The organism is Kangsaoukella pontilimi (assembly GCF_009830125.1).
Lineage (GTDB): Bacteria > Pseudomonadota > Alphaproteobacteria > Rhodobacterales > Rhodobacteraceae > Kangsaoukella > Kangsaoukella pontilimi.
Genome location: NZ_WUPT01000001.1, coordinates 109,377 through 164,815, shown reverse-complemented (window position 1 = coordinate 164,815; position 55,439 = coordinate 109,377). Strand labels below are relative to the sequence as shown.

The following is a 55,439-nucleotide window of genomic DNA, read 5'->3' as shown; positions in this document are numbered from 1 at the left end:
TCATCGCCGTGCCGGTCTGACGGGTCAGCTTCTGCGCCTCGTGGATGATCTGGGCCTGAATGGTGACGTCCAGCGCGGTGGTCGGCTCGTCAGCGATGATTAGATCGGGACGGTTGAGAAACGCCGTGGCGATGGCGACGCGCTGGCGCATGCCCCCCGACAACTGGTGCGGATAGGCCTGCAGCCGTTCCTCTGGCGACGGGATGCCGACGAGACCCAGCGCGTCGCGGCTCCGCTCCCATGCTTCGCGCTTGTCCACCTTTTCATGGGCGAGGATTGCCTCGATCATCTGGGTGTCGATCCGAAGGACCGGATTCAGCGTCATCATCGGGTCCTGAAAGATCATCGCGATCCGGTTGCCGCGTAGCGTCTTCAGCCGCTCTTCGCTCGCGCCCGCGATATCCTCGCCATTGAAGCGAATGGCCCCTTCGACGATCCGCCCCGGCGGGTCGATCAGGCCAAGGATGGAAAAGCCGGTAATCGACTTGCCCGACCCGCTTTCGCCCACAAGGCCCATGACCTCGCCTTTGGCGACGCTGAAGTCCACGCCATCCACCGCCTTGACCACACCGGCGCGGGTGAAAAAGTGGGTCTTCAGCCCTTCGACTTCGAGAACGGCGGTCATTTCTTCAGCCTCGGGTTCAGGACGTCGCGCAGGTGATCGCCCACAAGGTTGATCGAGACGACCGTCAGCAGAAGCGCGATACCGGGGAACACGGAGATCCAGTAGCGCCCCGACAGCATGTATTCAAAACCGTTGGCGATTAGCACGCCGAGGCTGGGCTCGGTCTGGGGCAGGCCCACGCCGAGGAAGGAGAGCGTGGCCTCAAGGCTGATTGCGTGGGCGGTCTGAACCGTACCGACGACGATCAGCGGCGCCAGACAGTTGGGCAGGATGTGCCGGAAAACGACGCGGGTGCGCGACAGGCCGAGACATTGGGCGGCTTCCACGTATTCCTTGCGCCGTTCGACCAGCGCGGTGCCGCGCACGGTACGCGCGTAATAGGCCCATTGCGCGACGACGAGGGCAAGGATGATGTTCTCGATCCCCTTGCCGAGGATCGCCACCAGCATCAGCGCGACGAGCGAGGCAGGGAAGGACAGTTGCAGGTCCACAAGCCGCATGATCACGTTCTCGACCCGCCCGCCTGCATAGGCGGCAACCAGACCGACGGCCATGCCGACGACGAGAGCGATCATGCCGGAGGCAACGCCCACCGCCAGCGAAATGCGCAGGCCATAGAGGATCGCGGAATAGAGGTCCCTGCCCGATCCGTCCGACCCCAGCCACATCGTGTAGCCGGTAAATGCCTCGCTTCCGGGCGGCAGGCGACCGTCGAGCACGTCGACCTGGCCCAGATCATAGGGGTTCTGCGGCGTGATGTAGGGGGCCAGCAGCGCCAGGATGATGATGAGGCCCAGAAGGAACAGCGCGCCCGTGGCGATCCAGCTTTCGAAGAACTCCGAGCGAAAGCGCTGGAACGGCGTTTCGACCTTCGCGGTTTCGTCCACTGTCGCGGTGTCTGCAGAGATATCGGTCATGCGCCCTGATCCTGAAGCCGGACCCGCGGGTCGAGGATGGAATAGAGGATGTCGACGATCAGATTGATGATCACGAAGAACAGCACGATGATCATCAGGTAAGCGACGACCACCGGGCGGTCGAGCTGCAGGATCGCGTCGATCAGGAGCTTGCCCATGCCGGGCCAGGCGAAAATCGTCTCGGTCACGACGGAAAAGCCGATGAGGCTTCCGAATTCGAGGCCCATCACCGTGACCACCGGTATCATGATGTTCTTGAGCACATGCACGAAGATGATCCGCCGGGTCGACAGCCCCTTGGCGCGGGCGAATTTCACATAGTCCTGCCCCATCGCTTCCCGCACGCCCGCACGGGTCAGGCGCACGGCCAGCGAGATCTTGAGAAGCGCCAGGTTCAGCGCAGGCAGGAACAGGTGGCTCAGGCCGTCTGCTGTAAAGAGGCTGCTTTCAATCCCGAGGAAGGTGGCCGTGTCGCCCCGCCCGGTCGACGGCAACCAGCCAAGTTCGACCGCGAAAACCATGATCAGCATCAGCCCCACCCAGAAGGTCGGCAGCGAGAAGCCAAGGATCGACCCCGCCATGATGCCCTTGGAAATCGGGTTGTCGGGGTAAAGCCCGGCATAGAGGCCGAGCGGGATGCCAATGACAACCGACAGAAACAGCGCCGAAAAGGCCAGTTCCAACGTCGCGGGCATGTGGTGGAAGATCAGCTTGAGCGCCGGTTCCCCGAAGATGAAGGAATTGCCGAGGTCTCCCCTCAGCGCGCCCTGCAGGAACAGCAGGTATTGCTCCCAGATCGGACGGTCGAGGCCAAGGCGCGCGATAGCTGCCTCAAGCTCGGCCTGATCGGCATCGGGGCTGACCAGCATGTAGACCGGGTCACCGATGACGTTGACGCCGAAAAAGACGATCACCGACATCAGCGCCATCACGAGGAAGGCCTGCAGAAGGCGACGGATCACGAAGGCGGACATGGTGGCTCCCCCGGCTCAGGGTTGCCGGGCCGCACGGAATGGCGCGGCCCGGCGACAGGCTTAGTTGGTCTTCTTGACGCCCATCGCGATGGTGTATTCATCCGTCCGCGGCGCATAAGCCAGACCCTTGCGGGTGCCCCAGGTATTTACCTGGAAATGCGTCGGGATGATCGCGACGGTGTCCATCGCCATCTCGGTCGCCTCGGCCAGTAGGTCCTGACGCTTGGCATCGTCCACGGTGGCGAGCGCTTCCTTGATCTTGGCGTCGATATCCGGGTTCGAGTGGCGACCGCGGTTGGTGGCACCGAGGCCCGCGTCCTTGTCAAAGGTATGGATCAGCGCCTTCAGCGGCGAGGATGCCTCACCCGAACCGGCGCCCCAGCCCACAAGGATAAAGCTGAACTCGGGCTCACCTTCGGGCGAGCCGGACGAGGCCCGTCCGAAATACACCGAACGCGGCATGGTTTCGACCGCCGTGCGGATACCCACGCGGGTCAGCATCTGGGCGATGGCTTCCGCGATCTTGGCATCGTTGATGTAGCGGTCGTTCGGGCCGTGAATCGTCATGGCAAAGCCGTCGCCATAGCCAGCCTCGGCCAGAAGCGCCTTGGCGCCCTCGGGGTCATAAGCCGGCACTTCGATGTTTTCCGACACGCCGAAGAAGCCGTCGGGCAGAAGCTGACCGGCGGGCACGGCCACACCTTCCATGACGCGGTCGACGATGGCATCGCGGTTGATCGCCATGCTGATCGCTTTACGGACGCGGACATCCAGCAGCGGGTTCTTGATTTCGCTGCCATCAAGCGCGGTGATATGGGGCGAGTTCTCGCGGAACTGGTCCATATGCAGATAGATCACGCGGTTTGACGGACCCTGATAGAGCGCGACGTCGTCGTTCCCTTCAAGCGTCGTGATGTCGGTCGTCGGAACACCCGAGATCACGTCCACGTCGCCCGCCAGAAGCGCGGCAACGCGGCTCGGTCCCGAACTGATCGGTCGGAATTCGACTTCGGTCCATTCCGGCTTTTCGCCCCAATAGTCCTCGTTCCGCTCGAACACCACGGACTGGCCGGGCGTATAGCTGACGAACTTGTAGGGGCCGGTTCCGACAGCGGCGGTGCCGTTGTTGAACTCTTCCGTGGTCGCGCCGCAACCAACGCTGTCCGAGATGATCGCAACGGTCGAAACGTCGTTACCCATCAGCGGATAGGGCTCTTCGGTCTTGAAGTGGACGGTATAGTCGTCGACCTTCTCGACGGTCTTGCCCTTGGTATAGGTCGCGAAGCTGGCCGGCGAGTTCGGCACGTTCGGCGCACGCTCGAAGGTGCAGACCACGTCATCGGCGGTGAAATCGCTGCCGTCGTGGAATTTCACGCCTTCGCGCAGCTTGAATTCCCAGGTCAGGTCATCGACCGGGGTCCAGGACACGGCGAGGCCGGGCATCAGGCGCTGACGCTCATCCTGCAGGATCAGGCGGTCGAAGATGTGTAAGGACAGCGCGTTGTTCGGACCGACGTTGTGAAATTGCGGGTCGATCGACGTGGTTTCGGACGCAAGGCCGACGGTGAGCTTTTCGGCTGTGGCCGCACCGGCCCCCAGCATAAGCGCCCCGGCAGCGACCAGCGTCGCGGTGGTCATCTTTTTCATATGTTGTCTCCCTGTGATGGCGGCAGATTTGTTCGCACAGGCGCGCGACACCACCGTCTCAATGGACAGATGCTAGCTAGCGTAATTTTCATTGCCAATGCCAAATTATATGCAACTTTGCATAGGCCAATCCAACACCAGCGGATGGTAAACCGCGTTGATCCGAACGAGGCTCAATTCATGACCGAACACCGCCACAGACTGCGCGAATTCGAGGCGCTCCGCGCTCTCGTCACGACGGGGACGACCATCGGCTCGGCGCGGCGGCTGGGAATCTCGCAATCCGCCGTCAGCCGATCCCTGGCGCAGCTTGAGGCGCGGGTGGGACGCGCCCTTTTCGTGCGCTCCTCGGGGCGAATCGAGCCCACCGCAGAGGCGCTTCGCCTAAACGAGAGGCTGGACCCGATCTTCGAGACGCTGGCCGAGATCGAAGGCGCAGACTGGGCCGCGCCCGAGGACGAGCCGCTCAGGCTGATCGTGCCACCCACGCTGGCGCATCACTTCATCATCTCCCGCGTAGCGCGGTTCCTGAAACAGCACCCGAACCGCCGCGTGCAGCTTGAGATTCAGTCCACCGACGTGCTTGTCGCTGGCATTGTGGACCTGCGCTACGATCTCGGAATCACGAGCGGCATGATCGAGCGCACGGGCGTCAGGCTTCTGCCGTGGCGACGGTCGCAGATCGTCTGCGCGATGCCCGTGGGCCACCCGTTCGAGGCGAAAACCATGATCGAGCCGCAGGACCTCGACGGGGTCGAAATGGTCGAGTTTCTCCGCCGCCTCGGGACTCGCGCAAATACCGAAAAGCTATTCGCACGCGCCGGCATTACACCCAAGACCATCGCCGAGACCGCTACGAACATGGCCGCGCTGGAACTTGTCCGCGAGGGGCTGGGCGTCACGCTCATCAACCCCTTCCCGCTTCTGACGAGCGACTTTCCCGGTGTTTCGGTCCGTCCCTTCAACGCACCTATTCACTACCAGACCAGCTTCGTCCTTCCCGCCAACCGGCCCGTCTCCGAGGCCGCGCGGCAATTCATGCGTTTCGTCAAACTCTTCACCCCGAACGACCGGTTCTCGGAACCGGTCTGACCCGAACAAGGATCACGCCCATGCCGCAACTCGACATCCCGAACAGCTACCCCGTCGAACTGACGCCCCCCGATATCTCGGCATATGCACCCGGCAACACCGGTATCCCCTATGTCTGGCGGTTCGAAAGCGGCAAGGCGGGGCCGAACGTGATGATCTCGGCCATCGTTCACGGCAACGAACCCTGCGGCGCGATTGCGCTGGACTGGCTGATGTCGTCCGACGTGCGCCCCGAAATGGGGACGCTGACGCTCGCCTTCATGAATATCGAAGCCTACGAGGCCTTCGATCCGGCCGATCCCAATGCGACGCGATGGCTGGACGAGGACATGAACCGGGTCTGGAACATCGACGTTCTGGAAGGCGACCGCGACAGCGTCGAATTGCGCCGCGCGCGCCAGGTGCGCCCTGCGCTCGAAGACATCGACTATCTGCTCGACCTCCACAGCATGCAGCACCTTGCGCCCCCCGTGATGATCACCGGCCGCCACCAGCGCGCCAAGGAGCTTTCGGCCAAGGTCGGCCTGCCCAAGCGCATCATCGGCGATTTCGGCCACGCCGCCGGGCGCCGGATGCGCGACTATGCGGGCTTCGACGAGGAAGGCGGCTCGAAGACGGCGATTCTGGTGGAATGCGGACAGCATTGGGAAGCGGCTGCCGCCCCGCTGGCCAAGGCGACATCGGCACGGTTCCTGAGTGCGACCGGCGTGATGGCGCCGGAATTCGCCGAGCCCTTCCCGCCCGAGGAGGAACAGATGTTCTACACGGTGACCCAGGCGGTGACGATCACGTCACCCGAAGGCTTCACCTTTGCCGAACCGTTCACCGGCGGCGAGGTGATCGAAAGGGCGGGCACGCTTCTCGGCCATGACGGCGAGACGCCTGTCACTACGCCAGAGGACAACATGATGCTCGTGATGCCGTCCAAGCGCCTTTATCAGGGACAGACGGCGGTGCGGCTTGCGCGGCGCGACACCTAGCCCCGGAGCCGCATCAGCTCGCGTTCATTCGGAACGATGTGGGCGGCATTGGCGATCAGAAGCCGGAACACCGCGTCCAGCACCTCGGGGTGCTGGCAGGTCGCCATGGCGCGGATCACCTGTCGCCCCCGATTGGAGGCAAGAAGATCGCGGCACACGCTTTCGCAATCGAACTCCTCGGTGTCGACAAAGGCCAGGCGATTATCGAGCTGTTCCCAGATTTTGCAGGGCGGAATTCCGGTGAGATGGGCGAATTCACTGAGAAACCGCGCGGTGATGCCCGTGCGGCCTTCTTCGATATCGGTCAGTTGCGCCTCACTGATCCCCAGCAACTCGGCCAGGTCGTCCAGCCGGAAACCGGCGCCCAGACGGTAGACCCGCAAGAGACCGCCAAGCTCCCGGTCGAAGCCGGATGCTTCGTGCGCAGCACAATTCATGAAACGAGTTGCCCCTCTCGGGTGATCACATAACCCTCGGGTGCTGTCTCGCAGATGCCAGAGATACGTTCGCACCAGGTCTTCAGAATCATCGTCGTGGTCAGCGAGGCCACCTCGGGATGCCGCGCCAGCCGGTCGCGCAGGTCCTCGATGATGCTCTGATCCGCCGCTTCGAGGAGAATGCGCATGTCGGTCGACCCGGCCGTCGACCAGCACGAAACGAGCTCGCTCCAATGCGAGATCGAGGCGAAGACCTTGCCGCAGACGTTCCGCCTGAGACGCACCTCGAACATCGCGCGGACGCCGGACGGACGTGCATCGTCCTGGTGGTCGATCTCGATCGTGAAGCGTCGGATGACGTTTTCGCGGATCAGTTTGTCAACGTGATGCCGTACGGTCGGTCGCGAAAGACCGACGATTCCTGCTATCTCGGTCACGGAGCGGCGGCCATTCTCCTTGAGCAGTTGGAGAATCATTTTATCCGTCGGACTCAACTTCATGCGTACATCCTCACTTTAACCTCAACTTTAACGCGTTTTTCGACAAAACGAAGAATTTTTTTCGATTTGAAAGGTGCGACCTCGTCAAATCAGGGTGATCCTTCAACGAAATGTAAAGGATCTCTGAAAATGGCAGCACTTCTTTCCAAAACGGAAATACCCGAAACCTTCGCATCCTCCTCCTGGCAGCGGGTCATTTTCTCGGAATTCGAAGCGACGCTCACCAGCACGGCGCGGCCCTTTCCCTGCGTGTTCGGCGTGACCGGTCACAAAGCCGATCAGATACGCTACGCGTTTCCCGATCCTTTCGACGCAGAAAGCATTGGCGCCCTCCTGACCGAATACCTCGCCGGCGCACGCGATCTCGGACGGATGACATCGCTCGTACTTTTTGCCCGGCCGGGACCCGTTCAGCATATCGAAAGCTATCGTCAGCGGTTCTGGCATCTTCTCGACGATCTCGAACGACAGGATACCACGCCGCGCCCCGAAGGCATTGCACGGGAACTGGACGATCCAAGCTGGGAGTTCTGCTACGCCGGAGAGCCGATCTTCGTCGTCTGCAACTCGCCGGCGCATGTACTCCGCCAGAGCCGCCGTTCGTCGTCCTTTATGGTGACGTTCCAGCCACGCTGGGTCTTCGACGGCATCACGGACAGCGACACACCCGCAGCAAGACGCGCGCTCGCAACCGTGCGCGAGCGGCTGGCGGATTTCGACGCCATTCCGACCGCCCCGTATCTCGGCGCCTATGGTGAGCCGAAAAACCGCGAGTTCCGGCAGTACTTCATCGACGACAGCAACGCAGCGCCCACCTGCCCGTTCCACCGGCTGGGCGCCCCCACAACCGATACCGACGACACCGAAGAAGGAAAGGTCGCATGAACCAGCACAGCACCATTCACGCCCCGCTCACAGATGTCCGCATCTTCGCGATGGAAACCGACGTCACCGACCTGCGCCCGCTGATCGAGCGCCTTCTGCCCGATCAGGGCTGCATCGAAGTGCAGCGCGATGTTCCGCACAAGGAACATGCCTGGCACCATCATGACACCGACGAGACGCTGGTGATCCTTGACGGTGCGGTGCGCTTCTACTGGGACGGCGGCGAGCGAATCTGCACACCCGGCAGCGTTATCTCGCTTCCCGCCGGGGTGCGCCACGGCTCTGTCGCGCTCGAAGACGGCGCCACCTATTTCATTGCCTTCCACAACGCGAATCTGACCCATCATGTCTGAACTAACCCGTACCATCGGCCTCGGGCGCGGCACTTTCATGATGCTGAACATCGTCCTTGGGGCCGGGCTGCTGACGCTGCCCGGCCTCGCCGCGCAGATGTCAGGCAACGCGGCGCCCGTCGTCTGGGGGGCCTGCGCGTTGGTCGCGATCCCGCTTCTGGCCGTTTTCGGCATTCTCGGCCGCAAGATGCCAAGCTCTGGCGGTCTTCCTGCATGGGTCCGTGACGCCTTCGGCCCCTATGCCTATGCGCCGACCATTCTGCTTTTTCTTGGCGCGGTCAGCGTCGGGCTACCTTCGATCGCGATCACCGGCGGCTACTATGCTTCGGCGGTGATAGGGGGCGACCCACACTTGCTTGCGGGGCTTCTGATCCTTGCCGCGGCCGCCGTGAACCTGCTTTCGGCCGAGATCGCCGGACGCGCGAACTCGGCGATCGCTTCGCTTCTCCTTCTGGTGATGGTGGTCCTCGCGACAATAGGGATCGCCACAAGCGGGACGAGCGTTGCCGAGACGCCGCTGCCCTCGATCACGACCATCAGCCCGATGACCTTCGGCGCCACGTTCATGATGATCTTCTTCGCCTTCACCGGCTGGGAAGTCGCTGCGAACCTCGCGGGCGAGTTCCGCGACCCGGAGCGCACATTCCCGCGGGCGATCGCCCTTTCCTTCGTTGCGGCGGTCGGGCTCTATCTGGCGCTGGCCTTTCTCGTCCTTAAGGCAGGTCCGGTGGCTTACGGTCCGGCGCCCTTTGCGGCGATCTTCTCCGAAAGGTTCGGGCCGGTCGGAGAGACCGCTGTGGGCGCAGTCGCCGTGGCACTGATCTTCGCGAACCTTTCCGCTGCGATCTGGGCGGTGTCTCGCATGGTCTATTCGGTCGCGCGGGACGGTTACCTGCCTGTGGCGCTGACGCGGGTTACAAAAGGCGTGCCGCTCAGGTCGGTCGGGACCACGGTCGCGGTGCTCTTGGTCGTGACCGAACTTTCTCGGGAAGGGATCTTCAGCCTTGCCGAACTGCTCGAGGCTGCGGGGCAGAATTTCCTTCTGCTTTACGCAGCGGCGGCGATTTCTCTGATGACCCTGTCGAGCGCCGCGAAACATCGCGTTCTTGCGGCACTTGGCATCACCCTCGTCGCCGTCCTGATCGCGAGCCGGCCCCTTAGCGAGCTTCAGTTCCCAGTTGCCTTGATCCTCACCGGCTTGGTCCTTGCCGGACTTCACGCAAGACGCTCCGGGATGACCGAAGCGCGTTCCTGAAAGGATACGAATGACAAGACACCACCTACGCGCCATCGATTGCGGAACGCCCGACGAGCTTCGCGCCCGAATGGTCGAAAGGGTTGCCACGCTGTCCACGCCGGAGCTGTCGCTGGTTCTGGAGTTCGCGGAACAGATCGTGACGCGCTTCGATCCGGAAACGGTCGCTGAGTTCATGGCGTGGCGATCGGACCCTCGGATCGAAAGCATCCTGCAGATCGCGGCCGCCCTGGACGAGGCCGGGCGCGATCAGCTTCTGTTCGATGCGGAACACCGGATCGAAGACGAAACAAGGGTCTGAGCCGGCGGGCGCGGTCGTTGTCCGGTTGCGGCCCTGCGCCCGTCAGTCCGCCGACACCGTCACGAGCCCACGGCCCGAACGCTTCGAGCGGTAGAGAGCTTCGTCTGCGCGGGCCATCAGCGTCTGCGCGGCTTCCTGCGTAAGGCCGGCCTCATTCGCGATGCCGACGCTGGCGGCGATATGGCACGTCACGCCTTCGACCATGATCGGCTCTTTCAGCCGCTCGACCAACCGCTCTCCCACGGTGACCGGAAGCGAGGCATCGCCGACATCGCGCAGAATTGCGAGAAACTCGTCGCCGCCGATGCGCGCCACGAAATCCGACTCCCGAAGGCACGTCCGTAGCCGTTGGGCGGCCACCCGCAGGACCGCGTCGCCGACAGTGTGGCCATATTGGTCGTTGACCGCTTTGAAATGGTCTAGGTCAATAGCCAGAACCGCGAAGGGCTGCCCGGAATCCACCAGCTTGATGACCTCGCGATCAAAGGCACGCCGATTGGCCAGACCGGTGAGTTCATCGGTCAGCGAGCGCTTCTCAGCCTCGATCCGGCTTTGCTCCAGTCTTGCGATCAGCTGACGCGCCTCTTTCTCGGCCGCCTTGCGCCCCTCGACGAGGTACAGCATCTCGACGGCCAGGTCCGTTGGCGCGAAGTCATGATGCGTCAGGTCGTAGGCGACAACCGCGTCTGCGACCTGCATGCCGAAAGAGCAATTTACCAAAAGCCCTGACTCGTCGTCTCCTACCGGCATCGCGACGCAGCGCAGACCGACATTCGGCCCGCGCGGAGAGCGAACGCGGATATGGACGGCCCGCGCAAGCGCGGCGCGCAGTTCCTGCACTCGAACAATTCCACGAGGCCTGATCACGTCGAAACGGTCTAAAAAATCCTGTCCCACAAGGTTGTCGTCGATCTTGGCGAGTGTGGGCCCGACAGCCAGAATGATCCCGTCGGCATCGAGCCGAAGGTACAGCGGCATCAGCACCGCAAGCGCATCGGAGGCGATCGGCACGCGCTCGCGTGCGGCTTCACTCGTCATCCGTTCCCCGCATTTACGAGGCGGAAATCCCGTCCGGTGGCGAAGCCGGCGTCGTGGATATTCACCGTCAGCCGCTCGCTTCCACGATACAGGCCGCGATGTTCTATCGTCGCCAGCACACCGTAGTCGTCCGCCATGCCCCGGAGCACTCCAAGCGCGACATGCGCCGTTCCGGCGAGCGGGCTGTTGATGTAGATGACCACATTCGACAGTCCGAAATCATGCACTTCCACACTTGGGAACTCCCGGCTTGGAAGAACCAGCCTCGCCCGGTCGGGAAGGTCTTCCAGAGACAGCAGGAACGTATGGAAATCGGGTCCGCCGAACCGCAGAAGCCGACGAAAGACGCCGCTGTCTGGCCATGTCACAAGGTAGTTCCCCAGATCCTCCAGCAGAGCATCACGCGGCTTTCCGCATTCAAAGGCCGCCGCCGTGATCACCGTTTCGGTCACCGTCGGATCATAGGTCACCATAGGCTCGAACGTGTCGAATCCCAGGGCCGCCGTGGCGGTAACCTCCGCCCAGACCTCCGGTCCGTTCACGTCGCAGACAAACCGTTGAATCGCCCTGTTCAAAAGCCGGTACATCGAATCCTCGCTGTTTCAGCGCCGGATTAAGGCCTTTCGATTAACAAGCTCCCAACAGGCGCTCAGAAATCCGTGGGCGCACCGCCCTCGGCTTTCCGCCGTGCGACGAATGCCTCGAGCTCCTCCCGGATCGCTGCCTCCATGGGCGGCGGTTCGAAATGGGCGATGATCTCCTTGAAAAGCCGATGCGCGCGTTCCGCTGTCCAGACCTCGCCATCGGCAGCCCAGGCTTCGAAATTGCGCCAATCGCTCACGAAGGGCTGGTAAAATGCCGTCTCATAGCGATCCTGAGTATGCTGTATACCGAAATAGTGTCCGTCGTGGCCGACCTCGCGGATCGCCTCGAATGCGATATCGTCCGGCGTGGTCGCGGTGATGTCCGGCTCCAGGTAGCGCTGCAGCATCTGGATCACTTCGCAATCCATCACGAATTTCTCCGGGCTCGCCACCAACCCGCCTTCCAGCCACCCGGCTGCGTGGTACACGATGTTCGTGCCAGACTGCATCGCGGACCAGAGACTGTTGGATGTCTCCCACATGGCCTGCCCGTCCGGCACATTCGCGGCACAGACACCGGACGCCCTGAGCGGCAGGCCGTAGAACCGGGCCATCTGCCCGGTCATCTGGGTCGCGCGGATATATTCCGGTGTGCCAAAGGCCGGCGCACCCGACTTCATGTCCACGTTCGACGTGAAGGTTCCGATGACCGACGGGGCACCGGGGCGGACAAACTGGAAAAGGGCGATCGCGGACAAGGCTTCGGCGATGGACAGCGTCACCGCGCCCGCCATCGTCACCGGCGCCATGGCACCCGCAAGTGTAAAGGGCGTGACGATAACCGCCTGACCGCGCCGGACGCACCGCAGGCAGCCGTCGATCATGGGATGGTCATGCTTGAGCGGCGAGGTCGAGTTGATGTTGGTGTACATCCGCGGCGTCGCCTGAAACTCCTCTTCGGTCAGGCCCCCGGCGATCCGGACCATCTCCATCACGTCCTCGACCCGCTCACGGCCGAGCGAATAGGCGTGCATCACCTTGTCGGTCAGCGTCAGCTTGTCGAAGAGCACGTCCAGATGCCGGACCGAGGGATGAATCTCGACGGGCTCGACCGGATAGCCTCCGGCGAAATGGATGCAGTTGAAATGCTGCGTCAGGCGCAACAGGTCGGCGCACTGGGCGCGCGTGCCCGAGACCTTCCGCCCGAGTTCGAGATCGAAATAGCTGGGCGGAGAAGACACATTGCCGAAAAGGATATGCCCCTCTCCGATGACCAGACGGCGGTCGGGGTTGCGGGGCGTCAGAGTAAAACTGGCCGGTGCGCGGGATACCATCTCCATAACCCAGTCGCGGTCCATCCGCACGACTTGCCCGTCAACCCGGCAGCCCGCCTGCCGGAAAAGCGCGAGCGCCTCCTCGTTCAGAAAGGCAATCCCGATCTCTTCGAGAATGCGCATCGCGCCGTTATGGATCGCTGCGACACCTTCCCCATCCAATGGCTCGACCGGCCGGTCGGTGTTCTTCGGCAGCCGCCAGGGCATCTGGCGAAAGACGGCGCCTCCGCGCCTTTCCCTGTTGCCCGCGCGTCCGCCGGAGCGGCGCTTCTGCGTTAATGCCTCGGTCATGCCGATCCCTCCCTTGGCAAGACCAAGTCTCGCCGCCGTCCCGGCGGTCGGCCCTCATGTTTGCGACGGCTCATGTCGCGGACAGGCCCTTCTTCTTGGTGAAATACTCCGGGGGACGGTCCGCAAGGACCGGGGGGCAGAGACCCCGTTGCCAAACATCGCGTGCGCGGCCCGGAACGGGGCGCGCTCCGCCGGATCAAACCTTGTCGCTTGCGTGGGCGGCGGCAAGCTCGGTAAGGCGCGCCGCGATGTCCTCCCGCGGCGGGCAGCTTCGGCGCGTCTCAAGGCTCACGTGGACAAGAAGCTGATCTGCTTCGGCCAGGCGCGCACCATCGGAAACTCGGCTCATCACATGGCTCAGCCCCAGCTTCTTGCCGTCCGCTAGGGTAATCCGAGTCTCGGCCCTGATCCTCTCGCCTGCAAGCGTTTCCGCCAGATAACGGATCGTGCTTTCCACGGTGAAATAGCTGAACCCCGCCGAAACATAGTCCGGCCCGGCCCCGAACGCGTCCAGAACCCGGTCTGAGGCATCCGAGAAGACCTGTCCGTAGCGGCTTTCATTCATGTGCCCGTTGTAGTCGGTCCAGTCGAGCGGGATCGTCCGCTCGACGGTTGTGAAGGCTCCTCCGCCCGGTGCAAGCGACAGCCGTTCCTCATGCGCGGCAATCGCCCGGCCGGCGGCTGCGCCCCGCGCGCGGAGTGCCCGCAGAATCGCGACAAGGTTGCCGTCCCGCTCGGCCTCCAGCTCGGCGATGCTGCGTGCATCCGACTGCGCGTCGGACTGCGCGGCGATCTTGGCGACGAGCGCATCCGTGAGTTCCGGCACGTCCACCAGCTTCGTCCAGGGCCAGGCGAGCGCCGGGCCGAACTGGGCGAGGAAATGCGCCATGCCGCCATCGCCCCCCGCGATCCGGTAGGTCTCGAACAGTCCCATCTGCGCCCATCTGAGGCCGAACCCCAGACGGATGGCATCGTCGATCTGCGCGGTCGTCGCGATGTCGTCGCGGACAAGCCAGAGCGCCTCGCGCCACACCGCTTCCAGCAGACGGTCCGCCACATGGGCGTCGATCTCGCGCGGGATGACCAGCGGAACCATTCCGATGCCCGAAAGGGCGCTCTCAACTGCCTCAAGCGCGCCGGGTACGGCCCCGTCCCGCCCCACGATCTCGACCAGAGGCAGCAGATAGACCGGGTTGAAGGGGTGTGCGACCAGAACGCGTCCTGCCCCCTCACCCAGACCCGCGCGCAGGTCCGAGGGGGTGAACCCCGAAGTCGACGAACCAGCCGGCGCGTCGGGGTTGGCGGCCAGGATATCGGAGAGGACACGGTGTTTCAGGTCCAGCACCTCGGACACGCTTTCCTGAATGTAATCCGCTTCCGCAACCGCCTGCTCCAGCGTTTCCGAAACCCTCAGCCTACCTTCCGGCGGCAATGGCCCCTCGTAGAGCATCGGCAGAGCGTAGCGCGCCTGCTCCAGCACGCGCGCCACCCGCGCGCGCGCCGCCTCCGACGGGTCGAACAGCGCCACGTCCCAGCCCATGAGCAGAAACCGCGCCGCCCAGCCGCCACCGATCACGCCGCCGCCCACGATCGCGGCCTTCCGCGCCATCAGACCGGCGCCCGCTTGGTCAGGCCAAGGCGCGTCCGCACCTCGGCGGGACCGATCACCGTCGCCCCCATGCCTTCGATGATGCCGCGCGCCCGAGCGACAAGCTCTTCATTCCGGGCAAGCCGCCCCTTGCCTAGCCAGAGGTTGTCTTCCAGCCCCACCCGCACATGACCGCCCGCCAGCACGGCGGCGGCCACATAGGCCATCTGGTTCCGTCCAAGGGAAAATGCCGAGAACGTCCAGTCCGGGGGTACCGCACTCACCATGGCAAGGAAGGTGTTCAAATCGTCCGGCGCGCCCCAGGGCACGCCCATGCAAAGCTGCACCAATGCGGGGGCGTCCAACACGCCTTCGTCCACCAGCGATTTCGCGAGCCAGAGATGCCCGGTGTCGAACGCCTCGATTTCCGGCTTCACGCCCAGCCCGGTCATCATCCGCCCCATGGCGCGCAGGATGCCGGGAGTGTTGGTCATGACGTAATCGGCCTCGGCAAAGTTCATCGTGCCGCAATCGAGCGTACAGATCTCGGGCCGGCATTCTGCCACATGGGCCACCCGCTCTTCCGCGCCCGCCATATCGGTTCCCTTGGCGTCGAGCGGCAAAGGCGCGTCGGGCGGGCCGAAGACCATGTCGCCACCCATCCCGGCGGTCAGGTTCAGCACCACGTCGGTTCCTGCGTCCCGGATGCGCTCGGTCACCTCGCGGAAAAGCGCCCGGTCCCGCGATGGCGCGCCAGTCTCGGGGTCGCGCACATGGCAATGGACAATGGCCGCGCCCGCCTTGGCGGCGGCGATGGCGCTGTCGGCGATCTCGGAGGGGCTTCTCGGCACATGCGGGCTTCGGTCCTGTGTCGCGCCCGAGCCGGTGACGGCGCAGGTGATGAAGACCTCCCGGTTCATCTGAAGTGGCATGGCTGTCCTCCCCTATCCGGCCCCATGCTAGAAGCGTCCGTCACGCCGGAATACCTCGAAAGCGGCAAAATCCGGCCTGTCCGCTACACGCCGAGGTAGCGTTCGGTGAGCGTCGGTGTGAGCTCCGCGAAATCCCCTGCCCAGCGGCTTCGTCCGCCTTCGATGATGACGGCCCGGTCGGCCACGGTCGCCAGTTCCTTCAACGACTTGTCCACGACCAGAATCGCCAGCCCCGTCTCGGCTTTGAGCCGCCGGATCGCCGCCCAGATTTCCTGACGCACAACGGGGGCAAGCCCCTCGGTCGCTTCGTCGAGAATAAGAAGACGCGGGTTCGTCATCAGCGCGCGGCCGATGGCCAGCATCTGTTGTTCTCCGCCCGACAAAGAAGCCGCGCGCTGCCCCAACCGCTCACCTAGCCTGGGGAAGAGGTCCGACACCGTCGCCAGCGTCCAATCGCCGGGCCGCGCGGCGGCGGTCAGATTCTCCTCGACCGTCAGCGGCGGGAACACGCGCCGCCCCTCGGGCACCAGCCCGATCCCGGCGCGTGCGGCGCGGTGCGACGGCCAGCCCGCCATGTCCTGACCGTCTAGCGACACCTTGCCCGTGCTCGCCGTCAGAAGCCGGCAGATCACCTTGATCGTCGTGGACTTTCCCATGCCGTTCCGGCCGAGAAGCGCCAGCACCTCGCCCGGCGCAACATCGAGCGTGACACCGAAGAGGGCCTGCGCCGGACCATAGGCAGCCTCGATCCGCTCGACGGACAAGAGCGTCATGCCGCGTCCTCACCCAGGTAGGCCTCGCGCACGGCAGGATCGCGGCGGATATCGTCCGCCGTGCCGGTGGCGATGACCTGTCCGTAGACCAGCACGCTGATCCGGTCGGCCAGCGCGAAAACCGCGTCCATGTCGTGCTCGACCAGAAGGATCGGCGCCTCGCCCCTGAGGGTGTCGAGAAAGGCCGTCAGGCTGGCGGTGCCCTCTGCGCCGAGACCCGCCATCGGCTCGTCCATCAGAAACGCCTTCGGCTCCAGCGTCAGCGCGACCGCCACCTCAAGCTGACGGCGCTGGCCATGGCTGAGATCGGCCACCCTGCGGCGCGCCTGATCCGCCAGCCCGACCCGTTCGAGCGCAGCCGCGGCGCGCTCGGTCAGGTCCCTGTCACGCATCACGTTTCCGAACAGGCGCATGACGCGCCCCGACCGCCCGAGCGCACCGAGAACAGCATTCTGAAGGACGCTGTGCTCCATCGCCAGGGACGAGATCTGAAAGGTGCGCCCCAACCCCGACCGCGCCCGGCCCACGGCATCGAGCGCGGTCACGTCGCGCCCGGCCAGTGCGACCCGCCCCGCGTCGGGCGCGATGGTCCCGGCGGTCAGGCCGATCAGCGTGGACTTCCCCGCGCCATTCGGGCCGATCAGTGCGTGGATTTCGCCCGGTCGCAGGTCGAGCGTGACGCCGCGCGCCGCCTCGACCGCGCCGAACCGCTTCGATACGCCTTCGATGGTCAGAACAGGCTCAGTCATGGGTCGCCTCCCGTCCGGCGAGCGCGCCGATGACGCCACCCCGCGCGAACAGCACCACCAGAAGCAGGATCGCGCCCAGAAAGACCAGCCAATAATCCGAGAGCCCGCCCAGCCAGTGCTCGAGGATCACGAAAAGGCAGGCGCCCACCACCGGCCCGAAGAGCCGCGCCGTCCCGCCGAGGATGATGAAGACGATGAACTCGCCCGACATCTGCCACGAGAACATCGTGGGTGACACGAAACGGTTGAGATCCGCGAACAGCGCCCCTGCCAGGCCCGTGATCGCGCCCGAGATGACAAAGGCGGTCAGCCGCAGACGGTATGGGTCCATCCCCACGGTGCGGACCCGCGCCTCGTTCTGACGCGCGGCGGACAAGGCCAGGCCGAAGGGCGATTTCGCGATGCGCCAGGACAGGAAAAGGCCCACCGCAAGAGCGACATAGGAAATGGCGAAGAAGGGGAACGGCCTGAGCGTGTTCAGACCCGGAAAGTCGTTGCGGACATAGATCGACAGCCCGTCCTCGCCGCCATAGGTGGGCCAGGAAATCGCGAAGTAATAAAGCATCTGCCCGAAGGCGAGCGTGATCATGATGAAATAGACGCCCGTGGTCCTGAGGCTGAGTGCTCCGATCAGAAGCGCCGCCAGCGACGCCGCGACGATCGCGGTCAGCCAGATCACCGGCATGGACTTGGTGCCCTCGATCAGAAACGGCGCCTCCATCAGCGGTGTGTAGGTCTGGGCGTGGTGGGCGAGGATGCCCATGGCGTAGCCGCCGATCCCGAAGAAGGCCGCGTGCCCGAGGCTGACCAGCCCGCCGAGACCAAGCGCGATGTTCAGCCCGACAGCGGCGAGTGCGAGGATCGCCGCACGGGTGGCGAGCGTGATGGTGAACGGTTCGCCCGCCCAGAGCGCCCAGAGCGGGACCGCCAGAAGCGCGGCCATGATGACGGCGTTCAGGATGGGCTCGCGGATCACGTGGCGGCTCCGAACAGGCCCGTAGGCCGAAAGACCAGCACCGCCGCCATCAGGATGTAGATCGCCATGGACGCCAGCGCGGTGCCGATCAGGTTCGCCTGGCTAGGGTCCATGAAGGTGCCGAAGGCGATGGGCAGCAGGAAACGGCCAAGCGTATCGGTAAGCCCCACGAGGATCGAGGCGACGAAGGCCCCCCGGATCGAGCCGATGCCGCCGATCACGATTACGACGAAGGCGAGGATCAGCACCGGCTCGCCCATACCAACCTGCACCGACTGGATCGCGCCGACCAGCGCGCCCGCCAGTCCCGCCAGCGCCGCGCCAAGCGCGAAGACGAGCGTGTAGAGCTTCGAGATATCCACGCCGAGGGCCGCGATCATCTCGCGGTCGGCCTCGCCCGCGCGGATGCGGATGCCGATGCGGGTCTTGGCGATCAGGAGGAACAGTCCGGCGGCCACCGCCAACCCGGCCAGGATGATCGTCAGCCGGTAGCGCGGGTATTCAATGCCAAGGGGCAGCGAGGCGGGTCCGCGCAGGGCGTCGGGGATGTCGAGGAACAGGGGAAAGGACCCGAAGAGCCAGCGGGTGCCCTCGGAGAAGATCAGGATCAGCGCAAAGGTCGCCAGAACCTGGTCGAGATGGTCGCGGTCGTAGAGCCTTCGGATGACGGTGACTTCGACCAGCGCGCCCGCCGCGGCCGCTGCCGCCAGCGCCGCGCCCAGCCCGAGGACGAAAGAGCCCGTCGCGCCCGCCACCGCCGCCGCCGCGAAGGCGCCGATCATGTACAGCGAGCCGTGGGCAAGGTTGATCAGCCCCATCACGCCAAAGATCAGCGTCAGCCCGGCGGACATGAGGAACAGCATCACGCCCAGTTGCAGCCCGTTCAGGACCTGTTCGATGAGAAGCACGGCGTTCATGGTTGCGCCGCACCCGAACTGGTGGTCATGTCCGCGCCATGGTTACCACACGCAACGCCACCCGCGCCGATCTGCCCGCAATGGCGGACATCCTGAACCCGATCATCGAAGCGGGCGGGACGACTGCCTTTGAGTCTGTTTTCACGCCCGAAGCGCTTGGCAAGACTGTGTTCGACAGAGACGATTTCATCTCGGCGGTCGTGGCGATCGATCCCGAGGGCGGGGTGGCGGGCTTTCAGTACCTCGTCCGGCTCGACCCGCCCGAGACCGATGTTGCGGGCATCGCCAGCTTCGCGCGCCTTGACCCGAAATGTCCGGGCGCGGGTCGCGCGATGATGGCGGCCACGCTGGAGCGGGCACGTGAGGCCGGCCTCAGCGGCATCGACGCCAAGATCCGCGCCGACAACGTGCTGGGGCTGGGCTTTTATTCCGCGATGGGCTTTCAAGACCGGTCCGTAATCAAGGGCGTGCCGCTGAAGGACGGCACGCCCGTGGATCGTGTGGTCAAACGTCTGACGCTCTAACCGATTACATCTTGCAATCGGCGGCGTAGGCGTCGGCGTGATCCGTCAGCGCGGTGCCGATGATCTTGTTCGTGAAGACATCGCCTTCCCGGATCACCTCGCGGACATAGATGTCCTGCACCGGGTGGTGGTTCGGACCGAAGGCAAAATCGCCACGGGTCGAGGCGAAGTCGGCTTCCAGAAGCGCGGCGCGGAACGCGTCCATGTCCGAAACATCCGCCTTGTCCATCGCCGAGATCAGCAGGTTCGCCGTGTCGAAGCCCTGGCTTGCATAGAGCGAAGGCAGACGTCCGTATTCCTCCTGGAATGATGCGACGAAAGCCGTGTTGGCCGCGTTGTCGAGATCCTTGGACCACTGCGAGGTGTTCTTGACGCCGAGCGCGGCCGCACCGACGGCCTGAAGGATACCCTGATCGAAGCTGAAGGCAGGTCCGACCACCGGAAGATCGACGCCCGAGTCGGCGTATTGCTTGAGGAACGAAATCCCCATGCCGCCCGGCAGGAAGAAGAACACGCTGTCTGCGCCGGACGCGCGGATCTGGGCGATCTCGCTTGCGTAGTCGGTCTGACCGAGCTGTGTGTAGATCTCGCCCGCAAGCGCGCCCTCGTAAAAGCGCTTGTAGCCGGTCAGTGCGTCCTGACCCGCCGGATAGTTCGGAGCGAGGATGAAGCTGTTCGCCAGTCCCGCATCGTTGGCATAAGCCCCCGCCGCCTCGTGCAGGTTGTCGTTCTGCCAGGCCACGTTGAAATAGTTCTGATGGCAGCCCTGCCCGGCCAGCGCAGAAGGCCCCGCGTTGGGCGAGAGGTAGAAGACATCCTGGTTCACCGCCGACGGGACGACGGCCATAGCCAGGTTCGACCAGATGATGCCGGTCAGGACGTCCACGTCCTCGGCCTGGATCATCTTGTCGGCCAGCTGCACCGCCACGTCGGGCTTGCGCTGATCGTCCTCGATGAGCACTTCGATGTCGTCGCGGCCCGACTGCTTGACGGCCAGCATGAAGCCGTCGCGTACATCGATGCCAAGACCCGCGCCACCGCCGGACAGCGTGGTGATCATGCCGACCTTCACGTCAGCGGCGGCAGCGGTCGCCAATGCGGCGATCCCGGCGCCGAGCGCCAGTGCTTTGAGTGTCATTGTTCTCTCCCCGGTTTGTCTTTGTTTGCTTATGGATAACGCCTCTGACGGCGTGCGCCAGCCCTTTCCGCCCTACTCGGCGATGGCGAAGACCACATTGACCTGCACGGAGACGTCGATTTCGCCTTCGGCCACCGGAACCATGGCGGCTTCCATCATCGCGCCCCGCATCATCGGCTGCGGCGCCGAGAAGCCGCCCGCCTCGGTGATGGTCTGAACCGGCCCGAGCGTCACGCCCGCCGCCTCGGCCAGCGTTTCGGCCCGCGCGCGGGCGTCGCGGACCGCCATGGCGCGCGCTTCGGCTTCAAGGGGTGCCATGTCGGACAGGCCGAAAGTGATGCCCGAGAAACTGTTCGCGCCGTCGGTCACCACCCGGTCGAGCACCGCGCCGAGACCGTCGAGATCCCGCACGCGCACGCTCAGGTCGTTGGACGCGATGTATCCGGTGATCCGGGGCGGAGAGCCGTCATTCGAGTGCTGATAGCGCGGGTCCAGACCGATCCGCGTGGTCTGTATGTCGGAGGACGCAATTCCCGCATCTGCAAGGGTGGCAAGAACGGCCGCCGCCGCTTCGGACGCCGCCGTCATAGCCTGACCGGCCGCACGCGCCTCGCGCCGGACGCCGAAAGATACGGTGGCCATGTCGGGCGCGACGGCGACCCTCCCCTCGCCGGTCACCGCGATCTGGCGGTCGGCCGCATGGACGGGCGCGGACAGGGCGGCGCCCAAACAAAGGATGGCAAGGGCAATCGGCACGGAACGGGAAAACATCATGAAACTCCTTTAATGACCCAACGAGTCTGGCGGCTTGTTCGCCGGGGAGCAAGACCGGAGAGAAGCCGCCAAAGGCACGAATTTGCCGCTTTGTGCGCGTGACGCCCCACGGCGCGCATGTTATGGGTTTGCCATGACGCAGCGATGGGGTTTCGATCTGTCGATGAGCGCGGTCCGGCTGATGCGTCGGGACGCCGGTTACTGGCGTGAAATCGCCGTCGAACCGATCGAAGGCGCGGATATCGAGGAGCGTCTGCAAACCCTTGCCGATCAGGTCGATGGCGGCCACGGCGTCGATATCTTCCTGCCGCGCGACCAGATTCTCTATACCGACGTCAAGGTAACCGACGCCGACACCGCCAGCCGCGAGATCGAAGCGGCCATGGAAGGCCGCACGCCCTATGCGCTGAGCGAACTGGAAATCGACTGGGTCATCGGGCCGGACAACATGGCGCGCGTCGCCGCAGTGGCCCGCGAAACGCTGGAAGAAGCCGAGCTTTTCGCCGCCGGGCGGGGACTGAGCGTCAACAGGTTTTCGTCGCTTTCCGATGACGAGGATTTTCCCCGCCAGCCTGATTTCGGGATGGGAAAGGACGCGTTACCACCCGCCGAAGAACCGGTGGCAGAACCCGCTTTCGCAAGCCGGAGGGAACCGGCGCCGGCTGCCGCTGCGACAGTCACAGTGGCAGAAGCAGAGACGCCGGCCGGTCCGGTCGGAGACGACGCCGAGGCTGGCGACACATCCGGCGAAGCCGCTGTTCCGGTTTCGGTAGACAGCGATGCACCGGTTGTCCGTGTCGACGATGCCGAACCGGTGATGCAGGTGGTGGCCGAGCGCCCGGCACCTCTCGACCCCGGTCCAGCCCTGCCCCGGCCCTCGGGTGCGCCGCGCGTCAGGACGGACCTGGCCCTGAGCGAAGGCGGCGGCGATGTCGCGGCCAGCCTTGCGCCGGCGGGTGGTGAGAAATACGGGCGGACACCCGTGTCATCTGCCCAACGGGTCAAAGTGCTTGCCTACGGGGTCGCCGCAGTCCTCACCCTCGGGATCGGGGCCATCGTCTGGTCGATCCTCCCCGGTGCCGAGCGCGACACAGGCCAGATGTCCCCCGAACTGAGCGAGCCGTCCCCGGCGCCTGCGTTGCCACCCTTGCCCGAGACAGACACCGCAGCGCTGCACGACGATGTCGCGCCCGTGGTGCCAGACCTGACCGCGGAACTTTCGGCACCGGTTGCGACGGACGAAGTGCCGGCGACGCCCGGTGACATGGTCTCTCCTGAGCGGGCCGGCGCGCTTGCCGACCTCGTGACACCACCATCGGATGTGCCAGGCGCGCCTCGGCCGCTTGAAATCCTGCCGACACCCCCGGTTGTGGTCGCTGCTGGCCCGGCTGACCTCGTCGCGCCCGAAACCACCGAGGTGGCGCGCGTCGCCACGCCTCATTCCTCGCCCCGGACCTTCCCGGGCAGCGTGGCACTGCCGACGCCAACGGAACTTGCGCCGGACAGCGTGATCGCTGCGGGCATCCCGCCTGAGCCGCGCAGTTCTCCGGTTCTGGCTGAGGCGACGGACACGTCTGATGCCCAACCCGCGGCGGAGACCGTCGTCGAGGCCGAACCAGCCGCGGAAGCGGATGAAGCAGACACGGCTGTCGCGCTCGCCGAACGCGCTGAACCTGACGCAGCGGAGGTTCCGGAAGAGATCGGCACGGCAGAGACCGCCTTACTGGCCGAAGATGCCGAAGACCAGGTAACGCCCGAGGCGTCCGCGACCGATACGGACGTCGCCGGGGCCGAGGTGTCGCCAACCGAGCCGGCTGAAGCGTCCGAACGCGAACTGCCGCGCCCGACCGAACTTGCGCAGTCCCTGCCAGAGCGGCGCCCGGGCGCACGGCCCACCGACCTGAGACAGGAGATCGAACGGCAGCGTTTCGGCGGCCGGACCGTTGCGGAGCTCTCCCGGATCCGGCCCGGTCGACGGCCGGAATCGGCGCAATCGGTCGCTGTGAGCGAGCGCGGCAACGCCACGCCCTCGGCCTTGGCGGTCGAGACGGCTTTCGCGCCGCGCGGACGTCCGGGCGACATGGAGACGATCGTGGCCGCGGCGCGACAGCAGGCGCGCGCGGCAGAGGTTGCCGCACTTGATGCGCCCGACACGTCGGCTGCGGTCCGCGCGGCGCTGGCCGATACCGATCTCGAACCTGAAGACGACCCGACCTCGGCGCGGAACTCGCCCCGGCTCGCCATCCCGTCCGACGCCAACGTGGCACGCCGGGCGACAGTGGAAGAAGCGATGCGCCTAAACCGGATCAACCTTGTGGGGGTTTACGGCCTGCCATCGGATCGTCGTGCGCTGATCCGCCTGCCGTCAGGGCGATATGTCAAGGTGAAGGTTGGCGACCGCATCGATGGCGGGACGGTTGCGGCCATCGGCGACAGCGCGCTTCAATACCGCAAGGGCGGCAGGACAATTCAGCTTTCGATGCCCCAGGGCTAGCCGGTCGCCGGCCCTGTTTCGCCGCCCTTCAGGCGTCGACCGGGGCGAGGGGCGCTGCCCCTCGCGCTCCCCGGAGTATTTTCACCAAGAAGACATGCAGTGTGGACGCCCCTTGCGCCGACTGTCGCGCGGGGCTGCTTCAGTTGCAGCCGAGCGCCCGGTCGAAGCTCTCGCGTCCCCGATGGCGGCCGGCGTCGCGCGTCGTGAAGCCGGTTCCGTCGAAGCGGACAGCCATGACCCGCGACCAGTCGGCGCTGGCCACGATCAGTTCGGGCAGGCCGCCGCAGTTCCGGATACCGCCTGCGATATCGGTCTCACCGATCCGGTGGTTCGTCACCCCAGGCAGGTCCGCGAGGGGAACGAGGGCGTCCGGCGCAAAGCGGAAGATGCGGAGTGTTTTGGCGAGATGCGGGCGGTCCACATAGGCAAGCTCGACCTGCCCGTCGCCGTCGAGATCGGCGGCGCCGATACCGACGGGCGCCAGCCAGCGGTTGCTGGTGCCGATGAACTTCGTGGCAGAGACCAGCCCTTCGGTGTCGTAGACGGCAAGTCGCGCGCCCAGGGTTGTATCGCTTTCCACGACAACCACCTCGGCTTCTCCGTCGCCATCCACATCGACAAGCCGTGGGGCCGTATCCTCGAACACGCGGTACTCGGGCAAGTGAATGCGGTAGAGCTTTCCATCGGCGCCGCGCAGCTCCAGCGCGCCCCACTCGATCGCGTCGCCCAGTACCCCGTGGGCATAGCGCGTCGTCGGCTCGGAGTAGACAGCTTCGCGGATGTCGAGCGCGGCAGAAGGAGTGGCGAACCAAGCCGCCACCAGACCGGCAACCGCCGCCGCGTATCGCATCAGATCTGCTTTTCGGGCATCTGGACGATGAGCCCGTCAAGCGCGTCACTGACCTTCAACTGGCAGGTCAGGCGCGAGCGCTCGGCATCGGGTTCGTAAGCGAAGTCGAGCATGTCCTCTTCCATCGCGTCCTTCTCGGGCAGTTTGCCGACCCAGTCGGGGTGGACATAGACGTGACATGTCGAACAGGCGCAGGCGCCGCCGCAATCGGCCTCGATTCCGGGGATGCCGTTATCCCGCGCACCTTCCATCACGGTCAGCCCGTTGGGAACGTCCACCACATGCTCGGTTCCGCCATGCTCGATATAGGTGATCTTGGCCATTGCCTGCCTTTCCTCGCGAATCTTCAGACCTCGACATAGCGAGTGAGGGAGGCTTCTTCCAGTCCCGGGGGCCTGATGCGCCCTAGCTGGGTGCGCTCAGCGCAGCGGGGCGCGGCTGGGGCGAGAGAGCGGCCTCGCCGCCCGCGACGGCGCTGTCCACTACACCCTCGGCGCCAAGCCTCAGTTCGAAGGGCGCCGGCGCAATGGCGGCAGGCGCAGGCAGCAGTACAGGGATCGGCGAAAGGGCCTCGCCCAGCAGGATTTGCGGAGCGCCGGGCGCCGGATCGGGAAACGACTCGAAGCCCTGGATGGGCGCGACCTTGGCAGGCACGACGGGGCGCAGGACGGCCAACGGACCATCGGGCGGCGTCGGCGCATCCGGCAGCCACTCACCCGCACGGGTCTCGCGCGGCATTTCGAACATGGGAGCGGTCAGCCCGAGCGCAGGCTCGATGGAAAAGCCGGAGAGAGTATAGACCAGAGGTCCACGCTCGACCGGTCGTGTCATCTGCCAGAGGGGTCCGACCGCGATGGCGGCCGCGAAAAAGAGCGCGGCATAAACTGCAGTGCCGGGTTTCCGCCGTTTCGGCGTGGCAGCCGAAGCGCCGGCTGCCGGCACGGGGATGACGGGCCGGGCCGGCGCATCCGCCTGATCGAGAATAGCTTGGCGCCACGCCGGGGGGGACGTTGGCGACGGCTCGGGCGGTTCTGGCTGAAGAAGAAGCGACACCGGCAGGGGCGCCGCGACCTGAGCGTCCTTCGCAGAATGGACCGGACCGACCGGCGGCTCGGCAAAGGACGGATCGTCAAATATGGCGTTGACCGTCCCGGCGGGCGCGCGTGTCGCTGGCGGCAGGTCGTCTTCTGCAGCAGGGAGAGGGCAGGTCTCGACGTCGCTCGCGGGCACCTCGCCCAAAGTCGCGCGCGGAAGGCTTGGCGGCTCGGCATCGGCGTGCGCCTGAATGGCGTTAACCCGATCATGAAAGTCGGGCGCGGCGAGGGCCATGTCATCCGGGCGGTCATCCTCGTCGACGATGACGACACCCTCTTCTTCCCAGGGCTTCAGACGCCTTGTTTTCGATGCTCCGCCATTCCGTGCCTTCTCGGCCAGCGCGACGGCACGCCGGGCACGCGCCTCTTCCAACCGCGCCTGCCAGGAGGCATCGGTGCGCGGATCGGGAAGGTCCCCGTCCAGTTCGCCTGATTTCAGAATGCGGTTCACCCGGACCCCTTGATACATCAAACAGCAAGACCCCACCCCAATGGGTGGCCTGCCCGTTCAACCTCATTCGGATCGCCAGGTCTGGTCGCCGGCTTGGTGTCGCGCGCAGGAAATACGGCGCATCTGACCGAATGATGGTCGCACTGTTTTAAGGGTTTCGCAATGTGTCCACAGGGTTCTCCACCGAATTGACCGCGTTTATGGCTTAATCGCTCTGCGCAGCGCAGGATTTGGCGCGATTGCGCAACAATTCGAATGTGATCCAGCCGACCACCTGGGCGGGTATCCGCAGCGAACGCTTGCGTGCCCTGGCAAATGTTCTATTTTTGTTCCATGACGTACCCTGCTCCCTCCGACTGGCCCAGACCTCCGGCCTGCATTCCGCATGACGAGCTCGACCTGCCCCCAAACGGGGCGCGGGTCGCCGTGGCCGGGCTGGTGCTTGTGCGGCAGCGTCCGGGAACGGCCAAGGGGGTGATCTTCATCACTCTCGAGGACGAGACCGGCATTTCCAACGTCATTGTCTGGCGCAAGATGTACGAGCGGTTCCGCCGGGCGGTGATCGCGGGCCGCGCGCTGAAGGTCACGGGACGGGTTCAGCGCGAAAGCGGCGTCACCCATATCATCGCCGAACGGATCGAGGATATCTCGGCCATGCTGGACGATCTGATCCGGCCCCAGAAGCTGCGCTATTCGGACGGGCCGGACGGCTGAAAACTCAGTCCTGCCCCTGGACCGCAACGGTTGCGCGTTCGGCCTCATCCATCAACCGGCGCTCGTTGGCGGCAACCCCGGTTTCGCCCGACATGTCCGACGCGCGCCAGACACAGGAAAAGCTCAGACCGTCCGGTCGCCAGTCGAAGGATGGCGAGCCGTCGAATGTATGCTGCGTCATCCGTCCCAGAACCGACATGCCGAACCCCGACGCCCCGTCCGGTGGGCTGATGCCGGATGACACGGTTTCGTCCCACCTGAGGACAAATCGGTCTTCGTCGCGGTTCACCTCGATCGAAAAGGCCACCTGCCCGTCTTCCTCCGACAGCGCCCCGTATTTGACCGCATTCGTCAAAAGCTCGTTACCCGCCAGAACAAGGGTCTGCGCGGCTGTACCATTCACGCGAAAATCAGGCATCGACAGCGACAGACGCGGATCCCCACTCATCGAGCCAAGTGCAGCCTCCATCAGTTCCTGAAGTGACGCGCTTCTGGCCTCGCCCTCGAAGATCACGTCATTCAGGCGCCCGAGCGCGTTGAGGCGTCCGAGGAAACTTTCGCCAAGGGATTCCAAACTATCGGAATTGCGCTGCGTCATCCGGAACATGCCAGAGACCAGAGACAACAGGTTCTTCACCCGATGCGCCATCTCTCCGGCAAGAAGCCGGTTGGCCGTGACCGCGTTCTGAAGGGCCGTTATGTCGTAATTGACCCCTATCATCACTTCGCGCCCGCCCTGCACCACACGCTTCTGACCGCGCCCGGCCAGCCATATGGTCTCGCCGTCGGGCCGGATGAACCGGAAACTGATGTCATAGGCCGAACCGCTTTTCGCGGACTCCTCCAGTGCGGCCATGACCGCGCCCTGATCGCTTTCGTGGATGCATCTAACAAAGGTCTCGGCGGGCATGGGCTGTCGTTCGTCAATGCCGGTCAGACGCTTGAGCACGTCGTCGATGAAGCAGTCCTGACTTTGCACGTCATAAACCCAGCGTCCGACATCCGCATAGTCGGTCGCCAGTCCCAACCAGGCGCTGACTTCCAGCCCGATCCGCGCTAGATACTCGCGTTGTTCGATCTCTCGATCCCTCACCACGCGCCTCCGCGACCCGAAGGCGCTTCACCCAAGGGCAATTTTACTCAAGCGACAGAGGTAATCAACGTTGTCGTGACGGAAGCCGGTCAGGCTCGTGATACAAGATCACGCTCGGCAGGTTCGTCAGGAAGGAGCTTCCAGCACGTTTCTAGTCATCGCTGACCTCCCCGGCATCCGGTTCGTGATCGTAAAGCTGCAGCGTCACCATCCCGTCGAGCCTCTCGGCCCAGAGAAAGGCTTCACGCACTGAGACACATTCCCGTTCGGCATAGTCTATGACGATACCGCCCATATCTGGCACCGGATCGGCGTCATCAGCGGTCGCGTCTTCCGCCGCGTTCTGCACCACGGCCAGCACCTTGCTCCACCGATAGGGCCGCTCGCGAAAATCCATCACGTTTATCAGCATATCCTGCCTCCTCCCCACACCCGTCCAAGGACAGGCCGGCCCGGCTTGAAATCCCCCGGGCCAGGTCAGCCGCCTTCGAATTGGAGCGGCCTGTCAGAGGTTTAGCATGGTTAAAATATCCTTGTCGCCTGTCTCGAAGGCATAGTCCCTCGGCGGATCGTGCACTGTCGCACCTACGCCGGTATAGGTCCGGCACCGTCTCCGCCCTACTTCTTCGCCTGTTTCGAAATATCCCGGGGGAGGCCGAAGGCCAGGGGCAGAGCCCCCCGCGATTTTCCCCGAAAATCGCCCCTGGCGGCGCGGGCGTCCGCCCGCGGCGCAGAACCTCGCGGTCAGACCGCCGCCTGCTCTTCGCGGATGCGTTTCGTTATCGCCCGCTTCGAGATCAGCGAAGCCGAAATCACACCCACCGTGACGATCCCGATGATGATGGTGGACAACGCGTTGATCTCGGGGCTGACCCCAAGGCGCACTGACGAAAATATCTTGATGGGCAGCGTCGTGGCCGAGGGACCTGCAGTGAAACTCGCAATGACCAGATCGTCGAGCGACAGCGTGAAGGCCAGAAGCCAGCCCGAAATCACGGCCGGCGCGATGATCGGCAGAGTCACCAGCCGAAACGCCTCGAACGGGGTCGCGCCCAGATCCAGCGCCGCTTCTTCCAGCGACTGGTCGAAACTCACCAGCCGCGACGAGACGACGACCGAAACGTAGCACATCGCGAAGGTCGTATGAGCCAGCACGATGGTGACGATACCTCTGTCCAGCCCGATCGCGATGAACAGAAGCAGAAGCGACAGGCCCGTGATCACTTCGGGCATCACCAGAGGGGCATAGATCATGCCGGAAAACAGAGTTCGCCCCATGAACCGACCCTGCCGGACCAGCACATAGGCCGCCATCGTCCCCAGCACCGTCGCGATGGTGGAGGAAAAGAACGCCACCTGCAGCGTCACCCAGGCCGCGTCGATCATCGCCTCGTTCCGGAAGAGCTCTCCATACCACTTGGTCGAGAACCCGGCCCAGACCGTCACCAGACGCGATTCGTTAAAGGAATAGATCACGAGGATCAGCATGGGGATGTAGAGAAAGGCGAAGCCCAGGGTCAGGGACACCACGTTGAAGGCGGACAAGCGTTTCATGAATTCGCCTCCGCCTGTTTCTGCTGGTTCCTCTGGAACAGCACGATGGGCACGATCAGGATCAGAAGCAGGATGATCGCGACCGCCGATGCCACCGGCCAGTCACGGTTCGAAAAGAATTCCTCCCAGAGAACCTTGCCGATCATCAGCGTCTGGCTGCCGCCCAGAAGCGACGGAATCACGAACTCGCCCAGCGCCGGAATGAAGACGAGGAAGCAGCCCGCGATCACGCCCGGTCGGGACAGAGGCACAGTCACAAACCAGAAGGCCTGGTTGCGGGTGCAGCCAAGGTCCTCTGCCGCCTCAAGAAGCGACTCGTCCATCTTTTCCAACGTCGCGTAGACGGGCAGGATCATGAAGGGCAGATAGGTGTAAACAATGCCGACATAGACGGCGATGTTCGTGTTGAGGATGGTCAGAGGCTCGTCCACCAGTCCGATCCACATCAGGAACTGGTTCAGAAAGCCCTCATTCGACAGGATGCCGATCCACGCATAAACTCGGATCAGGAAGGACGTCCAGAACGGCAGGATGACCAGCATCATCAGCGCCGGACGCCACTCGACCGGCGCCCGGGCCATGCCATAGGCAATGGGAAAGCCCACCAAGAGCGTCAGAAGGGTCGAGATTAGCGCGATCTGCAGCGACGACAGATAAGCCTTCCAATAAAGGTCGTCCGTCGTCAGGAATGTGAAGTTCTCGAAATCCAGAGCGGAGAAGAAGTCCCTTATCCCGGCCCATCCTTCCGACAGGTCAAGCGTCGGCGTATACGGCGGGATCGAGAGGGCGATATCGGAGAGCGATATCTTCAGCACGATCAGGAACGGCACGAGGAACAGCAGCAAAAGCCACCCATACGGCACCGCGATCAGAAGCCGCCGCATCATGCGAAACCCCCGACAATTCGACTAAAATTGTGCTTCTTCTTTTCAAAAATACTCCGGGGTGTGGGGCGGAGCCCCACGGGAAAACCGGTGGCTGTCGCTGCCTGCCCGCTCATTCCGGCAGCACCAGACCGGCGGTGTCCGACCATGAAAGCCAGACCTCGTCGTCCCAGGTATAGTCGCGCCGGTCGATCCGACTGACATTGATCATCTCACATTTGATGACCTGCCCGCCGGTGGTCTCGACGTGATAGGTCGAGAGGTTGCCCAGATACCCGATGTCGAGGATCTTGCCCCAGACGCGGTTCGTACGCTCGGTCGGTTCCTCACGCGAGATGTAAAGTTTCTCGGGCCTCACCGCGAAGGTGGCCCTGCCGCCCTTGCTGAGCGACCCGCTCGCCTGCCCGGTGATCGGGTGCTGGCCCTCCGCCCAGTCGAGCGTCGCCCGCCCCTCGTCAATCGACGAGACGCGCCCCTCGATGAGGTTCACGTCCCCGATGAAATCGGCCACGTAGACCGAGTTGGGCTGCTCATAGATCTCGGCCGGCGTCGCTACCTGCATGATCCGACCGTTATCCATGACAGCCACGCGGCTTGCCACGGTCATGGCCTCTTCCTGATCGTGCGTGACGATCACGAAAGTCGTTCCGGTTTTCTCCTGGATGTCCATCAGCTCGAACTGGGTGTCCTGACGGAGCTTCTTGTCAAGCGCGCCCAGAGGCTCATCCAGCAGAAGGAGTTTCGGTGCCTTGGCCAGCGAACGGGCCAGCGCCACGCGCTGCCGCTGACCGCCGGAAATCTGGTGGGGCTTCCGCCGGGCGAAGCGTTCGAGCTGCACCAGCTTCAGCATTTCCTCCACCCGCGCCGCGATCTTGTCCTTGTCCGCACCGTCGCGCCGCAGGCCGAAGGCGATGTTCTCCCAGACCGACAGATGCGGGAACAGCGCGTAGGACTGGAACATCATATTGACCGCGCGCCGGTTCGGGGCCACACCCGCCATGTCCTGTTCGTCGATCGAGATCCTGCCTTCGGTCGGCGTCTCGAACCCTGCCAGCATCCGCATCAGCGTGGTCTTGCCGCAACCCGACGGACCGAGGAGCGCAAAGAACTCGCGGCGGTAGATGTTCAGGTCGATATTGTCGATGGCCGTGAAATCACCGAACCGCTTTGTCACCCCTTCGATGCGGATCAGAGGCACCGCATCAGGGTCGGTCCAGGGTGCGAAGACGGTCTGGTTCGGTGATGGTCTTTCGGCCATGCCTGTCCCCCAAAAGGCAGGAAAGCCCGGGCCACTACGGCCCGGGCTGGTGTTTTCGCCGGATCAGGTGCCCGACTTGATCTTGGTCCACAGACGCGTGACCGTCCGCTGCACGCGCGGCGGATAGGGCGTCGTGGTGAAGAGGTTTTCAAGCGTGGCCTCGTCCGGGTAGATCGCCGGGTCGCCGATGACGTCCTCGACCAGGAACTCTTTCGAAGCTTCGTTGCCATTGGCGTAATAGACGTAGTTCGACGCCTGCGCCATGTTCTGAGCATCCATGATGAAGTTCAGGAACACATGCGCCGCGTCGGGGTTCGGGGCATCGACTGGGATGGCCATCTGGTCGAACCACATCTGCGCGCCTTCCTTGGCGGCGTGGTAAGCGATCTCGACGCCGTTGTCGGCCTCGGCGGCACGGTCGCGCGACTGAAGGATGTCACCGGACCAGCCGACCGCCACACAGATGTCGCCGTTCGCCAGCGCGTTGATGTATTCCGACGAATGGAACTTCTGAATGTAGGGACGGATCGCCATGAAGAGCGGTTCGGTCTTCGCGATCACGTCGGGGTCATGGCTGTTAGGGTCCTCGCCCAGATACTTGAGCGCCATCGGAATCATCTCGGCCGGAGCGTCGAGCATGTGGATGCCGCATTCGCCCAGTTTCGAGATGTTGTCCGGGTTGAAGATCAGCTCCAGCGAGTCGATAGGTGCATCCTCTCCGAGCCGTTCCTGAACGGCGCCGACATTCACACCGATACCCGTGGTCCCCCACATGTAGTTGATCGAGTATTCGTTGCCCGGATCGTACTGATCGGTCCGCGCCTCGACCACGCCCCACATGTTGTCGATGTTGGACAGCTTCGACTTGTCGAGCTTCTGGAATGCGCCAGCCTCGATCTGGCGCTGCAGGAACGTGCCCGACGGCACGACGACGTCATAGCCCGAGCCACCGGCAAGCAGCTTCGTCTCGAGCACCTCGTTCGAGTCAAAGACGTCATAGATCAGGTCGATCCCGGTCTCTTCCTCGAATTTGGTCAAAAGCTCTTCATCGATATAGTCGGACCAGTTGTAGACCCGGACCTCGTCTGCGGTCGCTGCAGTCGCGGCCAGACCGGCGGCAAGCGTCAGCGCAACATATTTCAGGTGCATTTTTCTCTCCCCATTGGAAACTCCCCGAATATTTGATCAGATATCCGGTACAGAACAAGTCAATTCGGATTTCGGCGCATGATGCCGACCATCGGAGGCATGCTGCTGTGAGTGATCAAAGGTCGTTGCAAAGCCAAGTCGTCAAGCTTCCCGAGCATCAGGCGATCTACCTCCAGATCCGTAACATGATCCTTTTCGGAAGTTTAGTGCCGGGGCAAGCGGTAACCATACAAGGCCTTGTCGAAAGCGTCGGCGCGGGCATGACGCCCGTGCGCGAGGCAATTCGCCGCCTGACCGCCGAAGGGGCTTTGGAATCTGGCGACAACCGCCGAATTCACGTGCCCGAGATCACCCGTGACCGCCTCGATCAGATTGCCTTCGCGCGGCTTGCCGTCGAACCGGAGCTTGTACGTCTGGCGCTTCAGCGCATGAGCGACGACACGATCACTCGGCTGACAATTATCGACGAGGCGGTCGACCGCGCCATCGAGGACGGCAATATCGAAGCCTATCTCGAAGCGAATTACCGCTTTCATTTCACGCTCTACGAAGAGGCCAATGCCGAAGTTTTGACCAAGATCGCAACGTCGCTCTGGCTTCAGGTCGGCCCCTCCCTGCGAATCGTTTGCGGACGTTTTGGCACGGCGAACCTGCCCGACATGCATTCCGAAACGCTCGCAGCGCTGCGTGAAGGACACGCGGAACGGGCCGCCGCGGCGATCGCGGACGATATTCGGCAGGGGCTTGGACAGGTACGCCTGACGCTGGGGAAACTTCCGCATTCCGATTGACGCCTTGCAGGGTTTGATCATATTCCGAGGGACACGTTCTGCCATGGAGCGACCTCATGCCAACGATCACGAACCACATGCCGACGGCCGAGCTTCAGGCGCTCGACGCGGCCCATCACATGCACCCGTTCTCGACGCAGGACGGCTTCCGGAAGAAGGGCGCGCGCGTCATCCGCTCGGCAGAAGGCGTCTGGCTGACAGATAGCGAAGGGCACCGGATTCTCGACGGGATGGCGGGGCTCTGGTGCGTGAATATCGGTTATGGCCGCACCGAGCTGGCCGACGTCGCGGCGCGCCAGATGCGCGAGCTGCCCTACTACAACACATTCTTTCAGACGACCCATGTGCCCGCCATAGCCCTGTCGGCGAAACTGGCCGAACTGGCACCGGGAGACCTGAACCACGTCTTCTTCGCCGGAAGCGGCTCCGAGGCGAACGACACCAACCTGCGCATGGTCCGGCACTACTGGTCATCGCTCGGCAAGCCGGAAAAGTCGGTCGTCATAAGCCGGCTGAATGCCTACCACGGCTCGACCCTTGGCGGCGCCTCGCTCGGCGGCATGATCCCGATGCACGAACAGGGCGGACTGCCGATCCCCGACATTCACCATATCGGCCAGCCCAACTGGTGGGCCGAAGGCGGGGACATGACCCCAGAGGAATTCGGCATCGCCCGCGCGCGCGAGCTCGAGGCCGCCATCGAAGAGATCGGCGAGGACCGGATCGCCGCCTTCATCGCCGAGCCGTTTCAGGGCGCAGGCGGCGTGATCATCCCGCCGGACAGCTACTGGCCCGAGATCAAGCGTATCCTCGAAGGACGCGATATCCTTCTGATCGCCGACGAGGTGATCTGCGGCTTCGGTCGGACGGGAAACTGGTTCGGCAGTCAGACCCTTGGCATCCAGCCAGACATCATGACCATCGCGAAGGGTCTGTCCTCGGGGTATCAGCCCATCGGCGGCTCCATCGTGTCGTCAAAGGTCGCCAAGGTTCTGGCCGAAGACGAATTCAACCACGGCTATACCTATTCCGGTCATCCCGTGGCGGCTGCGGTGGCTCTGGAAAACCTGCGGATCATGGAGGAAGAACGGGTCATCGATCATGTCCGTGACGTGGCAGCCCCTTACCTTCGCGAAAAATGGGAAAGCCTCACCGAGCACCCCCTCGTGGGCGAGGCAAAGATCGTCGGTCTGATGGGCTCGATCGCGCTGACCCCCGACAAGGCGAGCCGCGCTGCTTTCGCGGCCCCTGCCGGGACGGCGGGCTTCATCACAAGGGAAAGGTGTTTCGCCAATAACCTGATCATGCGCCATGTCTACGACCGCATGATCATCGCCCCGCCGCTGGTCATCAGACCCGAAGAGATCGACATCCTGATCGAACGCGCCTGGCAATCGCTGGACGAATCCATGGCGCGCCTGAAGGAAGAGGGGCTGCTGAAAGCAGCGGCTTGATAGTCGCAGGTTTTTCTGCCGGCTTTCGCCGACCTGCCGGAGGGGCGCTGCCCCTCCGAACCTCCCCGGAGTATTTTCACCAAGAAGAAGACAATTTGAGTCAAATTTTCGCTTCTTCTGTTCGAAAATACTCTCGGGGGAGCCCGAGGGGGCGGACAGCCCCCTCGGTTTCGCGTGCCGCTTGAGACACTTGGCGCCGCGCCATAAGGTCGGGCGACGGGAAGGGAAGGACGGTCTATGACGGATATCCTGATCATCGGCGGCGGCGGCATGGTTGGCCAGAAGTTCGCGCATTCGCTGGCCTCGGCTCCCTTGTCTGAGGACGACAGGGTCACGCTCTTCGATCGCAGTTTCCCGGACGCCGCTCCCCTGCCGGGCGAGCGTGTTTTGGGCGACATCACGGACAGGACTGCGGTGTCGGCCCTCCTCGCCCGCCGGTTCGACATCATCTACCTGCTCGCTTCGGTCGTGTCGGGAGAAGCGGAACGGGATTTCCGAAAGGGCTACGAAATCAACCTCGGCGGCTTCTGGCATATCATGTCCCGACTGGAGGCCGAGCATGAGGATTCTGGCAACACCTATCGGCCGCGGCTTGTTTTCACCTCTTCCATCGCCGTTTTCGGACCGCCCTATCCCGAGCGGATCGACGACGATTTTCCGCCTGCGCCCGCGACGTCTTACGGCACGCAGAAAGCCGTCTCCGAGCTTTTGATCGCGGACCTGTCGCGACGGGGCATTATCGACGGCCTGTCGCTTCGCCTGCCTACCATCTGCGTGCGGCCCGGTGCGGCCAACCTCGCGGCCTCTTCGTTCTTTTCCGGCATCATCCGCGAGCCATTGAACGGACAGGAAGCGCCGCTGCCGGTGCCCGAGGATATCCGGCACTGGCACGCTTCGCCCCGTTCGGCCGCAGGGTTTCTGCGTCACGCTGCCGGGATCGACTTCGAGCGGGCCGGGCATAGGCGCGCGCTCAACCTGCCGGGCGTCTCATGCACCGTGGGCGAACAGATCGCCGCCCTTCGCGACATTGCAGGGAACGAGATCGCCGCCCTGATCCGGCCTGCCCCGGACCAGACGATCTATCGGATCGTAACGGGCTGGCCGCGGGACTTCGACCCGCAGCTTGCGCGGTCTCTCGGATTCCGCGCCGAGGCGACATTTCACGATATCATCCGCGTCTATCTCGAGGACGATTTCGCCGCACCAGTTTGAAGCTCGCGTCTTTTGCGCAGCTTTCGGGTCGCGGAGACCGGTGGCGTTTTCTACTCCGGGCAGGATCAAGACACTCGGCAGGACTGGCGCATGGACGAAAACGGTTACCACTATCAGCTCATGCGGCGCGCAATCGCCCTGATCGACGCGGAAGACGGGCGCAGCCGTACGCTTGAGGAGATCGCCGAAGAGATGAATCTCAGCCCGGCGCATTTCCAGCGACTTTTCTCGCGATGGGCGGGCGTCTCACCGAAGCGTTATCAGCAATGGCTGGCGCTGGATCACGCCAAGCGTCTCCTGGCCGAGCGGCACACGATGCTGGATACCGCCGATGCTGTGGGCCTGTCCGGATCGGGGAGGCTTCACGACCTTTTTGTCCGGTGGGAGGCGATGAGCCCCGGCGACTATGCCAAGGGCGGGGGCGGTTTGGAAATCTTCTGGGGCTGGATCGAAAGCCCGTTCGGCCCCGCCCTTCTTATGGCCACCGGGAAGGGTATCTGCGGGATCGGCTTCGCGGCAGAGACCGGCGCCGAGGCCACGATGTCGGACATGCTGTCGCGCTGGCCCAAGGCGCATTTCACCGAGGATCCGGTGGCGCTTCAGCCCTATGCCGAACAGGCCTTTCCGAGGGAGCGTTCGAACAACCCGCCCCTGCAGCTTTTCCTGATCGGAGCCCCATTCCAGATCAAGGTCTGGGAGGCACTGATGCGCATCCCTACGGGACATGTCACCACCTATGCCGATATCGCTGACGCCATCGGCAACCCTCGGGCTGTCCGCGCGGTAGGGACCGCAGTAGGGCGGAACCCCATATCATGGCTCATCCCCTGTCACCGGGTTCTCAGAAAGTCCGGCGGGCTTGGCGGATATCACTGGGGCTTGCCGGTCAAGCGCACGATGCTGGCGTGGGAAGCGGCCGAAACGGCCTGATATCGCATAACACGGGCGTGTTCTTGCCTATCGTGGCCGATTGCACCCATCTGTGGGTCGAGATGCTGGCTGAAGGGAACTTTGGGCGCTAGACCCGAGTTTATCGGCCAGTGAACGAATACTAGAACGTCAGGAAGGATGATCTGATGACTTTCACCCGCAAAACCGCCGTTGTCGGCGCCGCCAGCCTGCTGGCATTGACCGCTTGTACCGATCCCGCGAATTACCCCGGCACCGACGGTGACCGGACGCGTCAGGGCGCCATTGCCGGCGCCGCCGTGGGCGCCGTTCTGGGCGGTACGCGCGAGTCGGGCAGCGACCGGCTTCGGAACGCCGCCGTGGGCGCCGCGATCGGCGCCGCTGCCGGCGGCATTATCGGAAACGCGCTCGATGCGCAGGCTGCCGAGCTTCGCAACGATTTCGGCAATGGCGATATCGACGTGATCAACACCGGTTCCGAGCTGATCGTGCGGATGCCCGAGGCGATCCTTTTCGCCACCGACTCGGCGACGCTGAACCCGCAGCTTCGCTCGGACCTGTTCGTTCTGTCCGAAAGCCTGAACAAGTACCCGAACTCGGTCGTGACCGTGACCGGCCACACCGACAACACCGGGTCGGCCGCTTACAACCAGGACCTCAGCGAGCGCCGCGCAATGTCGGTCGCCTCGGTCCTGCGCTCGGGCGGTGTCTCGGCGGGTCGTCTGAACGTCGTCGGTGCTGGCGAAAGCCGTCCCATCGCGACGAACCAGACCGCTGCGGGCCGCGCACAGAACCGTCGCGTGGACATTACGATCACGCCGACGCGCTAAACGCCGCGCAGGCAGAAAAGAAAACGGGGCTCAAACGAGCCCCGTTTTTTTGTTCAAGTCTTGGGCGCCGCAGCCTTCCGCGGCACGGCTGAGTCAGAGGCTGGCGTCCAGCTTGGCGACAATGGCATCGCCCATCTCGGCAGTCGAGACCGGCTCCCGGCCTTCTTCACCGATCAGATCCGCAGTGCGCAGCCCGTCTGCCAGAACGGCTTCAACCGCCTGCTCCAGACGGTCGGCTTCCGCGCCCTGGTCAAAGCTGTAGCGCAGCGCCATGGCAAAGCTCAGGATACAGGCAATCGGGTTGGCCTTGCCCTGCCCGGCGATATCGGGGGCCGAGCCGTGGACCGGCTCATACAGCGCCTTGGGCCGGCCATTGGCCATGGGCGCACCAAGCGAGGCCGACGGCAGCATCCCGAGCGATCCGGTCAGCATCGCGGCGAGGTCGGACAGAAGGTCACCGAAGAGATTGTCGGTCACGATCACGTCGAACTGCTTGGGCCAGCGGGTAAGCTGCATCGCACCCGCGTCGGCATACATGTGGGAAAGCTCGACATCCGGGTATTCGGCGTCGTGGATCTCCTGCACGACATCACGCCAGAGCACGCCCGACTCCATGACGTTGGCCTTCTCCATCGAGCAGACCTTGTTGTTCCGTTTCCGCGCCAGTTCGAAGGCCGAGCGCGCGACGCGCGCGATCTCGCTTTCGGTATAACGCTGCGTGTTGATCCCGACCCGCTCGTTGCCTTCCTTGATGATGCCGCGCGGCTCACCGAAATAGACGCCCGAGGTCAGCTCGCGAATGATCATGATGTCGAGGCCGCCAACCACGTCCGCCTTCAGCGACGAAAAATCGGCCAGAGCGTCGAAACACTGTGCGGGGCGAAGGTTGGCGTAGAGATCCATCTCCTTGCGCAGGCGGAGCAGGCCCCGTTCGGGCTTCACGCTGAAGTCGAGCTTGTCATATTTCGGGCCACCGACGGCACCGAGCAGAACCGCATCGACCTCTTGCGCCTTGGCCATGGTCTCGTCGGTCAGAGGCGTGCCATGGGCGTCATAGGCGCAGCCGCCGACAAGGTCCTCGGACACGTCGAAGACCATTCCCCGCTTGGCGCCGTACCAGTCGATGATCTTGCGCACCTCGGCCATGACTTCGGGGCCGATGCCGTCACCCGGCAGGATGAGAAGGGAAGGATTGGTCATGTCAGGGTCACTCCGCAGGATTTTGCGAGCGGCGTAGCCCGCCCCTGCCGGAGGGTCAAGCACACCCCTTGCCGACCGGCGTCATGGCCGTCGGGCGGTCGGCCCGATGAGCCATTCAAATCTGAATAACCCAAGTTCGAATTTCGCCAATTCCAAAGAACAGGACAGGCGCGGATAGTCCGCCCGGCACAACGAAGGAGGCCGACATGTCCGGCACGGTTCTGATCCTTGGAGCGACGGGGCGCTTTGGCCGTCATGCCGCGGAGGCGTTCTGGAACGCCGGCTGGCGCGTCCGTGTCTTCGACCGGGCGGAGGGCGATCTGGTCAATGCGGCTATGGGCGCGGATGTGATCGTAAACGCATGGAACTCGGCTCATGACCGGTGGGAGGACGACCTTCCCCATTTGACCCAACGGGTGATTGACGCGGCGCAAGCGAGCGGCGCGACCGTGCTGATCCCAAGTCATCTGAACCCCGCCCGGCACCGGCTGGAGCGCGTCCGGATCGGGATGGAAGACACGTATCGCCGGTCCGGCGTCAGGACGATTATCCTCCGCTCAGGCGATTTCATCGACACCGAGCCCACCGGCACGCGGTTCGACCGTGTCGCTGCGGCAAAGCTCCACCAGGGTGTCGTGATCCGACCGGACCGAGCCGACGCCGCACACCACTGGGCTTACCTGCCCGATCTCGCGCGCGCCGCTGTCGCATTGGCCGAGCGGCGCGAATTTCTCGAGCGCTTCGAGGACGTGAGCTTTACGGGCTACGCGCTGACCTTCGATAAGCTGACCGAGCTTCTCTCCTCCGCCAGCGGCCGCACCCTCCGGCAGAGGGCGTTTCCAGGGTGGGCGGTTCTGCCCATGCTGCCGGTCTGGAATACGGGACGCCATCTGTTTGGGGGACGGTCTCCCAGATCGATGCCCCGTCGGATCGACGGCAGCCGCTTCGACGCGCTAGTCCCCGGCTTTCGCCAGACCCCGCCGCTGATCGCCATCGCCGCCGCCATCCGTCACCAGATCGATCCAGACAACGCGGTGGCGCGAGGCACGCTCGACCTCGCTGCTCAATAGCGCATCGGGCGGGGGCCAGAAGACACCGGCTGCCGACACCTTCAGATCGATGGAAGGCAGCAGGAGGTCAGTGCGCAGATTGCCGGGCCGGTTCGCGCCGTCGGGCCAGTCGACGGTGTCGAGGGCTGCGTCACCACGCTGTCTCAGGTTAGCGCCGCCGTCACGTTCCGAAGCGAGGACTGCGCCGACGCTTCCCGGTCGGGGATCGCGGAAGGCCGGATCATTCAGCAAGGCAGCCATCGCCTCAACTCGCCCCTCGCCATCGACAGGATCGAGATTGGTTAAGCCGGCAAGGATGACCGGCCCAACCGCCTCTTTGGCCATCAGGTGCGCCAGCCGCGTCTCATCATGGTTGCGCCGTCCGTTTCGGTCTTTCGGACCGTCGAAAACCGGCGGCGTGGCGTGCCAGACGACAAGGCTCAGGGTCTGCCCGCCGCCTATGTCGATAGGTACCGTCCAATGCGCGGTTGTCGAAAGCGCCATCTCGCCGCTGACGGCATCGGGGGCCAGATGATCGGGCAACTGTCCCCAAGGCATCGCAGTCCGATCCTGTACGCCACCCCTAAGGATCGCCCGGCGGCTGAGCACCGCCAGTCCGCCCGCACCGGCGAAAGCGGCAAAGCCGGTCTCGTCGCCAGCGCCGCCAATGCGTCCGTCCCCGTCGAGGTCCAGCCCGCTCGGGCGGCCCCGGTTCGGCGGCAGGGCGAAGCGGTAGACGTAGCGCGGCAGCCGGTCTGCAAGTGCGCCGAGTGCCAGCCCCCGGTGATCGTAGTCGATGCCGGACAGAACCAGAATGTCGGCATCCACGTGCCGCAGAACGGCTAGGGCCGCCCGAACCTGATCGTCGTCGTCCTTCAGGATGTCCCGAAGCAGAAGCCCCGGCCCGTCCCGATCGAGTTCGGTGTGAAAGAGGGCTACGCGCAGGGTCTCGGCACGAAGCGGGGCGGCCATGGCGCAGAGCGCGGCAAGGGTCAGACCGGCAAAAGCCCCTCTGACGCGTCGTCCTTTTCGCGTTCGCTCCGGCGTTTCTCGGTGATCATGGCCGCGATGCGGCCCATGGCAATACCACGCATGAAGAGAGAAGCAGGAAGAAAGGCCCAAGCCGACACCGTCCAGATCAGCGTATGCGGATTCTCCAACGACACCGATCCGAAGAGCGATGTCGCGGATTTCACCACGGCTGGTGTCAGGAATGGCAGCAAAAACCCTAATGCAACGTTAAAGCGGGCGTCCCGCTCGAGCCGCTCGACAACGTCGCCGCCTGCGGTCGGGTCGAAGGTGGGCAGGTTGACCCAGACGTTGAAGGCCCCGTTTCTGAGCGGCCAACGGCGGATGCGCTGCAGAATCAGGAAGACCGCGAGGGTCACGAGTGAAATCAGATAGGCCATGCCGGCGGCGTTGCGGACCAGTTCCACGTGCTGAACGGGCGCGTCGGGGGGCAGCATCAGAACGACAAGCCGCACAGGCGAATAGGGAAAGTCGATTACCCGTCCGACAGTCGCTCCGATCGCGTTGACCACGTCGGTCACGTCACTGGGCAGAACCTGCCCCCGGACCATGAGGGCCAGCGTGCAGAGCGTGATCGCCAGCGAGGCGAAGCGGATGCGGTTGAAGGGCGGCGCGTCGCGGAACTCGACGAGGCCGGGATAGGACGAGGCGTATTCGAAGAAGGTCAGGCTGGCGCCGAAAATGGCGATCAGCGCGACGATCTGGGCAGTGTCGGAATTGAAGCCAGGCAGGATCAGAGAGGGCAACGCCAGAACCGCGACCACGAGGATCGCGCGAATGAACGCTCCTATCAGACGAAAGATCACCGGCTCACCCTCAACGGGGGCGCTGTGATCCGCTCTTGCGGTCGCCATGCTTTGTTTCTTTCCCGCCGATTGTGGCGGTCTGCCTCAATTTTGCCCAAATTCTGCCTTCTTTCGGTCAGCCCAGCAATAACGGGTTAACCATCCTGAAGATTCTGGGCTTTTTCGTGGTGGGATTGGTGCGACAATGCATCATTTCGGCAACAAAAGCGCGTCAAATCAAGCATTTTCCCAACATCTTGCGTACTGGGTCGCGCGCACCGCAAGAGGCTTGGCATTGATCATCGGCACTGTCGCAATAGCTCCACGGCCATGGGTTTGATGATCCTTTTCCTGCTCCCAGCTGTCTCGTCTCTGTCTCCGGCACATGCCGGGGATGCACCCACCCTGCCCCTTTGGGAGCTTGGCGTCGGCGCGACCGCGCGCGTCGCACCGGATTATCCGGGTGCGTCCGAATACAACCCCGGCGGCACGGTGTTCCCTTTCGTTACGTATCGCGGACGGCTGCTCGAATTCGGGGGCGACCAGACCTTCCGGATCGTTCCCTTCAGGCTGGATCGCGTGGAAATCGGTGTGACCGTCGATGGGTCGTCTGCCGTGGACAGCCGCGACAACGCGCTTCGGGGTGCACTCCCCGACCTTGACGCGCTGGCCGAAATCGGGCCCGAGGTGAATATCGCTCTGAGCGAGCGTTCCGCGATCTTAGGCAATGGCACTGGCCGCTATGAGCTGTCTCTCCAGACGCGTGGGGTGTTCTCACTCGGGGACGGGATCGACCATGTCGGCACGCTGGGACGGCTGGCGCTGAGGTATCGGCAGAACGGCGCGTTGAAGCCCGGTGCCCGCGTCACCGCCGCCATCGGCCCGGTCTTTGCCAGCGAGGGTGTCCACGATTTCTTCTATGCGACTGACAGCTATGACGCGCGTGGCGGCTATCTCGGGACAGAGGCCGATGTCTCGGTCCGCTACCCGCTGAACGACCGTCTGCGGGTGGTGGGCGGCGTGGGTGTCACGCTTCTGAGCGGCGCGGCGAACCGCGCCAGCCCGCTTTTCGATGAAAAGGTAAACGTCTCGGCCCATATCGGCCTGCGCTGGTCGCTCTTTCAGAGCCAGCGCAGGACGACACGGGACCGGTAAACTTCAGATCCAGGGACGCTCGTTCGCGACCTTCGCCTCGTAGGCGTCGATCGAGCCCGCCGCGTTCTCGATGGTCAGGCCGATATCGTCGAGACCGTTCAGAAGGCAGTGCTTCTTGAACGCGTCCACCTCGAACGAAATCGAACCGCCGTCGGGCCCGGTGATCGTCTGGCTTTCCAGATCGACGGTCATAACGGCGTTCGAGCCGCGCTGCGCGTCGTCCATCAGCTTGTCGACTTCCTCTTGCGGTAGAACGATAGGCAGAATGCCGTTCTTGAAGCAGTTATTGTAGAAGATGTCGGCGAAGCTGGTTGAGATCACGCAGCGGATACCGAAATCGAGAAGTGCCCAGGGCGCGTGCTCGCGGCTCGACCCGCAGCCGAAATTGTCCCCGGCGACGAGGATCTCGGCATTTCGGTAGGCAGGCTTGTTCAGGACGAAATCGGCGTTTTCGGTTCCGTCCCGCTCGAAGCGCATCTCGTCGAAGAGGTTCGCGCCCAGACCGGTCCGCTTGATCGTCTTCAGGAACTGCTTGGGGATGATCATATCGGTGTCGATATTCATCAGCGGCAGCGGCGCCGCGACCCCGGTGAGTGTGGTGAACTTTTCCATTACATCAGCTCCCGAACGTCGGTCAGGCGACCTGTGATTGCAGCCGCAGCGGCCATGCCGGGCGACATCAGGTGCGTGCGGCCCTTGTAGCCCTGTCGCCCCTCGAAGTTACGGTTGGACGTCGAGGCGCAGCGCTCGCCCGGCGCAAGCTGGTCGGGGTTCATGCCAAGGCACATCGAGCACCCCGCCATCCTCCATTCAAAGCCCGCTTCCTGAAGCTTCTGAGCGATCCCCTCTTTCTCGGCCTGAAGACGGACAAGGCCCGAGCCCGGCACGATCATCGCGCGGAGGCCGTCCTTGACCTTGCGGCCTTCCATGATCTTGGCGACCTCGCGCAAATCCTCGATCCGGCCATTGGTGCAGGAGCCGATGAAGACCGTGTCGATCTCGATATCGGACAGCTTCTGGCCGGGCGTCAGCCCCATGTAGTCGAGCGAGCGGCGCGCCGCGTCCACCTTGCCGCCCGCGAAATCCTCGGGCGCCGGGACTGTTGCGGTGATCGGAAGGACGTCCTCGGGGCTGGTGCCCCATGTGACGACAGGGGCGATTTCGGCGGCGTCGAGTTTGACGATCTTGTCGAAATGGGCGCCATCGTCGGAGAAGAGCGTCTTCCACCATTCCAGCGCCATTTCCCACTGGCCGCCTTTCGGCGCATGGGGACGGCCCTTGACGTATTCGAAGGTCTTCTCGTCGGGCGCGATCAGGCCCGCGCGCGCGCCGCCTTCGATGGCCATGTTGCAGACCGTCATCCGGCCTTCCATCGACAGCGCCCGGATCGCCGAGCCGCGATATTCGATGACGTGGCCGGTTCCGCCCGCGGTCCCGGTCTTGCCGATGATCGAAAGCGTGATGTCCTTGGCGGTGACGCCGGGGGCAAGCTCGCCCTCGACCTCGACCAGCATGTTCTTGGCCTTCTTCTGGATCAGCGTCTGGGTGGCAAGCACATGCTCGACCTCGGACGTGCCAATCCCGTGGGCCAGCGCGCCGAACGCACCGTGGGTCGCCGTGTGGCTGTCGCCGCAGACGATGGTCATGCCGGGCTGAGTCCAGCCCTGCTCGGGGCCGACGATGTGAACGATGCCCTGACGGTTGTCGTCGATGTCATAGATCTCGATCCCGAAGTCCTTCGCGTTCTGGCGCAGCGCCTCGATCTGGATACGGGACTGCTCGTCCTTGATCCCCTGCAGGCGGGTCGGGTCGGTCGGCACATTGTGGTCCGGCACGGCAACGGTTTTCTCGGGCGCGCGCACGGGCCGGCCCGCCATGCGCAGACCCTCAAAGGCCTGCGGGCTGGTCACCTCGTGGACGAGGTGGCGGTCGATATAGAGATGGCAGGTGCCGTCTTCCGCCTCGTGGGCGACGTGGGCATCCCAGATCTTGTCATAGAGCGTACGGGGTGTGGTCATTTCATGAATCCTGGCTGACATGGTTGAAGAGCGCGCGAAACGCGCGGGCGGTCCGGGTCAGGAAAGTCGGGCCAGCACCGTCATGGTGGCGCCAAAGAACCGCCAGGGCAGGCGCGCGCGGTCATCCATGTCGAAAACGAGTGTCATGGCTGATCGGATACAGCCGACGCCTGAAAAGGGCAAGCGGGTGCATCATGCGGCAATGGTCTTCTTCTGTTCGGAAATACTCCGGGGAGGCTCGGTCACGAGCCGGGGCGAAGCCCCCTCTCCCGCTCCATCCGCGAAAGCCTCGTGGACAATGCACCCGCAGCAAGCATATCCTTGTCATCGTGTATTTCGAAAACGCTCACGGCAGAGCCCGGTCCCGGATATCGCAGGCTTATGACGCTCCTCTGCACCCATCAGAGACAGCGGAAGCTACGCCACGGCATCCCCGGCGCGCCGAGGCCAAGCTGAAGCAGGGCAGGCTATGACGGGTTTCTTGTTCGAGGCGGTCATCTTTCTGGTCGCGGCAGTCATCGCGGTGCCGATTGCGGTACGGCTCGGGCTGGGCTCGGTGCTGGGCTATCTGATCGCGGGTATCGTGATCGGCCCGGTGCTGGGGCTTGCGGTGGAAACCGAGGATCTGCAGCATTTTGCGGAATTCGGCGTCGTGATGATGCTGTTCCTCATCGGTCTCGAACTGAGCCCGCGACAGCTATGGGACATGCGCGCCAAACTCATAGGCCTCGGCGGGCTTCAGGTCAGCGTGACCATGCTTCTGATCATGGGGCTCTGCATCTGGCTCTTTGGCTATGCCTGGCAGACATCGCTGGCGGTCGGCATGATCTTCGCGCTCTCGTCGACGGCCATCGTGCTTCAGACGCTGAACGAAAAGCGCCTGATGCAGACCGGAGGCGGGCGCTCATCCTTCTCGGTCCTCCTCAGTCAGGACATTGCCGTCATCCCGATGCTGGCCCTTCTGCCGCTTCTGACCCTTCCGACCGTGTCACATTTCAACTCGGACGGCTCGATCATGCGGCCTTCGGATGCAGGTCACGGCGGCACCGCGGCGCATGGCGACGGGCACGGCGATGTCGCGATGTCGCTTGTCGACGGGCTGCCCGGCTGGGGCGTCACACTCGTCACGCTCGGCGCGGTGATCGTCATCATCCTTTTCGGCATGTACGGCACCCGTCCCCTTTTTCGCTTCGTTCATTTCGCGCGCCTCCGCGAACTCTACACCGCCTTTGCGCTTCTGATCGTGATCGGCATCGCGCTTCTGATGACCATGGTGGGTCTGTCGCCGGCGCTCGGGACGTTTCTTGCTGGCGTGGTCCTGGCGAACTCGGAATTCAGGCACGAGCTTGAAAGCGATATCGAGCCGTTCAAGGGCCTGCTTCTGGGTCTTTTCTTCATCACCGTGGGCGCCGGCATCAATTTCGGCGCGCTCTTCCGCGATCCGCTCGACCTGATCGGCCTGACCCTTTTGCTGATGCTCGTCAAAGGGCTGGTGCTGTATCTTCTGGCACTGATCTTCCGCATCAGGGGGCGGGACAAGTGGCTCTTCACGCTCGGCCTCGCGCAGGCCGGTGAATTCGGCTTCGTTCTGATCAGCTTCGCGTTGCAGCAAAGCGTTCTGCCCCCCGACCTGGGCCAGCGGCTTTTGCTGATCGTCGCTCTGTCGATGCTGCTTACGCCCCTCTTCTTCATCGCCTACGAGCGGCTTCAGCATCGCATGTCCGGTCCGGGCGAGACACCGGAGGCCGACGTCATCGAGGAACAGCAGCCGATCATCATCGCAGGGATCGGACGCTTCGGTCAGGTGGTGAACAGGCTTCTGATGCTGGCGGGCTTCAAGGCCGTGGTGCTCGACCACAACATGGAAGCGATCGAGACCATGCGGCGCTTCGGCATCAAAAGCTATTTCGGCGACCCGACGCGCCCCGAACTGCTCCACACCGCCGGTCTGGACGAGGCGCGCGTGCTCGTCGTGGCGCTGGACGACAAGGAGGCGGCGCTCAGGCTGATAAAATACGCCCGCTCGCGGCGGCCTGATATCCATATCGTCGCCCGCGCCCATGACCGGGTGCATGTCTACCAGCTCTATCAGGCGGGCGCCGACGACATCGTACGCGAACTTTTCGACTCGTCGCTCCGTGCGGGGCGATACGTCCTCGAGAATATGGGCCTCACCGATATCGAAGCCGCGAAGATCGAGCATTTCTTTTTCCGCAAGGATCGTGAGGGGCTGCGCGAACTGGCGAGCCTCTGGGATCCGTCCATTCCGGTCAGCCGCAACCCGGCCTATGTCGCCCGCGCCAAGGAACTGAACGCCGAGTTGGAAACCGCGCTCGTCTCGCATCTGGACGACGGCTCGCCTATTCAGCCGGAAGAAGAGATCGACGATCCCGACCTCGCCAAAGAGCAGCCCTCCGGCACCGCCGAAACGCCGCTGCCGCGCGAGGCTGGGTGATCAGATGCGCCGCCGCTTTGGCCCTGCGATAGCGGTCAGGGCCAGGATCACGCCTGATACGGTGGCGATCATGCCGGCCGCGCTGACCGAGTTGCCGAAGCCCAGCCAGAGCGGTCCATACCCGGCAAGCACATAGCCGAGCACGGCGGAGATCAGCGCGAAAGCCACGGACCACAGGACCTGGTGCACCAGCCGGTCAGTCACAAGCCGCGCGGCGGCCGGCGGGCAGATGAACATCGCGATGACGATGATCGACCCCACCGCGTCGAAAGCCGCCACGGCTGCGATGGCCGAAACGATCACAAGGCCAAGACCGATCGCGCCGACGGGCAGGCCGAGCGTGGCCGCGAAGCCCTCGTCAAAGGTCGAGATGGCGAGCGGACGCCAGAACAACGCGAGCAGCGCCACGATCAGAAGCGCGACTACCGCGATCCGGCCCAGTTCCGGCGGCAGGCCGGCCAGCGCCACGGGGTCGGTCAGAGACGCCCAGCCGGTCGCGTCGAGCCAGATCAGGCTTTCCAGATTGCCGTAAAGCGCGTGCTCGACGTCGAGGTGCACGCCCGAGGTGTCGCTCAGTTCAAGGATCAGCACCCCGGCCGCGAACATGGACGTGAACACCACGCCCATGGCAGCGCCCGGCTCGATCCGTCCGAAGCGGCGGATGCCTTCGATGGCGGCCACCGCGATCAGAGCGGCGGCGGCGGCGCCGATAAGCATGGGGATCGCCGCGATGGTGCCGGTAACCAGAAAGGCCATGACAATCCCAGGCAGAACGACATGGCTGATCGCGTCGCCAATCAGCGCCTGACGCCTCAGGATCAGAAAATTGCCCGGCAGCGCGCAAGCGACGGCTGCGAGACAACCGATCAGAAGCGGCACGAGGCTGAAGGGAACGAAATCCGCGCCGCTCATGCCGGTACACCTTTGGGCGGGCCGATCTGGGCGTCGATCTGGGCGATCTGGTCTGGGGTCAGCACGTCCTCGATCTGGGTCAGCCCGTCATAGCGGGCGGCGGCAAGCTCGAACTCGGGCGTGCGGCGGGCGACCTGCCAACGGGTCTCGTCCCTGAGCGCACGGGCAGCACGCGCGCGCCCGTCATCGGTCGCGACACCGTCGGCGCGGGCAAGACGTTCGGCGGTCAAAAGGCGGATCGTCAGCGGCTCGTAGATCGGATGCCCCTGCGCCAATGACAGAAGACCTTGCCGGATATGCACTCCGCGCTGGAAGCGCCGGTGGCGGAACCCGGCAGCGACCAGTCCCCGCGCAGGGGCGAAAAGGAGCGAGGCGCAGAAAAGTCCGAAGGCAGTCAGCACGATGATCGGCCCTGTGGGCAGGTTCGGGGTCGAGGCCGAAATCGCCGCGCCCACCCATCCCGAGACGCCGCCGATGCCGCCTGCTATCAGTGCAACGCGGTCAGCCCTTTCGGTCCAGAAACGGGCAGCTACAGGCGGGATGATCAGAAGCGCGACGATCAGGATCAGGCCCACGACCTTCAACCCGATCACCGTGACGCCCATGACGAGGCCCATCATGATCAGGTCGGTGCGGCCCACGTCGATCCCCGCCGAACGGGCATAACCCGGATCGAAGGACGCGATGGTCATCGGGCGGCGGAACACAAGAACAAGCGCCAGCGCCGCGGCGCCCCCCGCCGCGATCAGGACCGCATCCGAGAAGAGCATCCCCGCCGTCGAGCCGAGCAACAGACCTTCCAGCCCGGCCTGCCCTGACGTCGCCATGTTCTGGATCACCGTCAGAAGTACGATACCGAAGCCGAAGAAGACAGAAAGAACGGCGCCGATTGCGGCATCCTCGCTCAGCCTCGTTTGCGACGACAGCCACTGAACCGCGATCAGGCCCGCTGCCGCCGAAACGGCCGAACCTGCCAGAAGGATGCCCAGGTTACGCCCGTCGAAGCCCGCAAGGCTCATCGCGATGAAGGCGAGCGCGACACCGGGAAGGGTCGCATGGCTGATCGCGTCCGAGACGAGCGCGCGCTTTCGAAGGAACAGGAACGTGCCCGTCGCGCCGGCTGCGACACCGAGAAGCGCCGCGCCCAGCCCGACGAGCGAGGCGTTGTAGCCAAGTTGAAAGGTCAGCGCGTCGAGAAACACGGGGAAGCCTAGCCGGTCACCGGTACCGCATCGGGCCGCGCCGCCTGAAGCCGCCCGCCATAGGCCTCTGCGAGGGCGGTCTCGGTGAAGACATCCGCAACGGGACCCTCCGCGACCTTGCGGACATTCAAAAGCAGCACGTCGTCGAAATAGTCCGGCACCGTGGACAGGTCGTGATGCACGGCAACAACCGTCTTGCCCTCGTCCCGAAGGGACTTGAGAACACCGATGATCGCCTTTTCCGTCGCCGCATCAACACCGGCGAAAGGCTCGTCCAGCAGGTAAAGGTCAGCACCCTGCGCGAGGGCGCGGGCGAGGAAGACGCGCTGTTGCTGGCCGCCCGAGAGCTGGCCGATCTGGCGCTCGGCGAAATCGGCCATGCCGACGCGGTCGAGGCAGGCAAGCGCCCGGGCGCGATGTGCGCCCGTGAGACGTCCGATCAGACCGAGATGGCGGTAAAGGCCCATTGTCACCACGTCGATCACGCGAACAGGGAAATCCCAGTCGACGCTGGCACGCTGCGGCACATAGGCAATCCGGGGAAGCATGGCCTTCAGAGGCTGGCCATACATCGTGACCTGCCCCGAAAGCGGGGTGACGATGCCAAGGGCCGCCTTCAGGAGCGTAGATTTGCCCGCCCCGTTCGGCCCGACGATCGCCGTCATCTTTCCAGCGCGGATGGTCGCGTCGATCGAGAAGACCGCGGGTTTCTGACCGTAAGACACGGTCATCCCGCGAATGGCAAAGGGACTGGCGGCGCGCGCGGCCTCGGTCGCGGTGTCCTGCGCCAGCGTCAAATGCGGAGTGCTCGGGGCAAGTGTCATGGCTCAGCTTCCCGCGCTCAGGCGGCCGTTCAGCCCGCGAAGCGGCGCGTCGCCGCCGAGAGCGCTGGCGATCAGCGTGGCGTTATGGTCGATCATGCCGATGTAGGTGCCCTCGTAGGTGCCGGGCGCGCCCATGGCATCGGAGAAGAGCTCGCCCCCGATCCGCACCTCATGGCCCCGCGCCGCAGCGCCTTCGATCAGCGCCTTGACCGAGCGGTCCGAAACCGAACTTTCCACGAAGACCGCGCCGATCCGGCGCTCGACCAGCATGTCTACAAGCTCGCCCATGCGGGCCAGGCCGGCTTCGCTTTCGGTCGAGATGCCCTGAATGCCGACAACTTCATAGCCGTAGGCGCGGCCGAAGTAGTTGAACGCGTCATGGGCCGTGATCAGGACGCGGGCACTCTCCGGCACGCTCGACAGCACGCCGGTGGCATAGTCGGCAAGCGTGGAGACCTCAGTCAGATATTCGGCGGTGTTCGCCTTGAAGGCCTCGGCATGTTCGGGCGCAGCCGCCACCATCGCATCCCGCGTGGCCTCGATCGCGTAACGCCAAAGCGCCGGGTCCATCCAGATATGGGGGTCCTTGCGGTCGGCATAGTCGTCATGCGCAATGCGGAGGTCCGACGGCATGGCCTCGGCCACCGGCACGACGCGGGTGCGTCCGGCTAGATCGGCCATGAAGTCTTCCATCTGGGCTTCCAGATAGAGGCCGTTCCAGAGCACAAGATCAGCGCGTGCCAGCGCGACGATGTCGCTTCGCGTCTGGCGATAGGCATGGGGGTCGACCCCCGGCCCCATCAGCGCCTTGACGGTCACGGCATCGCCGCCGATCCGGCGGGCCACATCCGCGATCATGCCCGTAGTCGCCACGACGTCCAGAACACCGGAGGCACGCGCGGGCGCGGACATGCCGCCAAGGACAAGCGCCGAAGCCCCAAGGCCCAGCAATACCCCTCTGCGATCCGTGCGCCACGCCATGTCGTTCATCCTCCCGTGAGACCATAGTCTGAGAATAATTCTCAATGTCATAGTAAATGAGAACCATTCTCAAAAAGTCAAGGGAGACTACGAACAAAGGATCAAAATCCGCGCGAATGCCGGATTTTTGGGCGCTCTCCTGCGGAGAGCGGCCGGGTGCACAGGATTGAAAGGGGTTCAGGCTGTGGCGCGGGGACCTATCAGGAACCAGGCGATGAAACCGAAGATGGGCAGGATCAGAACGGCCGACCAGATCAGCCGCACGCCCATGCTCCGCCCCGAGCGCCAGACGTCGGTCAGCCCCCAGAGCGCAAGTGAAATGATGAAGAGCTGCAGAAGCCCGAAGTAATCCGTCATCGGATCGTGCGGTCAGTCGATCCGAACGGCGGTGCCGGCCTGCCGGTCACCCGAACCGAAACCGGCATATTCGCCCAGCACGAACCAGGCACCCACCGCGATAAGCGCCATGGCGGCGAAGGCGGTCAGCATGGCTTTCATTGCATCGTCTCCCTTCAGGTATTGTTCTTCAAATATGCGATCAGGTCGTCCCTGTCGTCTGGATTCTGAATGACCTGCATCGGCATTTTCGAGCCGGGGATATAGTGATCCGGACCCAGATCAAAGAGCAGGTCGATGGTCTCGTCGTTCCATTCGATATCGAGCCCGGTCAGCGTCTCGGAATAGAGATACCCCGGCACCGTGCCGGCCTTTCGCCCGAAGACGCCGGCGAGGGTCGGCCCGGCCCGGCGCGCGCCATCCTCGGTCAGGCTGTGGCAGATCGAGCATTTCCGGCGGAACTGCCGTTCGCCGTTCGACATCTTGTCGGGATCCTTCAGAAAACCGCGCTCGACCGTCGCCATGATCGGTGCATCCAGCGTGTTATGGGCAGGCCAGACATAGGCTGTGTCGTCGATCCCTCCGCCCAGAAGCCCCTCGCCATCGCCGGTATAGGCCAGTGCCCAGACCGGCCCCTTGGCTGCGGCGCGGAAGTCGCCGTTGATCCGCCAGTCCTCGGTCGAGACGGTCATCACATAACCCTCGCCGTCGCCCACGGCGATCTCGCCGCCATCCGGCCTGAGCGCCATCGACAGGATCGGGCGCCGCTCGAGCGTGAGGTCAGCCAGAAGCGTATCGGTCGTGCTGTCGATCACCCGCGTGCCGCCATCAACCGCGCCATAGGCGAACCAGCCGTCGCCAACGAGGATCGTGTTGACCCCGAAGCCGTGGCTAAGAAGCAGGCGTTTCTCACTCGCGGTCGCCACGTCCCAAGCTCGGATCGTGCCGTCGGCGGAGGTGGAATAGACAAGCGTCCCGTCGGGTGAGAAAGCGACATCGGTGACCGACGCTTCGTGCCCCGTCATGAACTGCGGCGCCCCCTGCCCGTCAAGCGGCCAGAGCCCCACAGAGCCGTCCCACGAGGCCGAGGCCAGAAGCGCTCCGTCGGGGGACACGGCCAATGACGCGACCTGTCCCTTGTGGCCCTCCAGACGCTCGCGTCTCTGACCGGCCTGAAGGTCCCAGACCTCGATGGCAAAGTCGTCGCCACCCGAGGCTGCGCGGCCACCGGGCAGGAAGATCGCCGTCTTGACCGCCGCCTCATGGCCTTCGAGCCAGGTCACCTCTTCCCCGCCAAGGGTCCAGTAGCCGACCGAGTTGTCGAAGCTGGCCGTCAGCGCGTGACGGCCATCGTGCGAGACGGCGGCATCCATGACCGGCCCGCCATGCCCGACGAGTAGCCGGAAATCCGCTGCGGCGGCCGGCGCCGCCATCAGCGTCAGGCAGACAAGCGCGCGGATCACGTCACTCGGCCGGGGTGGCCCCGCCGGGCGCGTCGATCTTCTGGGGGTTCTTGGACTGCACCTCTTCCACCCAGAGCGAATGGTGCTCCTTGGCCCAGTTCAGATCGACTTCGCCCGAGCCCATGGCGTCATAGGCGCCCTCCATGCCGACCGAGCCGATATAGATATGGGCGATGATAATCCCCATGAGGACGAAGCTGACGATGGCGTGCCATGCCTGCGACAACTGCATCTCGGCATGAGGTGTCAGCGTCTCGGGCAAAGCGCCCAAACCCACCGCTTCGGGCAGGCCAGTGCCGTTCAGAAGCGCGAAAGTCTTTGCGAACATCGGCAGTTCAAACGGGAAGAGGAGCGACAGGCCCGACGCAGAGATCGAGGCGCCAAGGACGATGACCGACCAGAAGATCAGCTTCTGACCCGCGTTGAACTTCTTCGCGGGCGGATGCGCCTTGGTGAAGATGCCGCCGCCCTGCAGAAGCCACTTGATGTCCGTCTTGTCGGGCAGGTTGTGGATGACCCACATCACGAAAACGAGGACCAGCGCCAGCATGAAGGCCCAGGAGACGTTGTTGTGGATCCATTTCGCGCCGAGAAGCGCGGTCTCGAGCCACGCCCCGTCCTGACGCGCCATGATCGAGGCCTCGTCGGAGAGCCCCGTCTCGGGGCGTCCGATGGCGAGCCTTGCATAGAGCGTGAAGAGCCCCGTCAGACCGAGCAGAATGAACGACCCGGCCAGAAGCCAGTGCCCGAAGCGCTCGATAGCCTTGAAACGCAGAATGGTCGCGGCAGAGCGGCCGGCGCCGATGCGGATGCGCCCGCGGATCAGGAAGAACAGAGCCAGAAGACCGATCACCCCAAGAAGGAAATAACCGCCATAGGTTCTGAGCGGGCCCTCGCGGAATTCGAGCCAGCTCATGCCACTGTCCTGTACCAGCAACGTGGCACCGGGCGCACGCACCTGACTGGTCACATCGGCGGTTCCGAAGCGGAGCGCACGCCATAGCTCGGGGTCCGAGGCCCCACCAAGGGTGCCGAGCGGGTCCGCGATCGACGCGGCACCGTCCCGGCTGCCCGTATTTTCGCGGCGGAAGTCCATATCGACTTCTTCGCCCCGCTGGCGGCGCAAGATATCCTCAAGGGTGGTGGCGCCGCCGGTCTCGGCCCGGCTCGGCGCGGCCTCGGCTTCGGTTTCGGCCGCCGACTGCGCGAGGGCCATGGGTGAAGTAAAGGCAAGCGCCAGGGCGACAACGCCCAGAAGTCGCATCAGGTGTACCACAATTATCCTCCCATCCGGGTGCCGGAGCACCGCCTTATTGTCTTTTCGCCGCTTCCAGCTTCCAGGCCATCTTATGCGCCTCGACAGATGCCTTGAAGTCGCCAAGCCCTTCGTAAACATCCGCCAGCCCGCGAGCGAAGATTTTCTCCCAAAGAGTATAGTCCATTTTCCGGGCGATTTCAGACCCAAAGCGATAAAGGTCGCGCGCCTGGCCGAGATTGCCGCGCTCCTTTTCCAGCTGTGCGTGCCACCCGACGATCTGGCACTGGGCGCGCGTATCCTCGTCCTCGGTTGCGATGGTAAGACCATCAGTGAAATGCGCTTCTGCCCGGTCCAGTTCACCGAGGTCGATCAGGCAAGCCCCCGCCACCTCATGGGCGTAAGGCAGGATCACGCGGTTGTTGAACGTGTCAGCCAGCTCAAGCGCCCGCTC

At 64.1% G+C, this 55,439-nt stretch carries 57 protein-coding genes (2 of these 57 cut by a window edge); 17 read left to right on the top strand and 40 right to left on the bottom strand.

Translation table 11 applies throughout. The annotated features are described in order from the left end of the window. The 4 genes in view from GQ651_RS00905 to GQ651_RS00890 are tightly spaced (at most 60 nt apart) and all read right to left on the bottom strand, a layout consistent with a single transcriptional unit that may run on beyond the window. Positions 1–625, bottom strand: the 5' portion of a protein-coding gene (locus GQ651_RS00905; RefSeq protein WP_160762336.1) for an ABC transporter ATP-binding protein. Its footprint begins 350 nt before the window's first position; 625 of the gene's 975 nt are visible here — the first part of the coding sequence; it begins with the start codon at positions 623–625; its stop codon lies beyond the left edge, outside the window. Further along, positions 622–1,542, bottom strand: a complete 921-nt coding sequence (locus GQ651_RS00900) for an ABC transporter permease (RefSeq protein WP_160762335.1) — start codon at positions 1,540–1,542, stop codon at positions 622–624. The genes GQ651_RS00905 and GQ651_RS00900 overlap by 4 nt, the downstream gene beginning before the upstream one ends. Beyond that, positions 1,539–2,516 carry an ABC transporter permease gene (locus tag GQ651_RS00895; RefSeq protein ID WP_160762334.1) on the bottom strand — a complete coding sequence of 326 codons (978 nt, stop codon included), beginning with the start codon at positions 2,514–2,516 and terminating at the stop codon, positions 1,539–1,541. The genes GQ651_RS00900 and GQ651_RS00895 overlap by 4 nt, the downstream gene beginning before the upstream one ends. 60 nt (positions 2,517–2,576) lie before the next feature. Then, on the bottom strand, positions 2,577–4,163 hold the full coding sequence (locus GQ651_RS00890) for an ABC transporter substrate-binding protein (RefSeq protein ID WP_160762333.1): 1,587 nt from the start codon (positions 4,161–4,163) through the stop codon (positions 2,577–2,579). A 180-nt stretch (positions 4,164–4,343) separates the two neighbouring features. Here GQ651_RS00890 and GQ651_RS00885 point away from each other — a divergent pair, with 180 nt between their 5' ends. Further along, on the top strand, positions 4,344–5,255 hold the full coding sequence (locus tag GQ651_RS00885) for a LysR family transcriptional regulator (RefSeq protein WP_160762332.1): 912 nt from the start codon (positions 4,344–4,346) through the stop codon (positions 5,253–5,255). A 20-nt stretch (positions 5,256–5,275) separates the two neighbouring features. Further along, a complete protein-coding gene (locus tag GQ651_RS00880) occupies positions 5,276–6,235 on the top strand; it encodes a M14 family metallopeptidase (protein WP_160762331.1) in 960 nt (319 codons plus the stop codon). Here GQ651_RS00880 and GQ651_RS00875 read toward each other — a convergent pair. Both GQ651_RS00875 and GQ651_RS00870 read right to left on the bottom strand, forming a co-directional pair. Further along, entirely contained in the window at positions 6,232–6,672 is a 441-nt protein-coding gene (locus tag GQ651_RS00875; protein ID WP_160762330.1) for a helix-turn-helix domain-containing protein, read from the bottom strand. The two genes, GQ651_RS00880 and GQ651_RS00875, sit on opposite strands and share 4 nt — an antisense overlap. After that, on the bottom strand, positions 6,669–7,172 hold the full coding sequence (locus GQ651_RS00870) for an Lrp/AsnC family transcriptional regulator (RefSeq protein ID WP_227257920.1): 504 nt from the start codon (positions 7,170–7,172) through the stop codon (positions 6,669–6,671). Before GQ651_RS00870 ends, GQ651_RS00875 begins: the two co-directional genes overlap by 4 nt. Positions 7,173–7,301: 129 nt before the next feature. On the opposite strand from GQ651_RS00870, the gene GQ651_RS00865 reads away from it, so the two are divergent. From GQ651_RS00865 to GQ651_RS00850, 4 genes are read left to right on the top strand one after another with little or no spacing between them, the layout of a single operon-like run. After that, complete coding sequence (locus tag GQ651_RS00865; protein ID WP_160762328.1) at positions 7,302–8,057, top strand: YqcI/YcgG family protein; 756 nt, start codon at positions 7,302–7,304, stop codon at positions 8,055–8,057. Next, positions 8,054–8,410, top strand: coding sequence for a cupin domain-containing protein (locus tag GQ651_RS00860; RefSeq protein ID WP_227257919.1), 357 nt, complete (start codon positions 8,054–8,056; stop codon positions 8,408–8,410). Before GQ651_RS00865 ends, GQ651_RS00860 begins: the two co-directional genes overlap by 4 nt. Continuing rightward, positions 8,403–9,665: an APC family permease gene (locus tag GQ651_RS00855; protein WP_160762327.1), complete on the top strand. Its 1,263-nt coding sequence runs from the start codon at positions 8,403–8,405 to the stop codon at positions 9,663–9,665. Before GQ651_RS00860 ends, GQ651_RS00855 begins: the two co-directional genes overlap by 8 nt. A 10-nt stretch (positions 9,666–9,675) precedes the next feature. Continuing rightward, on the top strand, positions 9,676–9,966 hold the full coding sequence (locus GQ651_RS00850; protein ID WP_160762326.1) for a hypothetical protein: 291 nt from the start codon (positions 9,676–9,678) through the stop codon (positions 9,964–9,966). A gap of 42 nt (positions 9,967–10,008) precedes the next feature. Here the strand turns inward: GQ651_RS00850 and GQ651_RS00845 are convergent, their stop codons facing one another. From GQ651_RS00845 to GQ651_RS00805, 9 genes are all read right to left on the bottom strand, one after another. Further along, the gene (locus tag GQ651_RS00845) at positions 10,009–11,004 is read right to left on the bottom strand and encodes a GGDEF domain-containing protein (protein ID WP_160762325.1); all 996 of its coding nucleotides are present in this window, start codon (positions 11,002–11,004) and stop codon (positions 10,009–10,011) included. Further along, positions 11,001–11,591 carry a heme NO-binding domain-containing protein gene (locus tag GQ651_RS00840; RefSeq protein WP_160762324.1) on the bottom strand — a complete coding sequence of 197 codons (591 nt, stop codon included), beginning with the start codon at positions 11,589–11,591 and terminating at the stop codon, positions 11,001–11,003. The genes GQ651_RS00845 and GQ651_RS00840 overlap by 4 nt, the downstream gene beginning before the upstream one ends. Before the next feature lie 62 nt (positions 11,592–11,653). Next, on the bottom strand, positions 11,654–13,213 hold the full coding sequence (locus GQ651_RS00835; RefSeq protein WP_160762323.1) for a trimethylamine methyltransferase family protein: 1,560 nt from the start codon (positions 13,211–13,213) through the stop codon (positions 11,654–11,656). A gap of 196 nt (positions 13,214–13,409) precedes the next feature. Further along, entirely contained in the window at positions 13,410–14,822 is a 1,413-nt protein-coding gene (locus GQ651_RS00830; RefSeq protein ID WP_160762322.1) for a carnitine 3-dehydrogenase, read from the bottom strand. Beyond that, positions 14,822–15,733, bottom strand: coding sequence for a BKACE family enzyme (locus GQ651_RS00825; RefSeq protein WP_160762321.1), 912 nt, complete (start codon positions 15,731–15,733; stop codon positions 14,822–14,824). The genes GQ651_RS00830 and GQ651_RS00825 overlap by 1 nt, the downstream gene beginning before the upstream one ends. A gap of 83 nt (positions 15,734–15,816) precedes the next feature. Beyond that, entirely contained in the window at positions 15,817–16,506 is a 690-nt protein-coding gene (locus tag GQ651_RS00820; RefSeq protein WP_160762320.1) for an ABC transporter ATP-binding protein, read from the bottom strand. After that, positions 16,503–17,255 (bottom strand): ABC transporter ATP-binding protein, encoded by a 753-nt coding sequence (locus tag GQ651_RS00815; RefSeq protein WP_160762319.1) that lies wholly within the window; start codon positions 17,253–17,255, stop codon positions 16,503–16,505. The genes GQ651_RS00820 and GQ651_RS00815 overlap by 4 nt, the downstream gene beginning before the upstream one ends. Further along, positions 17,248–18,231, bottom strand: a complete 984-nt coding sequence (locus tag GQ651_RS00810) for a branched-chain amino acid ABC transporter permease (RefSeq protein ID WP_160762318.1) — start codon at positions 18,229–18,231, stop codon at positions 17,248–17,250. The genes GQ651_RS00815 and GQ651_RS00810 overlap by 8 nt, the downstream gene beginning before the upstream one ends. Beyond that, positions 18,228–19,148 carry a branched-chain amino acid ABC transporter permease gene (locus tag GQ651_RS00805; protein ID WP_160762317.1) on the bottom strand — a complete coding sequence of 307 codons (921 nt, stop codon included), beginning with the start codon at positions 19,146–19,148 and terminating at the stop codon, positions 18,228–18,230. Before GQ651_RS00805 ends, GQ651_RS00810 begins: the two co-directional genes overlap by 4 nt. Before the next feature lie 38 nt (positions 19,149–19,186). Here GQ651_RS00805 and GQ651_RS00800 point away from each other — a divergent pair, with 38 nt between their 5' ends. After that, entirely contained in the window at positions 19,187–19,672 is a 486-nt protein-coding gene (locus GQ651_RS00800) for a GNAT family N-acetyltransferase (RefSeq protein ID WP_160762316.1), read from the top strand. A gap of 4 nt (positions 19,673–19,676) precedes the next feature. On the opposite strand, the gene GQ651_RS00795 is transcribed toward GQ651_RS00800, so the two are convergent. Both GQ651_RS00795 and GQ651_RS00790 read right to left on the bottom strand, forming a co-directional pair. Then, complete coding sequence (locus GQ651_RS00795) at positions 19,677–20,810, bottom strand: ABC transporter substrate-binding protein (RefSeq protein ID WP_160762315.1); 1,134 nt, start codon at positions 20,808–20,810, stop codon at positions 19,677–19,679. Between the two features lie 72 nt (positions 20,811–20,882). Then, on the bottom strand, positions 20,883–21,581 hold the full coding sequence (locus GQ651_RS00790) for an SIMPL domain-containing protein (protein WP_160762314.1): 699 nt from the start codon (positions 21,579–21,581) through the stop codon (positions 20,883–20,885). A gap of 136 nt (positions 21,582–21,717) precedes the next feature. Here GQ651_RS00790 and GQ651_RS00785 point away from each other — a divergent pair, with 136 nt between their 5' ends. Next, the gene (locus tag GQ651_RS00785; RefSeq protein WP_160762313.1) at positions 21,718–24,078 is read left to right on the top strand and encodes a hypothetical protein; all 2,361 of its coding nucleotides are present in this window, start codon (positions 21,718–21,720) and stop codon (positions 24,076–24,078) included. Between the two features lie 139 nt (positions 24,079–24,217). On the opposite strand, the gene GQ651_RS00780 is transcribed toward GQ651_RS00785, so the two are convergent. The 3 genes from GQ651_RS00780 to GQ651_RS00770 form a co-directional block, all read right to left on the bottom strand. Further along, positions 24,218–24,928 (bottom strand): FG-GAP repeat domain-containing protein, encoded by a 711-nt coding sequence (locus GQ651_RS00780; protein WP_160762312.1) that lies wholly within the window; start codon positions 24,926–24,928, stop codon positions 24,218–24,220. Continuing rightward, entirely contained in the window at positions 24,928–25,251 is a 324-nt protein-coding gene (locus tag GQ651_RS00775) for a 2Fe-2S iron-sulfur cluster-binding protein (RefSeq protein WP_160762311.1), read from the bottom strand. The genes GQ651_RS00780 and GQ651_RS00775 overlap by 1 nt, the downstream gene beginning before the upstream one ends. An 82-nt stretch (positions 25,252–25,333) precedes the next feature. Further along, positions 25,334–26,473, bottom strand: coding sequence for a hypothetical protein (locus GQ651_RS00770; RefSeq protein ID WP_160762310.1), 1,140 nt, complete (start codon positions 26,471–26,473; stop codon positions 25,334–25,336). Between the two features lie 333 nt (positions 26,474–26,806). Here GQ651_RS00770 and GQ651_RS00765 point away from each other — a divergent pair, with 333 nt between their 5' ends. Beyond that, positions 26,807–27,187, top strand: a complete 381-nt coding sequence (locus tag GQ651_RS00765) for an OB-fold nucleic acid binding domain-containing protein (protein ID WP_227257918.1) — start codon at positions 26,807–26,809, stop codon at positions 27,185–27,187. 4 nt (positions 27,188–27,191) lie between these two features. On the opposite strand, the gene GQ651_RS00760 is transcribed toward GQ651_RS00765, so the two are convergent. The 6 genes from GQ651_RS00760 to GQ651_RS00735 form a co-directional block, all read right to left on the bottom strand. Then, complete coding sequence (locus tag GQ651_RS00760; RefSeq protein ID WP_160762308.1) at positions 27,192–28,280, bottom strand: sensor histidine kinase; 1,089 nt, start codon at positions 28,278–28,280, stop codon at positions 27,192–27,194. A gap of 151 nt (positions 28,281–28,431) precedes the next feature. Beyond that, positions 28,432–28,692 (bottom strand): hypothetical protein, encoded by a 261-nt coding sequence (locus tag GQ651_RS00755; RefSeq protein ID WP_160762307.1) that lies wholly within the window; start codon positions 28,690–28,692, stop codon positions 28,432–28,434. 332 nt (positions 28,693–29,024) lie between these two features. Continuing rightward, on the bottom strand, positions 29,025–29,834 hold the full coding sequence (locus tag GQ651_RS00750; RefSeq protein ID WP_160762306.1) for an ABC transporter permease subunit: 810 nt from the start codon (positions 29,832–29,834) through the stop codon (positions 29,025–29,027). After that, on the bottom strand, positions 29,831–30,721 hold the full coding sequence (locus GQ651_RS00745) for an ABC transporter permease subunit (protein WP_160762305.1): 891 nt from the start codon (positions 30,719–30,721) through the stop codon (positions 29,831–29,833). The genes GQ651_RS00750 and GQ651_RS00745 overlap by 4 nt, the downstream gene beginning before the upstream one ends. A 109-nt stretch (positions 30,722–30,830) precedes the next feature. Continuing rightward, positions 30,831–31,976: an ABC transporter ATP-binding protein gene (locus GQ651_RS00740; protein WP_160762304.1), complete on the bottom strand. Its 1,146-nt coding sequence runs from the start codon at positions 31,974–31,976 to the stop codon at positions 30,831–30,833. Between the two features lie 63 nt (positions 31,977–32,039). Next, a complete protein-coding gene (locus GQ651_RS00735; RefSeq protein WP_160762303.1) occupies positions 32,040–33,125 on the bottom strand; it encodes a polyamine ABC transporter substrate-binding protein in 1,086 nt (361 codons plus the stop codon). Positions 33,126–33,232: 107 nt separating this feature from the next. Here GQ651_RS00735 and GQ651_RS00730 point away from each other — a divergent pair, with 107 nt between their 5' ends. From GQ651_RS00730 to GQ651_RS00710, 5 genes are all read left to right on the top strand, one after another. Then, on the top strand, positions 33,233–33,916 hold the full coding sequence (locus tag GQ651_RS00730; RefSeq protein WP_319637270.1) for a GntR family transcriptional regulator: 684 nt from the start codon (positions 33,233–33,235) through the stop codon (positions 33,914–33,916). A 56-nt stretch (positions 33,917–33,972) separates the two neighbouring features. Beyond that, a complete protein-coding gene (locus GQ651_RS00725) occupies positions 33,973–35,370 on the top strand; it encodes an aspartate aminotransferase family protein (protein ID WP_160762302.1) in 1,398 nt (465 codons plus the stop codon). 237 nt (positions 35,371–35,607) lie between these two features. Next, the gene (locus tag GQ651_RS00720) at positions 35,608–36,582 is read left to right on the top strand and encodes an SDR family oxidoreductase (protein WP_160762301.1); all 975 of its coding nucleotides are present in this window, start codon (positions 35,608–35,610) and stop codon (positions 36,580–36,582) included. Between the two features lie 90 nt (positions 36,583–36,672). Further along, positions 36,673–37,512: a methylated-DNA--[protein]-cysteine S-methyltransferase gene (locus tag GQ651_RS00715; RefSeq protein ID WP_160762300.1), complete on the top strand. Its 840-nt coding sequence runs from the start codon at positions 36,673–36,675 to the stop codon at positions 37,510–37,512. A gap of 146 nt (positions 37,513–37,658) precedes the next feature. Continuing rightward, positions 37,659–38,321: an OmpA family protein gene (locus GQ651_RS00710; RefSeq protein WP_160762299.1), complete on the top strand. Its 663-nt coding sequence runs from the start codon at positions 37,659–37,661 to the stop codon at positions 38,319–38,321. Positions 38,322–38,414: 93 nt separating this feature from the next. Here the strand turns inward: GQ651_RS00710 and leuB are convergent, their stop codons facing one another. Further along, positions 38,415–39,521, bottom strand: a complete 1,107-nt coding sequence (gene leuB, locus GQ651_RS00705) for a 3-isopropylmalate dehydrogenase (RefSeq protein WP_160762298.1) — start codon at positions 39,519–39,521, stop codon at positions 38,415–38,417. 206 nt (positions 39,522–39,727) lie between these two features. Here leuB and GQ651_RS00700 point away from each other — a divergent pair, with 206 nt between their 5' ends. After that, complete coding sequence (locus GQ651_RS00700) at positions 39,728–40,591, top strand: Rossmann-fold NAD(P)-binding domain-containing protein (RefSeq protein ID WP_160762297.1); 864 nt, start codon at positions 39,728–39,730, stop codon at positions 40,589–40,591. Here the strand turns inward: GQ651_RS00700 and GQ651_RS00695 are convergent. Next, positions 40,475–41,542 carry an endonuclease/exonuclease/phosphatase family protein gene (locus GQ651_RS00695; RefSeq protein ID WP_160762296.1) on the bottom strand — a complete coding sequence of 356 codons (1,068 nt, stop codon included), beginning with the start codon at positions 41,540–41,542 and terminating at the stop codon, positions 40,475–40,477. The two genes, GQ651_RS00700 and GQ651_RS00695, sit on opposite strands and share 117 nt — an antisense overlap. Positions 41,543–41,562: 20 nt before the next feature. Next, a complete protein-coding gene (locus tag GQ651_RS00690; RefSeq protein WP_227257917.1) occupies positions 41,563–42,453 on the bottom strand; it encodes a hypothetical protein in 891 nt (296 codons plus the stop codon). Positions 42,454–42,714: 261 nt separating this feature from the next. Between GQ651_RS00690 and GQ651_RS00685 the strand changes: the two genes are divergently transcribed. Further along, positions 42,715–43,539 carry a MipA/OmpV family protein gene (locus GQ651_RS00685; RefSeq protein ID WP_160762295.1) on the top strand — a complete coding sequence of 275 codons (825 nt, stop codon included), beginning with the start codon at positions 42,715–42,717 and terminating at the stop codon, positions 43,537–43,539. Between the two features lie 3 nt (positions 43,540–43,542). Here the strand turns inward: GQ651_RS00685 and leuD are convergent, their stop codons facing one another. Both leuD and leuC read right to left on the bottom strand, forming a co-directional pair. Beyond that, the gene (leuD, locus tag GQ651_RS00680) at positions 43,543–44,151 is read right to left on the bottom strand and encodes a 3-isopropylmalate dehydratase small subunit (protein ID WP_160762294.1); all 609 of its coding nucleotides are present in this window, start codon (positions 44,149–44,151) and stop codon (positions 43,543–43,545) included. After that, a complete protein-coding gene (leuC, locus tag GQ651_RS00675; protein WP_160762293.1) occupies positions 44,151–45,557 on the bottom strand; it encodes a 3-isopropylmalate dehydratase large subunit in 1,407 nt (468 codons plus the stop codon). Before leuC ends, leuD begins: the two co-directional genes overlap by 1 nt. 469 nt (positions 45,558–46,026) lie before the next feature. Between leuC and GQ651_RS00670 the strand changes: the two genes are divergently transcribed. Further along, on the top strand, positions 46,027–48,012 hold the full coding sequence (locus tag GQ651_RS00670; RefSeq protein ID WP_160762292.1) for a cation:proton antiporter domain-containing protein: 1,986 nt from the start codon (positions 46,027–46,029) through the stop codon (positions 48,010–48,012). On the opposite strand, the gene GQ651_RS00665 is transcribed toward GQ651_RS00670, so the two are convergent. From GQ651_RS00665 to GQ651_RS00630, 9 genes are all read right to left on the bottom strand, one after another. Further along, entirely contained in the window at positions 48,013–48,924 is a 912-nt protein-coding gene (locus GQ651_RS00665; RefSeq protein WP_160762291.1) for a metal ABC transporter permease, read from the bottom strand. It lies immediately after the preceding gene. Further along, on the bottom strand, positions 48,921–50,126 hold the full coding sequence (locus GQ651_RS00660; RefSeq protein WP_160762290.1) for a metal ABC transporter permease: 1,206 nt from the start codon (positions 50,124–50,126) through the stop codon (positions 48,921–48,923). Before GQ651_RS00660 ends, GQ651_RS00665 begins: the two co-directional genes overlap by 4 nt. A gap of 8 nt (positions 50,127–50,134) precedes the next feature. Further along, positions 50,135–50,950, bottom strand: coding sequence for a metal ABC transporter ATP-binding protein (locus GQ651_RS00655; RefSeq protein WP_160762289.1), 816 nt, complete (start codon positions 50,948–50,950; stop codon positions 50,135–50,137). 3 nt (positions 50,951–50,953) lie between these two features. Beyond that, positions 50,954–51,940: a metal ABC transporter solute-binding protein, Zn/Mn family gene (locus tag GQ651_RS00650; RefSeq protein WP_227257916.1), complete on the bottom strand. Its 987-nt coding sequence runs from the start codon at positions 51,938–51,940 to the stop codon at positions 50,954–50,956. 168 nt (positions 51,941–52,108) lie between these two features. Continuing rightward, the gene (locus tag GQ651_RS00645; protein ID WP_160762288.1) at positions 52,109–52,288 is read right to left on the bottom strand and encodes a PLDc N-terminal domain-containing protein; all 180 of its coding nucleotides are present in this window, start codon (positions 52,286–52,288) and stop codon (positions 52,109–52,111) included. 12 nt (positions 52,289–52,300) lie between these two features. Further along, entirely contained in the window at positions 52,301–52,429 is a 129-nt protein-coding gene (locus GQ651_RS18860; RefSeq protein WP_264464676.1) for a hypothetical protein, read from the bottom strand. 14 nt (positions 52,430–52,443) lie between these two features. After that, positions 52,444–53,730: a c-type cytochrome gene (locus GQ651_RS00640; RefSeq protein WP_319637269.1), complete on the bottom strand. Its 1,287-nt coding sequence runs from the start codon at positions 53,728–53,730 to the stop codon at positions 52,444–52,446. Position 53,731: 1 nt separating this feature from the next. Then, a complete protein-coding gene (locus GQ651_RS00635) occupies positions 53,732–54,997 on the bottom strand; it encodes a formate dehydrogenase subunit gamma (RefSeq protein ID WP_406565451.1) in 1,266 nt (421 codons plus the stop codon). A 43-nt stretch (positions 54,998–55,040) separates the two neighbouring features. After that, positions 55,041–55,439 carry the 3' portion of a tetratricopeptide repeat protein gene (locus GQ651_RS00630; RefSeq protein ID WP_160762286.1) on the bottom strand. The gene runs 591 nt beyond the window's last position, so 399 of the gene's 990 nt are visible here — the last part of the coding sequence; the start codon falls outside the window, past its right edge; the stop codon is at positions 55,041–55,043.

What these genes read in the sequence shown, in the direction of transcription:
- GQ651_RS00900 (WP_160762335.1), bottom strand. Translation starts at nt 1,542, where the DNA reads ATGACCGATATCTCTGCAGACACCGCGACAGTGGACGAAACCGCGAAG.
- GQ651_RS00895 (WP_160762334.1), bottom strand. Translation starts at nt 2,516, where the DNA reads ATGTCCGCCTTCGTGATCCGTCGCCTTCTGCAGGCCTTCCTCGTGATG.
- GQ651_RS00890 (WP_160762333.1), bottom strand. Translation starts at nt 4,163, where the DNA reads ATGAAAAAGATGACCACCGCGACGCTGGTCGCTGCCGGGGCGCTTATG.
- GQ651_RS00885 (WP_160762332.1), top strand. Translation starts at nt 4,344, where the DNA reads ATGACCGAACACCGCCACAGACTGCGCGAATTCGAGGCGCTCCGCGCT.
- GQ651_RS00880 (WP_160762331.1), top strand. Translation starts at nt 5,276, where the DNA reads ATGCCGCAACTCGACATCCCGAACAGCTACCCCGTCGAACTGACGCCC.
- GQ651_RS00875 (WP_160762330.1), bottom strand. Translation starts at nt 6,672, where the DNA reads ATGAATTGTGCTGCGCACGAAGCATCCGGCTTCGACCGGGAGCTTGGC.
- GQ651_RS00870 (WP_227257920.1), bottom strand. Translation starts at nt 7,172, where the DNA reads ATGAAGTTGAGTCCGACGGATAAAATGATTCTCCAACTGCTCAAGGAG.
- GQ651_RS00865 (WP_160762328.1), top strand. Translation starts at nt 7,302, where the DNA reads ATGGCAGCACTTCTTTCCAAAACGGAAATACCCGAAACCTTCGCATCC.
- GQ651_RS00860 (WP_227257919.1), top strand. Translation starts at nt 8,054, where the DNA reads ATGAACCAGCACAGCACCATTCACGCCCCGCTCACAGATGTCCGCATC.
- GQ651_RS00855 (WP_160762327.1), top strand. Translation starts at nt 8,403, where the DNA reads ATGTCTGAACTAACCCGTACCATCGGCCTCGGGCGCGGCACTTTCATG.
- GQ651_RS00850 (WP_160762326.1), top strand. Translation starts at nt 9,676, where the DNA reads ATGACAAGACACCACCTACGCGCCATCGATTGCGGAACGCCCGACGAG.
- GQ651_RS00845 (WP_160762325.1), bottom strand. Translation starts at nt 11,004, where the DNA reads ATGACGAGTGAAGCCGCACGCGAGCGCGTGCCGATCGCCTCCGATGCG.
- GQ651_RS00840 (WP_160762324.1), bottom strand. Translation starts at nt 11,591, where the DNA reads ATGTACCGGCTTTTGAACAGGGCGATTCAACGGTTTGTCTGCGACGTG.
- GQ651_RS00835 (WP_160762323.1), bottom strand. Translation starts at nt 13,213, where the DNA reads ATGACCGAGGCATTAACGCAGAAGCGCCGCTCCGGCGGACGCGCGGGC.
- GQ651_RS00830 (WP_160762322.1), bottom strand. Translation starts at nt 14,822, where the DNA reads ATGGCGCGGAAGGCCGCGATCGTGGGCGGCGGCGTGATCGGTGGCGGC.
- GQ651_RS00825 (WP_160762321.1), bottom strand. Translation starts at nt 15,733, where the DNA reads ATGCCACTTCAGATGAACCGGGAGGTCTTCATCACCTGCGCCGTCACC.
- GQ651_RS00820 (WP_160762320.1), bottom strand. Translation starts at nt 16,506, where the DNA reads ATGACGCTCTTGTCCGTCGAGCGGATCGAGGCTGCCTATGGTCCGGCG.
- GQ651_RS00815 (WP_160762319.1), bottom strand. Translation starts at nt 17,255, where the DNA reads ATGACTGAGCCTGTTCTGACCATCGAAGGCGTATCGAAGCGGTTCGGC.
- GQ651_RS00805 (WP_160762317.1), bottom strand. Translation starts at nt 19,148, where the DNA reads ATGAACGCCGTGCTTCTCATCGAACAGGTCCTGAACGGGCTGCAACTG.
- GQ651_RS00800 (WP_160762316.1), top strand. Translation starts at nt 19,187, where the DNA reads ATGGTTACCACACGCAACGCCACCCGCGCCGATCTGCCCGCAATGGCG.
- GQ651_RS00795 (WP_160762315.1), bottom strand. Translation starts at nt 20,810, where the DNA reads ATGACACTCAAAGCACTGGCGCTCGGCGCCGGGATCGCCGCATTGGCG.
- GQ651_RS00790 (WP_160762314.1), bottom strand. Translation starts at nt 21,581, where the DNA reads ATGTTTTCCCGTTCCGTGCCGATTGCCCTTGCCATCCTTTGTTTGGGC.
- GQ651_RS00785 (WP_160762313.1), top strand. Translation starts at nt 21,718, where the DNA reads ATGACGCAGCGATGGGGTTTCGATCTGTCGATGAGCGCGGTCCGGCTG.
- GQ651_RS00780 (WP_160762312.1), bottom strand. Translation starts at nt 24,928, where the DNA reads ATGCGATACGCGGCGGCGGTTGCCGGTCTGGTGGCGGCTTGGTTCGCC.
- GQ651_RS00775 (WP_160762311.1), bottom strand. Translation starts at nt 25,251, where the DNA reads ATGGCCAAGATCACCTATATCGAGCATGGCGGAACCGAGCATGTGGTG.
- GQ651_RS00765 (WP_227257918.1), top strand. Translation starts at nt 26,807, where the DNA reads ATGACGTACCCTGCTCCCTCCGACTGGCCCAGACCTCCGGCCTGCATT.
- GQ651_RS00755 (WP_160762307.1), bottom strand. Translation starts at nt 28,692, where the DNA reads ATGCTGATAAACGTGATGGATTTTCGCGAGCGGCCCTATCGGTGGAGC.
- GQ651_RS00750 (WP_160762306.1), bottom strand. Translation starts at nt 29,834, where the DNA reads ATGAAACGCTTGTCCGCCTTCAACGTGGTGTCCCTGACCCTGGGCTTC.
- GQ651_RS00745 (WP_160762305.1), bottom strand. Translation starts at nt 30,721, where the DNA reads ATGATGCGGCGGCTTCTGATCGCGGTGCCGTATGGGTGGCTTTTGCTG.
- GQ651_RS00740 (WP_160762304.1), bottom strand. Translation starts at nt 31,976, where the DNA reads ATGGCCGAAAGACCATCACCGAACCAGACCGTCTTCGCACCCTGGACC.
- GQ651_RS00735 (WP_160762303.1), bottom strand. Translation starts at nt 33,125, where the DNA reads ATGCACCTGAAATATGTTGCGCTGACGCTTGCCGCCGGTCTGGCCGCG.
- GQ651_RS00725 (WP_160762302.1), top strand. Translation starts at nt 33,973, where the DNA reads ATGCCAACGATCACGAACCACATGCCGACGGCCGAGCTTCAGGCGCTC.
- GQ651_RS00720 (WP_160762301.1), top strand. Translation starts at nt 35,608, where the DNA reads ATGACGGATATCCTGATCATCGGCGGCGGCGGCATGGTTGGCCAGAAG.
- GQ651_RS00715 (WP_160762300.1), top strand. Translation starts at nt 36,673, where the DNA reads ATGGACGAAAACGGTTACCACTATCAGCTCATGCGGCGCGCAATCGCC.
- GQ651_RS00710 (WP_160762299.1), top strand. Translation starts at nt 37,659, where the DNA reads ATGACTTTCACCCGCAAAACCGCCGTTGTCGGCGCCGCCAGCCTGCTG.
- leuB (WP_160762298.1), bottom strand. Translation starts at nt 39,521, where the DNA reads ATGACCAATCCTTCCCTTCTCATCCTGCCGGGTGACGGCATCGGCCCC.
- GQ651_RS00700 (WP_160762297.1), top strand. Translation starts at nt 39,728, where the DNA reads ATGTCCGGCACGGTTCTGATCCTTGGAGCGACGGGGCGCTTTGGCCGT.
- GQ651_RS00695 (WP_160762296.1), bottom strand. Translation starts at nt 41,542, where the DNA reads ATGGCCGCCCCGCTTCGTGCCGAGACCCTGCGCGTAGCCCTCTTTCAC.
- GQ651_RS00690 (WP_227257917.1), bottom strand. Translation starts at nt 42,453, where the DNA reads ATGGCGACCGCAAGAGCGGATCACAGCGCCCCCGTTGAGGGTGAGCCG.
- GQ651_RS00685 (WP_160762295.1), top strand. Translation starts at nt 42,715, where the DNA reads ATGGGTTTGATGATCCTTTTCCTGCTCCCAGCTGTCTCGTCTCTGTCT.
- leuD (WP_160762294.1), bottom strand. Translation starts at nt 44,151, where the DNA reads ATGGAAAAGTTCACCACACTCACCGGGGTCGCGGCGCCGCTGCCGCTG.
- leuC (WP_160762293.1), bottom strand. Translation starts at nt 45,557, where the DNA reads ATGACCACACCCCGTACGCTCTATGACAAGATCTGGGATGCCCACGTC.
- GQ651_RS00670 (WP_160762292.1), top strand. Translation starts at nt 46,027, where the DNA reads ATGACGGGTTTCTTGTTCGAGGCGGTCATCTTTCTGGTCGCGGCAGTC.
- GQ651_RS00665 (WP_160762291.1), bottom strand. Translation starts at nt 48,924, where the DNA reads ATGAGCGGCGCGGATTTCGTTCCCTTCAGCCTCGTGCCGCTTCTGATC.
- GQ651_RS00655 (WP_160762289.1), bottom strand. Translation starts at nt 50,950, where the DNA reads ATGACACTTGCCCCGAGCACTCCGCATTTGACGCTGGCGCAGGACACC.
- GQ651_RS00650 (WP_227257916.1), bottom strand. Translation starts at nt 51,940, where the DNA reads ATGAACGACATGGCGTGGCGCACGGATCGCAGAGGGGTATTGCTGGGC.
- GQ651_RS00645 (WP_160762288.1), bottom strand. Translation starts at nt 52,288, where the DNA reads ATGACGGATTACTTCGGGCTTCTGCAGCTCTTCATCATTTCACTTGCG.
- GQ651_RS18860 (WP_264464676.1), bottom strand. Translation starts at nt 52,429, where the DNA reads ATGAAAGCCATGCTGACCGCCTTCGCCGCCATGGCGCTTATCGCGGTG.